Source organism: Allokutzneria sp. NRRL B-24872 (genome assembly GCF_002155965.1).
Classification (GTDB): domain Bacteria; phylum Actinomycetota; class Actinomycetes; order Mycobacteriales; family Pseudonocardiaceae; genus Allokutzneria.
The window spans coordinates 1-57,671 of the sequence record NZ_MUMH01000029.1 but is presented as its reverse complement, the minus strand read 5'-3'; the positions used below and the strand labels follow the sequence as shown (position 1 = coordinate 57,671).

The following is a 57,671-nucleotide window of genomic DNA, read 5'->3' as shown; positions in this document are numbered from 1 at the left end:
CAAGACAACGGAGTTCCAGGGCGGCATGATCTCGATAGTTCAGCGCTGGCTCCGCGACGACACCGTGGTCACACACCCGCATTCGCCGTTCGCGGTGTTGGAGCCTATACTGGCCACCGAAGTCGAGCACAAACGCTTTGACGGGCTCTCCATGACCCTGAGTACCCACCCTGTCAGCCTCTCCGCGGTGCGTTCCTTCCGTGACCGTGTTGTCGATTTGGTTTTCGCCGCTGCAGACGCCGACGATGTTCGTCACGCCGTGCGGGCAGTCAATGCACTTCAGGCCGCGCTGCGATACCCAAGGGGAGCGTTTCGGGGTGCAAACAGGGATGAGGACAACGACCGCTGGTCCCCGGAGTTCGTTAAGATCCTCAACAGATTTGCCGACTTGGCCGTGTATCCCGGACTCGACCCCGTTGTTGCAGTCGCGATTCGCAAGGTCGTGCAGTGGCACGCTGACTACGCGCCTGGAGCGACCGCGTCAGCGGCGAGAACAGCGCGGGCGAAGCTGCCGCAGCAGCTCGAACACCAACTTGCACATGTCCTGCATGACGGGTGGGGACCGTCCGTTCGCGAAACAGATGACTACGCCACCCGCTGCCGCCGACAGAAGGAGCATTCCGCGGAGGTCGCGGCGGCTGTCTGCGAGCGATGGGCACCGGAGGAGGTGGTTAATCGTCTTGCCGACTGCCTGAGCCGCGACAGCTACGCGTTCGGCACGACAGCGGCAAATCCGCACCAGTTTGTGGAGGCGCTGATGCGTTGCGATGCCGAAATTGGTGTTGCGCTGGCGCGGCGTGTGATTTCTGACAGTATCAATTCGAACAGTGCTGAGTCAACATCCCTGGCCATGCTGCGTCAACTTGTTCCCGCAGCGCTCAGCACCCTGACCGAGTTGCTCACAGTAGAAGCGATGTCACTCGCCCGGGCGCTCTTCAACACGCCAAGCATCGACAACGCTAGGGCGGTAGCGCACGCCTTTGGTGTGGCTCGTGGAAACCGAGCAACGCTGCTCGACGGCGAAGTCGAATTGCTGTGCGACCTGAGCGTCCATGCCGATCCGTACGTGCGTAGGGGCGTCGTGCATGCATCCCGACTGCTGGGTGATGTGAACAGAGCGTTGGCGACGCAGCTGATCACCAGTGTGCGATTCGGGGACTCTACGGAGCTCGCCTCGGAGGTAGCCGCGCTTCTCACGGCGCCTGGAAGCATGTCGTGGAAGACGTTCGACGACGCACAGATTGCAGACTTTCTCGAACAGCTCCACGCTTGCAGGTCCATCGACGACTACCACATTCACTGCCTTCTGGCTGAGATATCAGCAGTCCGACCTGAAGAGATTCTGGACCTGCTTATGCGTCGTGTCGAGACCTATGAGGACGACCCGAGCGCGGTGGAGTACCAACCTATTCCGTATCAGTGGCATGAGCCGTTGCGCTTGCAGAGCAGCCAGGATTTCGAACGGCTGTTGCGCCGGGTCGTGGAGTGGATCTCGCATAGCCCTTGGGGAAGCAGGCGTGCTCACGTAGGTGCACGACTCTTCACAGCGATCGCTGTGCAGTACAACGAGTCAGTTCTGCAACTATTGGCCGAATTGGTCGCATCCGGCAGCAGGGAAAGGATCCTCGCGGTCGGCACCGTACTCAGAGGTGCTCCAAATGATCTGGTGTGGACTCACTCGAACTTCGTCATAAAGGCACTGCAAGCGGCCGAGGCGCTCGGCGAAGACTGTGCTCGCGCCATCGGAAGCGGACTGCGCTCGGCCATAATCAGCGGTTCCCGCGTGAGCGTTCCCGGTCAGCCCAACAAGAGGGATCTCGAACAACGGGACAAGGCGACCGAGCTGGCCAAGACTCTGCCTCCCGGTTCGATCGAGCACCGGTTCTACCACCTGCTCGCCTCAGGCGTAGCGTCGTGGATCAAGGCGGAGGCCGACGAAGACGAACTCCTTGACGACCGACGCTCTTGGTGAAAACGGTTGCTTCGAAGAGCGTCTTCGGCAAGCTCCGTTCCCAAACCGGCCTCACCGACGACGGCGCCGCTCTGCTCGACACGGCTCTGGCCCTGGGACGGTCCGGGACTCCTATTGCTGTGCGGCGAGGGTCAACTGTGCACATGCATAGTTGCTTCCTGGCGAACGCGAGCAATCAGTTGGCGTGCGGTATCGCTGCTCACCTCAAGCCTCTGCCGAAGGTTGGCAGCAGAAATGGGGCGCTGGTGTAGTTCACGGTGACGCGAGTCCTCTCGGCGCGCCCGGTCGAGAAGCTCCGTGTCGGTCAGCTTCGAAGTCGACCGCCGCGGTGCACGAGCTGCAGCCGAAGCGTTAGCTGGCGCCTGCCTCGAAGGCTGCGATGTGCCGACAGTTTCGTTGCATCTGCGCTCAACGTTCTCGCGTTCTTCCACTACTTCCAGCGCTCCCAGAAGATCTGGGCCGACCTCGGCCCACCCGATCAACAGCAGCGGTCCCACAGCGTCGAACGCCGCCTTGCCGTACTGCCAGGATCACGGGTTCGGCGATGTTGAGCACCAGGGTCACGGTGCTGGCGAGCGCGAGCAGGCGCCTCGCTGCACGGATCACCTCTGGTGCCATCCCTACCGCCGCGAGCCGATGAATCGCGACCATCAGGCCAACGACAGTCAGGTCGACTGCGGGCGCGACCAGAGGCGCAACCCAGGCCGTCACTCCGAGACGTACAGCCAGAGCCCACACGTTGCCGAACCCGAACAAGAAGGACAACCCCACGACGACGCCCATGACCCGGGCAACGAGCTCGCCAACGCTTCGTCCGATCAACGCATGGAAACGAGTCGCGGAGCCAGGCGTGGACACGCGGACAGTCATCGCGCTGCGCTCCCCACGTCGTCCATCGAGAAGCTGCCCTCAATGACCAGCTTCTTGGCGCGTACACGGTGGTCAGACGCGGAACCGGCTGCAAGTAGCCCTGCCCAGGAGGCGGGCCTGCGCCGTGCGGAAGCCATCATGAGGCATCAATACCTTGACGGCGGCGATGCCGATCAATACCGACGGTCGCGGAAAGCCGCAGCTCGCAGCGGGTACGAGTTCGTGTAGATGCTGTACGAGCCTCGCCCGCTTGTGCGGGGACTTCCGATGAGCACCAGAGCGAAGATCAAGCCAAAGGACGCACCCGCGCTGGCGCGGGGACTTCCGTCTTGCTGTCGAGCACGGCGTGGCCATGACGGACGCACCCCCGCTGGCACGGGGACTTCCACGCGACAACGAAAAACCCCAGGCCGAACGCGGACGCATCCCCGCTGGCGCGGGGACTTCGGTGAGCAGGCGTACTCGACACGGGTCGAGCTAAACGCACCCCTGCTGGCGCGGGGACTTCTCGGGGGCGATCAGGATCAGCTGGAACTCGAAGGACACACCCCAGCTGGCGCGGGGACTTCGGGGAGTATGTCCAGTAGGTCCAGTGCTCGATGGACGCACCCCCCCCGCTGGCGCGGGACTTCCTTCCCACCCGAACCGGGAAGGGAACAAGCCCGGACACACCCCCGCTGGTGCGGGGACTTCATGCTGCCCGCGCCCCACGCGTCAGCGCGCCGGGACGCACCCCCGCTGGTGCGGGGACTTCGGAGTGCTCTGGTGTGGAGTGGAGTGGTCTGGGGACGCACCCCCGCTGGTGCGGGGACTTCGCGGTGCGGATGATCTCGGCGTTCTCCACGACGGACGCACCCCCGCTGGGTGCGGGGACTTCCGGCCAGGGCCAGGGCGACGATCGGCGACCAGGGACGCACCCCCGCTGGTGCGGGGACTTCCCCCCGTTGAGCGTGACGGTGCCGAAGGTGGAGGACGCACCCCCGCTGGTGCGGGGACTTCAGGAGAGCGACCAGAAGCGCGGCGCTGATCAGCGACGCACCCCCGCTGGTGCGGGGACTTCCACAACGCCGACCTCGCCACGCTGCCCGAGCAAGACGCACCCCCGCTGGTGCGGGGACTTCCGCTTGGCCTCGCTGGTGGTCAGGTGGAAGCTCGACGCACCCCCGCTGGTGCGGGGACTTCGAGGTGACGAAGTCGCTTTGCCTGCTTGCGGAGGACGCACCCCCGCTGGTGCGGGGACTTCCCGCCGCTGATCGGGATGATCGGGGCGGCGCCGGACGCACCCCCGCTGGTGCGGGGACTTCGACCGGATCACCAACATGGCCGACGCGAACTGGGACGCACCCCCGCTGGTGCGGGGACTTCTGATCGGCGACCGCTTCCCGAATCAACATGTCGGACGCACCCCCGCTGGTGCGGGGACTTCTAGAAGCCCAGCGTCTCGCGCAGCACCAGGCGGGACGCACCCCCGCTGGTGCGGGGACTTCTTCTCCGACAGCCACCTGGCCATCGCCTCGAGCGACGCACCCCCGCTGGTGCGGGGACTTCGGACTCGGCACGTGGGCACCCGAGGTGAGCACGGACGCACCCCCGCTGGTGCGGGGACTTCCGGACATCTACATCCTCGGCGGCCTAGCGAAGGGACGCACCCCCGCTGGTGCGGGGACTTCGTGCGGCTCGGGTCCGCGCACAGGTACCAATCGGACGCACCCCCGCTGGTGCGGGGACTTCTGTTTCAGCTTGCCGACCGACCTCTACACCCGGACGCACCCCCGCTGGTGCGGGGACTTCCGTCCGAGCTCGTCGCGCAGGACCGGGATGTAGGACGCACCCCCGCTGGTGCGGGGACTTCGCGCGGTCGAAGGTCACTCCGACTGCGAAGCTGGACGCACCCCCGCTGGTGCGGGGACTTCCCACCAGCGCGGGATCGCGCGGTCGACGCGGTGGACGCACCCCCGCTGGTGCGGGGACTTCCCTTGCTGACGTGGGCTTTTGGGACGGTGTTATGGGTTTGTGATGTTTTTGGGTGGGTGTCCCCAGTTGAGGAGGGTGAGGCCGTCGAGGTCGATGGGTGTTCGTCGTCCGGTGCCGCAGGTGTGGAGGGCGAAGCCTTGTTCGGTGTTGGCGGTGTGGATGAGGACGGCCCAGCCTCCTTGGTTGTTGATGGATTCGCGGACGCCGTTCCAGAGTTGTTCTCTGACGCGTGCGGTGAGGGTGCCGACGTAGACGCCGGCGTGGGGTTCGAGGAGCCATCGGGTGAGGGCGCCTCGTGTGCCGTCGGCGATGGCGTTGGTGGCGATGACGCAGAGGGTGGGCATGGGGTTACCAGTCGACGGTGTCGCTGTAGTTGCGGCCGCTGGCGACGTTGCCTTCGGGGTCCCACAGGTCGATGAGGTCGCCGCGTGGTGGCGTGTCTGGTGTGGATAGTCCAAGGACGTGGTGGATGTCGTCGACGATGCGGGGGATCAGCCGCAGGAGCCGGAGTTTGTCGCGGAGTCGGCGGCGGACTTCGCGGTCGGGGGTGGGGTGGGCGTGTAGGGAGAAGGCGAGTGGGATGACGACGTCGGCTTTGTAGAGGTCGGCGATGTCGTAGGTGAAGGCGCGTTGTTGGCCGTGGTGAAGTATCCCGAGGGCGGGTGAAGCGCCGAGGCTGAGGATGACGGCGGTGACGATGCCGTAGAGGGCGGTGTTGCCGGCGGTCAGCGCCATGTTGACCGGGTCTTGGCTGGGCCAGTCGTGCGGGTCGTAGCTGCGGCGGAAGCGCGGCAGTCCGTGTTGTTGGGCCATGACGCGGTAGTGCGCTTTGACGCGTTGGCCTTCCAGTCCGCGTAGGCGGGCCAGGGTGAGTTCGTCGGGCAGTGGGTCGTGGAAGCGCAGTTGGTAGAGCCGTTGGGCTGCGGCCAGTCGTTGTTGGTCGTTGGAGACGACGGCGACTTGCCGGTCGAGCACGGTGGTGGAGGTGCTGTCGTGCAGGAACGCCGAGTAGCAGCGGACGCCTCCGTCTCCGGTGAAGGCCACCGTTGCGCCGTCGCGGGTGAGGGTGGTGATCGCGGCGTGGGTGATGCTGGTGCCGGGTCCGAGAAGGACGCTGGCGATCCCGGCGGTGGGCAGATGGACCCGGGTGGGTCCGCTGGGGGCGTCGGCGCTGGCGCAGACACCGTTGCGGTCGGCGGTGATTCGCACGGTGTCGAGGTAGAGGAAGCTCAACCGGTCGCTGACGCGGGGCACCGCTATCGCGGTGGGTGCACCGAGGGTGGCGGGAAGTCGTTGGCCCATGGGTCAAACCGTCGTGATGGGGGCGAGGGAGAGCAGGCCGAGGCCGTGAGCCCGGCCTTTGCCGATCCCGGTGGTGATCGCGGCGCGGACGGAGTCGATGTCGGTGATCTCGGCGAGTCCGTCGAACTGGATGGCATTGTGCTGGATCTTGTTGTCGCGGTTTCTCGTTGCGTGGTCGCGGTTTCGGTGTTTCGGGCGCGGTTGGGTGCCGTCGCGGTGAGGGCGCGCGGTGGCGGTGTGCAGGTGTAGTCCGTGGTGTTCAGCGCGGGTGTTCCACCATTGGTCGGCGTCCTCGCCCCAGAGGTGGACACGTTTGCCCCGGAGGGGATCGCCGTTGCGGCCGCAGGTTTTCTGTGGGTTGGCGGCGATTCGGTAGTGCACGGTCATGCCGGTGTGGAGGTGGTCGAGGAAGGGTGTGAGGTTCTTGGTTTGTCCGGAAAGGACGTTGCTGTGGTTGTCCCAGGGGCGGGGTTGGATTAGGGATTGGATGAGGACGGTGATGCCGCGGGTGTCTTCCTCGATGCGGTAGAGCACTCCGGCGGTAGCGCGTGGTGTGTCGCCGAGGTCGTCGGGGAACAGCGTCATGATGCTGCGGTGCATGTCGCGGGGATTACCGAGATCGCGGGTCGTGTCGCGGTGTCGCGGGTCGAGTCGCAGCGCGCTCAGCCAGAGAGATGGGGTCGAGACGTGGGTGTCAGTAGTCATCGCGAATGGCCTTGATCAGAGAGGTGTAGGGGTGGAAGCCGACTCCGGCGCACTGCTGGGCGTTCATCTCCACCGAGGTGGCGGCGATGTCTCGTGTGTCGTAGGAGCGCTGGTGTGGGTCGAATGAGACGGGAACATCCCGGAGCCGCCCGGAGCTGCCGGCGAGGTTGCTGTCGGAGACGACGGTGACCGTGATCGTGGCGTCCTCGCGGGGCGGTGTGCGGTAGAGCGGAGTCGTGGACAGCAGCGAGTCCGGTGCTCGGGTGGAGACTCCGAGATGGATCGGCAGCGAGGGAGGGCAGCCTCGGCGACCGAGGTAGGGCGCCCAGCGCGGTGACCGCACCTGCTCGCTGAGCGTGGTGATGTCGTTGCGCGGCCCGGTGATCAGGACGAGGAACGCGGCGTCGGCGAGGTAGTGGCGGCGGGTGATCGCGGGTGTGGTCCGCTGTTTTCCTTGAGCTGTCAGGATGGTTTCGCCAGCGCCGCCGATGGTGTGGAAGTCCTCCAAACGGGCGCCCGCGCGGTCGATACGCACGGTGATCTCCAGCGGTTGCGCCCAGGACAGGTCTGCTTCGCGACTGTCGCCTCGCGCGGAGGCGAGCAGGCCGATGATCCCGGAGCGGGTGGGGTGGGTGAGGGTGTCACGGTGGTCGAAGTGGCTCCGTTCGCCCCACGACTGCAAAGGCCCGGTTAGCAGCAAAGCCAGGGTGGAGCGCATCAACGGGCTCCGGCTCGCTGCGCCTGCGCGATCAGCTCCGGCAGCGGCATGCGCTGGCCGAGGGAGTCCCCGGTGGTGGCCACGGTCGCGGCATGCCCGTGCCAGAGACGGCCGGCGTCACCGAAGAATCCATCGACCAGCGCGGCGTAGTCGGCCAGCCGGGTCACGCTGGACTGCAACAGCCCAGTCCCGCGCACGGGGTTCTCGAACGCGGCGGCGAAGCTGACGGGCCGGTCGCTGCGGGCAGCGAGGTAGACCAGCCCCGGCGGCGTATGGGGTGCGGTGGAGCGCTTCTTCCCGGACGGCACCGACAAGGCGAACGCGCGCACGAAGTGCCCGATCAGCTCCACGGCTCGGTCAGCGTCACCGAGGTGCGTGGTGAGCTCGTCGAGATCCAGGGTGGCGTAGCGGTAGAACGTCCCCGACAGGTAACTGGCTTGGTCCAGGTGCGCCGCACCCGCACTCACCTTGGACGCCAGGCCAGGCAGTTCCTCGACCGCGGTGAAGTAGTCGGGCTGGCTGATGGCCTCGTGGGTGGTAAAGGAGTGCGCGACCTGGACCGCGCCGTCCAGGGTGCCTTCGGGGAGCTGGGAGATCATGCGCCCGAACAACGCCAGCCCGTCGCCGGTGACCGCGTTGAGAACCTTCAGCAGGTCGGCGGTGCGCTTTTTCCTGCCTTCCTGGCGTTGATTGTCGGTGGTCTCCACGATCGTGCCGTCGTAGAGCCCTCGGTGGGTCTCGGCCAGCTCGACTAGACGTTGCCGGTCGGAGATGTTGAGGTACACCAACGCCTTCGTGGCCAGGTTCAGCGGCGCATCGCTGTCGTCCTTCTTCGCCGCGCGCCCCTTCTTCTTCGCCGACGCTTCTTCGTCCTGGCTGTCGGTGTCCGCGTCGTTCTTGCTGACCCGCAGCGGATGGAACAGGTCAGCGGCGCCGCGGGTGGCGGCCTCCGGGTCCCAGCCGGCGCCGATGAGGTCGTCGCGTAGTTGCACGGCGGCGAACTTCGTGCGGGTGCCAAGATCGCCGACGTAGTCGGGGTGGGAACGCAGGGTGGTGCGGGTGCTGCGCTTCTCACATTGGCTGGCGACCCGGCCGCGGTTGACCCCGCCGAAGATCATCTGCTTGGGCTCGCCGTGATCGTCGCGGTTGAGATTGGCGTACGGAATCGCCTGGGTGACGTGGATGTCCAGGATTCGGCCCGACATGGAACATGCCTTTCTGGGTAAGGGAAATCGGTCAGCGGGTGATGGGGTTGGCGGTGTAGTAGCTGCGCATCCACCGCTTGCCCACATCACCGCAGGAGCGGGGCCAGCGATGGAGGTCGCGCAGTAGCACAGCCCAGTCGGGCAGCAGGTTCTCCCGTGCCAGCTGGGTCAGCACGGGGTAGATCTGGTTGACCAGCACAGGAAACGGGGCCTGTACCAGGCGCGCGAGTCGTCGTTCGCGTGGCGTCATCTCCTCGGTGCTGCCCCGGGTTCCCAGGTGCTTGTCGAAGGCCGCGAGCGCGCCTCCGAGGTCTTCCCGCTGCAGGCTGCTCCCGTTGGGGATGGCGGCCATGAACCCGGCGACCCGGTACAGCGCGGCCTCACGATCGGCCGACGCCCCGGCCAGCCACGGCACGAGGTAGCGGTGCGCCGTGGGAACATCGGCGGGTGGCAGACGCGCCGCCGGTCGCAGAGCACGACGCGCGGATCCTGAGTCGGACAGCAGTTCGGTGAGGTGGTCGATGCAGCTGGTGGCCCAGCGCGGTTCGTTGGAGCCTTCCGCGGGCGCGGCAGTACTCATCGTGGGTGTTCCTTCCTGGGAGCAGGGAGTCAGGGACGGCGGGAGACCACGGCTCGGTAGAGCCGCGGCTGGGTGCTGGTGGCCTCGGTGACCGCGTCGTAGACCGTGCGTGACAACGCGCGCAGCGCATCGGTGGCGTCCTTGTCGAGCGTGTCCGGTCCGCCAGCGTCGGTCAGTCGATCGAGGTGGTGGTAGAACAGCTCTTCGGCGCGGAACCAGAATTGGGGTAGGGCTGCGGTGACCCAGCGAGCGGCGAGCGATGCCTGCTTGGTGTTCCTTTTCGTCGACGGGATGAGCTGACCGGCGGCGCGCAGCGCCTTCGCGAGTCGGTCTGCTTCACCGGTGCACGCCTGGACCAGCCGCGCGACCACGTCAGCGAAGTGTCCCTGGTCTTCACGCACGATCGCCGGGGTTGTTGAACGCCACCACGAGTAGTCGACGGTCTTGGGATCCTGGTGGAAGCCGTAGGCATGCACACCTCGCACCCCGAGCTCGTCGAGGTCCCGCGGGCGGGTCAACGCCGCCGGAGGGTGGTGGGCCTTGCTGCCTGGGGCGGTCCCGAGCAGCGCGTCCAGGTCGCGCCATACCGCGCGCGCCGGATCGGCGACCAGGGTCTTCGCGCGGTCGGCGGTGTAAGACAGGAACGGGTCGATCACCGGAACGTCGTATTGGCCCAGGTGTCCCCAGGTCAGGTAGGCGCTGGTGACCACGCCCGGTGCGCCGGAGCGGAGCAGGGTCGCGGTCAGCCCACCCGCGGTCAGGGTGGAGCGGATCCCCGTCGGTGGTGGCGGGGGCCGCAGTGGATCGGCCAGCTCGGGGCGTTCCCATGGGCACACATCTGCACCCGGCCGCTGGTAGGGCGCGGGGTGGACCATGCTGGCGAGCAGGCTGGCGAATACCGACTCGCCGAGGGGGTGGTAGGACATCCGCCGCCGCAGCGGGCCAGCCTTGCGGTTGGACGTAGCCTTGGGTCCTGCCGCACGCGCCGAGCATTGCCCGGAGCCGCCGTAGAACCAGTGCACGAGCACCCACCACGCTGCTTCCTCGTAGGGGATCGGTGTCGGCTGGCCATCGTGGTGGCGGGTCCACCACGTTTTCCCGTTCTTGCCGACCGGGCGGCTGGAGACGAACTTGTTCACTCCAGCGGCTTCGCGACATTCCTCGGCCAGGCGCGCATCCTGCAGCCACGGCCGCTGCGGGTCGAGTAGGTCGAAGCGCCGCTGGTAGGTCGTGAAGTACTCGGTGATCGCTGTGGTGTCGAACTTGCCGTGTTCGGCGAGCGCGCGGCGCGTGGCCCGCCAGGTCACCCCGTCATCGCCCTCGTTGTCGACGGCGAGGCCGGTGAGGCTGTAGGCGATCGCGGTCAAGACGCGCCACAGGGCGGATTCAGCCGGTGGGATCGGCAGGTCGAGGTCAGCGAGAGAATCGGCGCGGGTGAACAGCTCACGCAGCCCGAGTCGCTCGCGGGATCCGTGGGTGGTGATGACGGGGATCCAGGGTTGGGTGATGAGATCGAAGCCGCTCACCGCGACTGTCCTTTCCGGGAAGACCGCCCACGATCACGGCGGGGCGAGGGTTGCAGGATCAGGCCGAGCTCGTCGTCGACCCATGCCGCGCGCTTGCCGGTGCCGTGGGCTCGGCGTGCGCGGACCCCGGGCAGGAACGGCACCGCGTCAGCGGTGCGCGAGCAGGGCAGGAGCCGAACGTGTGCCAGAAGCGGGTGCTCCTGCCATGCCTGCGGGGGTTCAGGTAGGTCCCGGAGCCAGGCGGCGTTGGCGACGGGAATGGTGTGGCCGATAAGGGTGGCGACGTCTTCCCAGCGCCATCGCCCGCCAGCCGCACTGGGTACCGGGTGGTGGCCGGCGGTGTCGAGGTAGAGGGTGCCGTCGAGGTCATAGACAGGCAGGACGCGGCGGTTATCCACGCCCAGGCGGGTACCGAGTTCGAGGTCCCCGTCGATCGGTGAGGTCAGCTCTTCCAGACCAGTCAGGGATCCGACCGCGGGGATCGCCGCGATGGTCGCGATGGCTCGTTCGGCGTCTTCCTGAGCCCAGGACGCGGTGGCGGCGTCGGCGAGGGCGGCGTCGGTGTCCAGCAGCCACTCTGAGCGCGGGTAGACCTGTTCGACCAACTCCTGCACGTCCCCGGGGATGTTCACGATGACCGTGTTCTCCGTGTCGGTGCGACCGCACAGCACTCGCCAGGTGACCATCCGCTGGTCGTGCGGGTACGGGAATTCCTCCGCCAGGTGCCCGGCCTCATCGTGACCGGCCAGGACATGAACGATTGGCGCCGGCCACAGCGAGACCCGCTCAGAGAGATCATGTCGGTGACAGCGGCCCGCGCGTTGCAGCAGCATCGCCAAGGGCGCCAGCGCCGTCACGACCATGTCGAAGTCAAGATCCAAAGCCTCCTGAACCAGCGGCGAGGCGATCACCACCGCGCGCGTGGGCCGCGCCGTGCCGTCTTTGCCGAACAGCCGCTCGACAACGACGCCCCTCCGCCCCCGCTCGTTCTGGGGCAGGCGTGCGTGCAGCGTGATGACCTCGCAGTCCGGCGGCGCCTCGTGCCGCACCAGCGCGGCCAGCTGCTGGGTGTCGGCCACCGTGTTGGCCACGATCAGCGCACACCCTGTCCCACCCGGCTCCCACAACGGCGCCACCAAATCCAAACAACGCCGTGCAAAGCCTTGTCCCCCAACAGGATAGGAGTGCAGAGCCAGAGGCAACGTCCGCTGCTCCGCCGCGGGAACAGGGCAAGCCTCAACGGTGGTGGTGCCGCTGCGGCTGTCGTAGACAACCCACCCCGGGTACGGCAACTCCACCGCCCCGTCGGGATCGGCGGCGGTGATGCCGTGATCATCTCGCCAGGACCGCGCGCCCCGGGAATATGCCTCCAGCAAGGCCCGCGCGATCGGCGTGGGCAACGTCGCCGACAGCAGCACCACCGGAGTCCCGAACGCCCCTAGCCATTCCACCGCACGGCACAACAACGTCTGCATGTACGGGGCGTATGCGTGAGCCTCGTCGACCAGAACCGCCTTACCGCTCAACGCCACCGCCCGCATCGGCTGGTGCAGCGAGCGCACCACCATCGCCAGCAGCTGATCCACCGTGCCAACACACACCGGCGCGAACAACGCCCGTCGCGCCCCGCGCATCCACTCCGAAGCCACCGCCAAGCCCGCCGGCGTCAGCTCCCCATCACACCCCGACAACAAGCCCGCGTCGGCGATCTCGGCCAGCGCTACCCGCTTCCTGCTGCGGGACAACAGCTCCTGCAACTCCGGGGTATAGGCGGCCATCGAGTGCACCAGTTGCGCCACCGCATCCGCCGACAACGTCCTGTCCAGATCGGCGACCACACGCCGAAACGCCGCGTCCGCAGTGGCCATCGTCGGCAACCCCACGAACATCCCCGACACCCCGGCAGCGGCCTCCAACACCGAACACGCCCACCACCCAGCCTCGGTCTTGCCCGCACCAGTGCGCTCCAACACCAGCACCAACGCCGGGCCGCTCACCAACGACCGCAGCCGCCGCTCCAACGAGGTCTGCACACCCCGAGGCGCGAAGCCGAACCGCTCCACGAATCCCAGACGCGGACGCGCCGGGCGCGTCAACCCGATCCGTCGCAGCTCCGCCTCGGCTGCGGCGATACCGGTGGCCAGGAAATCGCGTGCAGTCTCCGGCGTCCACAGCTCAGGCAAGTCCGCTCGCCGCGCGGTGATGAACTCCGTTTGCGAGACGATCCAATCCGCCAGCGGCACAACACCACAACACGCCAACGCGAAACGCCGCCACTCCCGCGTCGACAACTCCACCGGCACATCCGGCGGGGCGATCGCAGCGAACAGAAGATCGGTGATGGCTTGCCGCCCATTGGCCCAACACGCACACGCACTCCCCGCCGCAGCCAGAGCCCGCCGTGCGGTGACCACCGTGTCCTGCGCGGCGATCACCCCATGGTGACCACCGATGATCTGCCCCAGCAACAACCACACGCCGGGATCACCGACCGGCAGTCCCGGCACACGCAGTTCGACGGACATGCTCGCCTGCCCAGGACGCGTGTGCCCGCGATCGACCGCGACCGGCCGTTGCTGCCCCGGATAGAGCCTCTCCCACGTTTCCCGATCGATGCCCTGAAACCCACCGCACTTGCCGATGTCATGCATCGCCGCGACCAGCGTCGCCCACAACCACCGACGATCAACACCAGCCAACCTCAAACGATCGGTCACCGCGTCAGCGAAATAGTTGCGGCACAAGACATTCACCGCTGCTGCCGTGTCCAACCCGTGCGCGACCAGCAGATAAGGATCAGGCAGACCCCGCTCCTTGCCCCACACCACCTCCGGCACCACGCGCAGAGCCGGCCGCGCTGCCGTCGCCGTGCCACAAAGACACGGCAGTGTCGCGCCATCCATGGCTACGGGCGCGGTACGACGGCGAGCGATCGGCATGCCGCGCAACCTAGAAGCACCCACCGACAACCCCGGCCCGACAACCACACCCCGATCACACCAACGGGTGACGGAACGACGCTGCCCTTACAGCTGTTTTCTGGAAACACCCGAAATTCCCGCCAGGCAACAACTATCCACCCTCGCGCACTACGAAGACGCCGCCAACCGCACGCGGCGTGGCACCCGCAGAACTACGATTCATCCCCACCGGCACCGGGACCTCGGGCGGCATCTGAGGATGCCATCTCTGGCAAAGGACTCATCCCCGCTGGCGCGGGGACTTCGAACTGGAAGAGGAGCTGGCGCTGGCGCTCGGCGACTTATCCCCGCTGGCGCGGGGACTTCGCGCGCTCCAAGTCGTCGCTGATCCCCTCCCAGGACTCACCCCCGCTGGCGCGGGGACTTCGAGTCTGGACCAGCGACATCGCCGTGGTTGACGGACTCACCCCCGCTGGCGCAGGGACTTCACGCCGATCAGTGCGTAGGTGAGGCTGTACCAGGACTCACCCCCGCTGGCGCGGGGACTTCCAAGAGCACAAGAACCCCAGGGTGCTCGCGAAGGACTCACCCCGCTGGCGCGGGGACTTCCTGGTCATCGTCATGCCCAAGCTTGCCAAGCAGTGAATCACTCCTGCTGGCGCGGGGACTTCTTGCACCAGCCCGCGTCCCCCATGTCCTTGCCGGACTCACCCCCGCTGGCGCGGGGACTTCGGGACGGACCCGCATGGACGGGCCACCCCCGCGGACTCACCCCCGCTGGCGCGGGGACTTCACGATCTCGTCCAGCAGCCCGGAGCAGATCCGGGACTCACCCCCGCTGGCGCGGGGACTTCTGGAGCCTGACCGGGCGCCGGGACAACGCGCCGGACTCACCCCCGCTGGCGCGGGGACTTCCACCATCCACCAGGCCCGCCAGCAGTGGTACGAGGACTCACCCCCGCTGGCGCGGGGACTTCCTGCTCAACGGCGGGAACTCCGCCACCTGGCCGGACTCACCCCCGCTGGCGCGGGGACTTCCCTTGCCGAGCTGCACTTTTGCTCCGGCGTTGCCGTTTTGTGACTTTCTTGCTTGTGATGTCGTTTGCCGTCGAACGACCCTGTGGCTGTGACGCCACCGTAGGTGCATCTCTGGTGGGCGGTACGCACGCTGAGACATTCCCTGAGATTTGCTCGTCCCAGCAGACCAGACTCGCGGATCGGCGCCTGCCGGGAGGCAGAAGGCTACGTAGGAGCTTAGGTGTCTGCCTCCCTGCGAACACGTGCGACGAGCTCCCGTGCGGTGTCACTGGCTACATTCAGCTTCTTCCGAAGGGAGTCGGCGGAGATGGGGCGCTGGTGTCGCGCACGATGATGCGCGTCTTCCTGGCGTGCCCGCTTAAGCAGGTCTTCGTGGGCCAACTTGGACGTACGAATGGATCTTGGGGCCGCCGGAGAGGAACCTCGCTTAGATACTCGTGCCACTTGCTCGGTCGGGTTGGCCGGTCCTCGCTGCTCAACGGAGTCCAGCGCCTCCAGTAGGTCCGGACCAACCTCTGCCCAGCCGATCAACAGCAACGGTCCTACAGCGTCGAAAGCCGCCTTCGCGTACTGGCCCAAGATCAACGGCTCCGCAACGTTCAACAGCAGCGTCGCCGCGCTAGCCAGCATCAGCAGCCGACGAGCCGCACGAACACGCTCCGGCGCGACGCCAGCAGCGGAAAGTCTGCGGATCGCTACCAGCAGGCCGATCACTGTCAGATCTACAGCAGGCGCAACTAGCGGCGCCACCCAAGCAGTCACCCCGAGCCGCAACGCCAACGACAGAACGTTGCCGAATCCGAACACGAAGCTCAGCCCGACGACAGTCGCCATGGCGCTCAAGACCAGATCGGTGGTGGTCCTCGCGCGCATCCACAACGGCCCACTCCCAGCGTGCCCACGTGCCTCGACGGTCGTCATCGGGGACCGCCGACCACGCCTTGACCGCGGCGGCGCCGATCAATCCCGAGCGTCGCAGAAAGCCGCAGCTCACGGCGGGTAGGAGTTCGTGGAGATGCTGTACGAACCTCGCCGGGGGCACTAGCAGGATGAACACTGATTCTGAACGTGCAGGTCAAGCCGAATAGAATCGTTTTGGCTGATCCACGTTGCGGAAGGAGCCCTTGGTTGTTGGGGCGCTGGCTCCATCGGCCTTGGAAAAGTATCCAGTTCGTGTACTTGCTTCAATGCCCGCTGCGTGCGCTGACTTACGTTCAAGCAGTCATGGGTGCGGCAGGTTCGTAGTCGGCGTCATCAACACCCACCGCAGTCTCAGTGCCCGCTGACCTCCGTGCCCTGTCGACGCGAGGGATGAGAGGCTCTCATTCCTTAGCAGGGCACACGAGTGCACGAGAGCCGCTAGGGCTCTAGCGGTCCTCGTGCACTCGCTTCTCCGCATGACCTCCATGGTGACCGGTAACTAGACGCCCTGTTGCCAGGTCGAGTCCGGTCGGGATGGGTCGGCGTTGGCAGAGCCGATGCTGTTTAACGCAGAAGTTCTGCTCGAAAATCTGCTTTGTCGATCGGAGAAGAACACATGAGACCGAATCTCACTCCAGATCCCATTCGATTGGCTCCACGACGCGCGGAATGGGCTTGGTGGCGTCGTGGAACCGCAGACCGCAGATCCCGTCGACGTTGGAGGTAGGCATGTCGATCAGCCATTTCAGCGCATCGTCGCCGAGTTGATCCGGCTCCGCGAGGTCAGCGATGAAACGTTCTGAACCGAGCCCATCATAAGGCGTGGGAAGCGTGATACCGCCTGCGATGGCGTCGTCTACGATCGCGCGGCACACCGCTGTCCAACGGCCTTGCCCCCACCATTGCCACGTGTAACTGGTCGCGCCGCCAATCGTCAGCAGTCGCAACGTTGCCACTGGACCGAGCAGGTCCTCGTCGAGGCGTCGCCACGTCGTGAGCTCTCTGCTGACGGAGTCGCGGACTTCCTGCCAGCCCTCCCCGAACAGGTCGGAGATCGTTCTCCCGTCCGGCAGCGCCCAGGCTGGATCGGTCAGCGCTACCTCCAGACCAGGCCAATCGATGCCCTCGTACGGATCGATGTGGCCGGAGATCGTTCTGGTGACAGCAATGTTGATCCTGGCCACGAGTACGTCATCCGACACATGCCATGCCTCTACCGCAGTGCCATTGCGCCAACACCACGCTGCTATTCCTAGCGCGACAGCGCTCGGCACGAGATCTGGCAGTACATCTCGCCCGAACAGGCCGACGACGGCGGCGAAGTAGTTTTGGAGGTGCGAGTCCGCGTCGAGGTCACCGGTGGCGTCCTCAAGCGACTTCTCGCGATATTCTGCGATCTCCTCGAAGACGTACTCGGTAAGCTGGACGTCCATGAACTGCCGCAACGACACTTGTGCGACAGGATCGACCTCGATCCGAGTGGGATCTAGCAGACCGAGCGCGCCCGCATGTTCGGCTACATGCTTCGTCTGCTCGTCGAGGTCACCACCGAGTTCGATCGTGACTTCGTCGTCCAGCATGGTGAAGACCTGCGGCCAGCCGCCTTCGTAGTTGTGTGGGAGAAGCCGGAGTTGAGCGGTCGACGGGTGGTATTCGACATCGAACGCCATGCAGGTCCGATGCAGGGTCGCGTACAGCACCGGCCCGGTCTCGTCGTCGTACTCTATGAAGTATCCGTCGCCGTTCTCCAACCATCCCGCCCACTCGAAGCAGCTGAGAAGCTCCTCCAAGTGTTCGGCGTGCTCGGACCACTGTTCGTCGGACGGCGCGTCCTCTCCCGGGACAGGTCTGCTCATGCGCCCGACCAACCAGTCAGCGGCCCCCGGATCGTCCACGGCCAGCAACAGCGAGAGTGCGCGAGGTTCGTCGGAGTCGCTGCCGTAGCCCCCGAAGGTCAACACGCTGACTCCGCGTCCAGCGCAGGCCTCGCGAAGCCGCGTCGCCGCATCAGCCAACGCCTCGTTGGTCTTAGTGACGCGCTCGCGTTCCTGAGCGCGTTCGCTCTCGACGCGCTGCGCCTCCGAGCGGCGTTTCCTGAGCCATGCCATGGCCTGGTCGCCGGTTCCCCAGACTTCTCGCCGACCCATCTGGCACGTCGCTGCTTTGCCTTCCTTCAGCAACCGCCTCAGGGTGTGCGACACGGTCGGTTGTGTCAGCGCCAATCGTCCGGAGATCTCGGCGATCGTCAACAAGCCGGGGTACTCGTCCTGCTCGTCGAGCAACCACAGGATTTGGCCCTCATCGGACCACAGCGGGTTGGAATCGAACTCATGCTTCTCGTCCGCTGTCATGTGTTTGCGGCAGGCCGGTGCTACCGCGCTCAGCGGCACCGACCGGCGAACCACCGCTTCACATGGCGTGCCGGCCCTCGTCGGACGTCCGCACTTCGGACGTTCGGTCACCTTCCACCTCCAGATTTCGGACCGCGCAGATCGTCATGCGTTCGGCACGAGCCCGCGTAACCACTCACGGATCTCGTCCATGACCGCGAGCGGGCGTGGAGCCGTCGAGTACACCCTGATCTCCAGATACCTCGGATCGACAACGTCCAAGGGGGGCAAGTCGTCCTCTCGCAGGCGTACCACGAGGTAGCCAGCCGCGAGCAAGTCTTGGCTCTTGCGCTGGTCAACGAGGACTTTCGCTGGCGCGGCGTGCCAGTAGGCGCCGTCGTACTCGATCACGAGCAGCTGCCCGTCGACATCGACGCTGATGTCCGCAGTCCACGTCTTGCGAGAGGTGAATGCTTTGTCTCGCAACATAATTCCTGATCGTGCGGCGCCGAGCGCAGCCATTGCTGCGGCATGGTGCTCCAGTTCGACCCGTGACTTCCCGTGCTCGCGGCAGTCTGGACACTCCGTTCCGCTCGAACGACTGCTCAACGGTGCTCGCCAGACATGGGCCGGATCGGTGGAACAGATCCACAGAGGCACGAAGTCAGTCGCCGCGTTTGGGCGCACCTGCCAGGCACTGACCGGATTCTGCGGCGCCCACTCCGCCGCTAGGCCAGGGTCGTGCCATGCCAGCGATCCAAGGATCGTCTTGCAGTTCGAGCAACGAAGCCGCTTGTACTTGTCCCGATCTCGCACGGACTCCTGCCACTCGTACCCACAACAGTCGGTTTTCCACCAGATCACGCGTTTGGAGTCCCACACCACGTTCGCCGGTGCGAGCGTGCCATTGCGCGTCGGATGCCACTGAGATGCGATCTCGGGCAAAGTGTCGGCCAGCCAACGCTTTCCGGTGGTCGCGGTGTGCGCTGCGCGGCAGTGTGGACATCCGGAGTTGAGGAACCTCAGCGGGTGTATCCGCGGGTAGTGGCCCTGCGGACAACGAAACCTCGACATCGCTCCGTCACCGGCGACCATCACTCGCGCTGGATCGGCATCGTCTGCCCACGCCGCAGCCAATTCGGGTACATCCGCCACTGGGGTGATCTGCCAACGCTCATAGTCGCGTTGCCAGGCATCCCGACGCCGCGCGGCACAGTCGGGACAGGTCGGCCGGGCGGCCATGTCGTTGACCTTGGCCTGAAACCGCAAGCCGCATTCCGGGCACCTCCAGTGACACTTCCGCACTGCTGCCACCGTGACGGTTTGAAAGGTGGCCTCGGTGTTGCGCTCGGTGTCCCACCACTGGAGTCCAGGGCTGTCCGACTCGGCCAGCAGGACGCGTCCCCTTGTGCCGCTCGTCGGATGCGCGGAACGGGTGTTGCGAGAACAGGCGCAGCCGAATCCGACATCGCTGAGGCGGGCGACGCTGCGCCTCTGGCAAGCCTGGCACCTGGTCACCACGGGTCCGTCGCCGTTCGCGGCCGCGGTGGTGGAGACCAGGTCGAATCCGTGCTCTTCCACGCGAGCGGCCAGTCGATCCAACCGATGTGCCTCAGCGACCTGTTCAGCGCTGCCCAGGCGCAGGGATTCCAGTGCCGCGCGGTCGAACTCCTGCCATGGAGCGGTTCGCTGCAGGCGCGCCCAGGACAGCCAGTGGCAGCCCCGGCAGACCGTCTCCCCGGTCGCGTTCTTGTCCTGGATGTACTCGAATCGGTAGTGCACCCGGACACCGCAGACCTGGCACTCGGTCAACCTCCACGCACGTACTCCGGCGAAGGGTTCCATCGGTTCCAGCCCGCCCGTGCGGGTGAACTCGTCGATGCAGACGCCGCACCAGGCAGGTTTGGACTTCGTGGTGAACGCGGCCGGATTCGCGCATCCCTCGGTAGAGCACACTTGCGTCTTCGTCCCGGCCATCAGGAGGAGTTCTCCAAGTCGGTGTCTGCTGGAAGCAGCTCGTGGCCGTTCCAGGTGAAGCGGGCGGTGGTGACGGCGTCGTCGCCGTCGGAGGCGGTGATGAGCTGGTGGATGCCGATGCCGCTGAGCTCGGAGTAGACGCACCACTCGTGGTCGGAGGTGAGCATGAGGTCGAGGTCGAGGGTGGAGAGCAGGGCGAACACCTGGCCGCGGTTGGTGGTGTCGACGCCGACGAAGACCTCGTCGAGCAGGATGACGCGAGGGGCGGGCGGGGTGGCCTGGTAGTGGGCGGCGACGGCGGCGAACAACGGCAGATGCAGCGCGATGGCCTTCTCGCCGCCGGAAAGGGCGCCGTGGAGCTTGCGGGTGAGCAGCTGCCAGCCGGAGCCGTTGGCGCGGTCGACCTTGACGACGAACTGGTGCCACGCGGTGTAGTCGAAGACCTGACCGAGTTGCTGCTCCCAGCTGGTGGCGGTGTCGTCGGCCTTGGCCTGCTCGATGCGCTCGCGGAAGAAGCGGTGCAGGGACTCGCGGTCAGCCTCGTTGAGGCCAGCGGGGTCCTTGAGCAGAAGGTCGCGTGCGGCCTTGGTGCCCGCGGGGAGGTCGGGGGCGACCTGCCAGACGAGGCGGACAGCGACCTTGGAAGCGGTGCGCACGCGTTCCAGGCGGGCGTTCATGCCGTCGACGAGCTCGTTGGCCTGGCGGATTCGTGCGGCGAGGTGGCGGCGGATGTCGCCGGTCAACGTCTGGTCGAACAGGGCGCGCTCACGGTCGGTGATCTCGCGGCGGCTCTCCTCGGCCTCGGTGCGGAGGATGTCGAGCAGCTCGGAAGCGCCGACGCGGATGCCGTCCACGACTGCGGTGAAGATCTGCACGTCCTCGTCGGTTTCGAGGTCGAGGTCGGCGCGGGACTTCAAGCTGTCGCGGCACGAGTGGACGGATTCGAGGAGCCGGTGCAGCGCGTCGCTGATGTTGGCGGCGGAGTGGGGGATCACGGGCCAAGCGGCGGCGATCAGGCGGGCCGCGTCGAGTGCGGCGCGGATGCCTTCTGAGGCGGCGAGGGTCGTTCCGAGATCGTCATCGGCACCGGCGTCGGCGGGGAAGACACCGCTGGCCAGCTGGCGGAAGCGTGTCGCGGCGGTGTCGCGGCGGAGCCCAGCCGCTTCGTGAGCTTCGGCGTCGGTCTTGCGCTGGATGCGCAGTTCACCGAGCTTGCTGGCGAGGTCGGTCACCTCGGTCCTGGTTCGTTTCTGCGTTTCGTTCAGCTTCCCGAGCCTCGTCCGCAGTTCGTCGATCTCGGTGAGCACCTGCTGGTAGTCGACGCCGAACGTGCTCTCGACCGCCTTGAGCTTCGCGGTCAGCTGCTCGTGCTCAGATTCGGCTCGGGCGGCCTCGGTCTCGCGTTCGACGGCGATGCCTTCGGAGCGCGCGGCCTGTTCGGTCATGTCGTGCAGGTGCCGACGGGATGAGAGCAGTCGGCCGTGCGCTTCGAGCCAGCTCTCGGCCTGGTCGTGGAACGAGCGGATCGCGGTCTCCAGCGTCTTCAACGCCGTGCGGTCAGTGGGCACGCCGTGCTCGGAGGCGATGCTCGTCAGCTCGCGAAACGCTTGTGTCACCAGCTTTTCTCGTGCGGTGACCGCGTCGATGCGGGATCGGACCGCGTTCTCAGCGGCGGAGCGCTGGGATTCGCGACGCTTGACGATGTCAGCGGCCTCGTTGACCGCGACATGGCTCGGACGGGACTCTCGCTCATCTCGCAGCACCTGGCGGCGAGCTGCCAAGAGGGCGAGCTCGTCGTCGAGCGACGCCAGGGTGGCGTCGTGCTCGGCGAGCAGCGCGGTCAGGTCGTTGATGCGGTGCTGCCGGGCGCGTTGGCGCGCAAGGGTTCCGATGTAGGTGGCATGGCCCTTGGCCCAACTTCCGGACAGCGAGCCCAAGCGCCAGGTCCCGTCGCCGCCGATGGCGGCGAGCGCGGCGGGAAGCTTGTCGCCGTAAGCGATCGAGCCCAGGAGGCGGCTCACGGCTCCGTCCTCGGCGACGAGCACGTCGGCGAGGGAACGTCCCCGCACCAGCGGCAGCGCGTCGGGGTCGGCGAAGACGTCGTGCCCCTCGATCTCGCCGCGGCTGCCGACCCAGGCGTCGAGCAGACCGCTTCCTTCGAGGGCCGCCTCGACCGCGGCAGCGGTGCGATCCGGGATCGAGTCGGCGAAGTCGATCAGCTGCCACAACGGAGCGCCGGTCATCGCGGTGCGATCGGTGGTTCTGGTGGGTGGAGCGATCGGTGGCACGTCGCGTTCGGTGTGCAGGCGCTCCAGCTCCTCGGCCACCTCGGCGCGCTCGCGGCGAGCCACATCGACGGCGCCGGTGGCGATCGCTCTCTGCTGGGCGATGTCTTCGAGGATCGGGGTGGCCGCCGTGTCGATGGCAGCGATCAGCGCTGGTTCGGACTCAAGGTGGGCCAGCAACGCGCTGGGCTCGGCGAAGGACAATTCGCGGCAGCCGGTGGCCCACGTGAGCAACTGCTCGCTCAGCATCTCCAGAGCAGCCTCGTGATCCGCGGTTGCGGCTGTGAGCAGGCCCTGAGCCTCGGCGAGCTGTTCCCGAGCGTCGTTGAGGTCGTCTTCGGCGGAGGTGCGTCGGTCGACGGCTCGTTCGTGCTCGTCCACCGCGTCCCGGACCGCGTCGAGCTGTCCTTGCTTGCTGCGAATCGCCGCGCTGAGCAGCGTGCGGCCTGAACCGGGGTCTGCCACCACTTCGGCATGGATGCTTGCCAGGCCAGCACGTGTTGCGGCGCCGCGGGTCTGGAGTTCGTGGGCTAGGACGGCCTCGGCTTGCCGGCTTTCCGCTCGCTCAGCTGTCTGCCGGACTTCCTCGTCGCGCTCGGCCGCTGACCGTTTGATGTCAGCGTCGGTGCGAAGTCGTGTGGCGGTGGTGCGAGCTTCGGCGGTGCGCTGACGCAGGCGGTCGAGTTCCTTGCCCTGCTTGTACTCCTCGCTCTCCAGCAGCCCGGTCCTGCGCGCTTCGGTGATCTCGATCTCCGCGACGAGCTCCTCGATCCGGCGCTCGGTCTCTTCCTTGTGCTGTGCGGTTTTCCCGTACTGCTCGGCGGAATTCTTCGCGGCTTTCGCCAAGCTCTCCAGCTCGGTGGTCGCCGAGATCACGTTCGCGGCGCCCGCGCGGAGCACTCGTCGCGCGTAGGTCCGTTGCCGAGCCGCCAGCGTTTGGGTCGCGGTGACCTCGTCCTCCAAGGACTTGAGTCGTTCCCGCTGGGCGTCGAGGCGTTCGAAGCCCTCGGCGAGGTCCGAGATCTCCTGCTCTCCCAACGGTGGCAGTGCCTTGGAGAGGAGGCTCGACAGCAGGCTGGGGTCGAGCCGCTGCGACAGCTTCGGTTGGCGCAGCTGGAGGAGCGCAGTGATCAACGCGTCGAAGCGCTGTTCGCTCAGACCGGGAAACAGGGTCGTGCGAACTTCCGTCCGGTAGTCCCCGGCGTTGCCGTACACGACGCCGTCCGCGCCGAGGCGTTCTTCCAACACGGTTTTCGTCAGCGGCTGGTTTGCTTGATTGACAAGGGAAAATCCGCCGTGACCGACGCGCAGGGAAGTCGTGAAGTAGTCGGGGTGCACGCTGGATGTGTGCGTGCTCGCCTGGAGTCGGGCTCCGCAGGTGAACCACCGCTCCGGCTCTTCTGGGGAGCGGAACTCCATCCACACGTATCCGACCCGCGTGGTCCCGCTCGCGCCCTCGCCCATGAGGTTCCAGTGCATCGTCCGTTCGTTGGTGCCGAAGGTCGAAAGCCGGTTGGCGCGCAGGTTCGCGTCGTACAGGAACGGCAGGAGCAGCTCAAGGGCCTTCGACTTGCCGCTGCCGTTGGGGCCGCGCAGCAGCAGGCGGCCTTCGTGGAACTCGAAGACCTCGTCGTAGTACCGCCAGACGTTGAGGATGCCCGCGCGCGTCGGTGTCCAGCGCGCCGTTGATTCTTCGGCGGAGCGACGCGGGAGTTCGGTCACCGTCATGGCGTTGGCTCTCCGGGGTCGGTGGTCCTGGGGGCGTCGACGGCATACCGAGCCGCCGCCGGCAGGGGGCGGACGATGCCGCCCTCCCGTTCTGCGAGGCCGAACGCCGTCAGGACCGCGACGGCGTCGGAGACGAGCTGGCGCGGGCCGTCTTCCTCCCGATATGTCTTGGCCCACTTGGGAAATCGGGAGAGCAGCTCCTCCACCTGGATTTCGAGTTGCTCGACGGTGGTGGGCCCGGTCAGCGATTCGAGCAAGAGCAGCGCGGCGACCTTCGCGTTGCCCGAGTCGTCCGGGAAGCGGCTGTCGGTGGCGATGCCGTCGACGTCCACCAGGAGAAGCCCCTCAGCGCGCTCCTCAAGGACGAAACCGCCTTGCTCGGCGGCACGCCGCAGGAGCTGCCGACCGGTCGGGGAGGCGAGGTAGGCGCGCTCCTCGGGGAGGAGGTCGTCGAAGTACAGCACCGGGTCGTCGACGAGGCGGCGGAACACGGAGTGCCGCAGCCAGAGGTTGCGCTGCACGTCGGAGCGGGTGGCGGACTCGTCGTGAGCGCCGGAACCCAGGCCGTACCGGCGTTCGCGTGAGATGGCCGCGAGCAGCTCGTCGAAGCGCAGCGCCACGTCCTCGATCGGCACGCCGAGCTGCGACGGGCCCACCGGAGCGGCCAGCAGCCGCAGCAGCAGGGTGGAGTCGATCCGGTACAGCACCTTGGCTGCTGCTGAGTCCACAAAGGACTCAGTGGTGCCGTCGACGGTGTCCACCACGCCGTAGGACTCCAGCAAGCGCAGGACGTCGACGAAAGCCATGCGCTCGGCGCGGTTGGCGGTGTCGAAGGACGGCACCACCTCGTCCGTCGCGGTAGCTCGGCCGACCCGGTCGGCCAGCAGGCCGATCGTGGTCACCGCAACGGAGAGCAGCTCAGCCGCCACGACGCACAGCAGCGCGTACCGACGGCGGTCGAACGGTGCTCGGCCCGACCGCAGCCGTCTGGCTGGTCTGCTCGGATCGGTCGCGGTCCGCACCTTCACGAGTCGGGCGTAACCGAGCCGGGGCTCCACGGTCAGCGTCCAGCCGCAGTAGTAGTCGAACCACTGCCGCACGGGTTCCCGCCGCCTGCGGACCAGGTCGAAAGCTTCCGGTTGAGCCTGTTCGGTGATCAGCGGAGTGGCCAGCAGCCGCCGGATCGCGTCGGCCACCTCTTCGCGTTCCGCCGTCACCAGCTGGTTGGTGAGCTTGGTCATCGACGGTCTCCCGAAGCACGTCGCGAGCGCTGCCCAGCGGTGCGGATCTCGATCTCGTGGTCGGGACCGCGGAACTGTCCGCGAGCGGTGGTGAGCGTCGCGATCGTGCCATCGCGCGTCGGCCGCAACAGGATTTCGATCCGCCCGTCGGAGGTGGTGGCCCGCCGGGTACCGCCTTGACCGGGCGTCGAGCTGAGCGCCCTGCCCAGCAGGTCCAGCAAGCGCTCGAACACGCCGTGGTCCAACGACCCGAAGGAGGACAGCCGAACCCGCCCGCCCGTGTCGAGCATGTCCCAAGCGGCTTCCAGCTCTGCCCGCTCGGCTCGCGCCTGTTCGGCTCGCGCGGCGCGCACCGCGGCGACCTCGCGCACCTTGCCCGTGCGGCTGAACCGCTCGGTGCGCCCGCTCGCCCTCAGCAAGGGAGAGACCGCGACCGGCGGGGCTTCGGACCAGGACGAGGACGGAGTGATCAGCTCAGGGTCTGGGTGGGCCAGGTGGGCGTGGCGGGCTGAGCTGAGCCCGAAGGCGGTCGACCACAGCCGGTGGAGGTCTTCGTGTGCGGGAACGACGGTGAACCACCGTGCGAGCTCGCGGAAGTCGGTGACCGCGCTGCTGGCCCGCCGCCGCGACTCGGTGATGCGGTCGAGCACCTGGAGCAACGCGATGATCGCCTTGCGCGCCACGATGTGCAGTTGCTCAACGCGCGGGGGTGTTCCGTCGACCGGCAAGAACCAGATGCGCAGCCCCTCCCACTTGGCTCGCCTGTTCTCCAGCCAGGCCGGGCCCGGATCGGTCGAGGACAGTCGCGGCAGGTCCGCGCCGGTCAGCGCACGCTGCTGCATGAGCCCGACGCCGTGTTCCTCCACTCGCTGGACCCGCACCGCGATCGTGTGCGCCCGGTGCTCCAGATTGGTCAGGAATTCCTGGAGGTAGGCGACGGTGCTGGCCTTGACCTCGTGGAACGTCGTGACGTTCGCCCCGTCGGCGCGCAGGAGCCGCTGGAGCTCGCCGTTGAACTGCTTGGTGTTGCCGCGCAGAGCCTCCAGGTGGGCTTCGAGCTCGACGAGCGTGCTGAAGATCCGTCGATCCGTTCCGGTCTCGAGTTCCTGGATCAGGCTGCCGAGCCGGTCGGCGATCGCGTCCAGCACCGCGGTCTGCAACGCGCCGGTCGCGGCGAGCACACCAATGGCGTGCACGACACCGGCGAAGGCCGCCTCTCCCTGGCGGGTGAGGGAGTACTGGAGGTTGCGTCGCTCGTACTCGTCCGCTGTCCGGTAGTTCTCGGAGTGGTTCTGGACGACGTCGACGAGGTTCCAGTCGTGCAGCTGCTTCAGCGCGGTGGTGAGGTCCTCGTCCTCGATGGCTTCGAGCCAGCCCACCGAACGCAATCGTGCGCGGACGTCGATCAGGCTCAGCGCGGTTTCGAGTCGTTCGTTGGCCTCGCCGAAGGCGTGCAGCACCGAGACGTACAGCCCTGCCCGGTCTCCGCTGGTGAAGCGGAACATCTCGGGCGGGACACGGATCGGGTCCATGCTGCCTCCGGGTGGTCGCCGGCCACGCTACGGGAGGGGGCCGACGATCCGGGGGCGTTCAGCGCTGGACGATCTCGTCCAATAGGGCGTTTGCCAGGCGTTCTTCCGGAACGGCTCGGCCGACCTCCGCGAGGTGCCCGGCGAGGTCGGGGTCCCACGGGACTGGAGTGACCCGGCCGACCGGAGGCCCGTCGGCGGCAGCGGCGAGGTAGTCGGCGCTGTCCATCCGCCACGGGGTCGCGCCGGTCCGCGCGATCACGTTGGCGGCGATCCGGAGTCCTTCGCCGTCGAAGTCGCCGTGGTAGCGCAGAGCCGAACCGGCTGCCCGCAACCGGTTGAGCACCAGGACGCCCGCACTGTTCGGCCATCCAGAGGTGCAGACCAGCGGCGGGCAGTCGGCGCCGAACCGGTCGAGTGCCACCGCGAGCACGCTGGGGTTCTCGAACACCCACACCACCGGTGGCGTGCCGGTGAACGCGGTGGTGGCTCGGAGCTGTTGCAGGGTGAGCGCCGCCGCGAGTCCGGCGTCCGCGCAGAGCCGCAGGACATCGCTGACGATGTCGTTGCCAGACAACGTCAGTCCCGCGACGAGCGCTGTCGAGGACAACTGGTCGTCGGCGATCCCGGCCCGCTCCCACAACGCTCTGCGCTCCGGCGCGTCGACCGGAGCAGGGACGTCGTAGACGGCGGAGAGGGCTTTCAACACGAGGTTCGCGCGGCGCGTGCCGTCGTCGAGCGCGTGCGGATCGTTGAGCACGGCGTCGGCGAACGCGGGCAGCGGTCGCCCAGCGGCGGGTAGCTCCGAGAGCACGGCCAGGACCTTCTCCAACTCCACCTTCGTCTTGACAGGTGAGCCGTCGACGAGCCCCGTCCGCCGGACGGCCGCGGTCCACGTTGTCAGCGCGGGCTGCGCGGTGACCACAGGGTGTGCGGTGAGCCAGTCCCACAACGCGGCTCGCTCAGCGGCGGCGTCGCGGCGTTCGGCCGCGCGGTCACCGATAGGACCGATGGCCTGAGCGACGAAGTCCCTTGTGTCCCGGCCAATCCGCTCCAGGAGCACTTCGTCCAGCCGCTGCACGCTGACGTCGATCTTGTCGCCGGGCAGGCGCGCGGAGCCGAGCAGGTCGGCCAAGGCGGTGCGCTGGTCGTCGCTGAGCGGCCCGATCCGAACGCGGCTGACCGGCCGACCGGTCGAGAGCCGCGCGTGCACGGCCTGCCAGATCGGCTTGAGCGTGGGGGAGAACAGCGGGTCCACGATGAAGGTCAGCCTAGGGGGTGCGCGCTACCTGGCGCGGTGGGCACGATCCCGCTGTAGTCCTTGGCCTGGATCACGCAGGTGCTTCTGGCAGCTGCCTAGTGGTCCTGGGCGGCTTTGCGCTGCTTGAGGCGGGCGGCTTCCTTGAGGGTTTCGACCTGGACGGAGCGTTCGCGGCGGAGCCAGTCGGGGTTGGCGGCCTTGATCTCCTCGACCTGGTCGCTGGTGAGGGCCTCGGTGATGCCGCCTCGGGCGAGGCCGCTGATGGAGACGCCGAGCTTGAGCGCGAGGACCTGGCGGGGGAAGGGGCCGTCGCGGCGCAGGTCGCGCAGCCACTGCGGCGGGTCGGCCTGCAGGGCGTTGAGCTCCTCGCGCGAGACGACGCCCTCCTGGAACTCGGCGGGGGTGGCCTCGAGGTAGACCTCCAGCTTCTTGGCGGCCGTGGAGGGCTTCATGGTCTGGGACTTCGGCGACTTCATGGGCTGAAGGGTATCGAGTGGTCGGAGCGCGTCTGACCAGAGCCGATAGCCTGGCGGGGTGACTGGCTCGGAGTTCCTGCTCGGCTACGTGCCGGGGATCGTCCCCACGAAGTGGCTGCGGATGTGGGCGGAGCGGCTGCCCGAGGTGCGGCTGACGTTGGTGGCGGTCTCGGCCGAGGACGCGGCGGACGTGGTGCGGCGGCGCGAGGCGGACGCGGTGCTGCTGCGGACGTTCGTGGAGCGGGAGGACCTGCACACGATCCCGCTGTACACGGAGACGACAGTGGTGGTGATGCAGAAGGAGCACCTGCTCGCCGCCGCTGACGAGCTGTCGGCGGAGGACCTGGCGGAGACCACGGTGCTGCACCCGCTGGACGACACGTTGGGGTGGGAGCAGCCGCCGGGGCTCGCGGGGTGGGATCGGCCGGAGTCGACCGAGGACGCGATTCGATTCGCGGCGGCGGGGGTGGGGGTGCTGGTGGTGCCGCAGTCGCTCGCGCGGTTGCACCACCGCCGCGACCTCACGTACCGGCCGCTGGTCGGCGCTCCGGAGTCGAGCGTGGGGTTGGCCTGGTTGCGGGAGGGCGGTCCTGAGCTGATCGAGGAGCTGATCGGGATCGTGCGCGGGCGGACGGCGAACAGCACGCGGGGGCGGCAGCCGGAGGCTCCGGCGAAGCAGAAGAAGGCTGCCCCGGCGCAGAAGAAGCCGAAGCCACAGCAGCGCAAGGCGGTCGCGAAGGGGCGCAAGCCTCGGCGTTGATCAGGAGCGCAGGCGGTCGATCTCGGCGGTGATCTCGGCGCGGAGGTCGTCGTGCTGTGGGCCGAGCGCGGTCTCCGGGGAGGACCAGTTCTCGGCCGGGTACAGCCACACGGGGCGGCCGACGAGGTGGTCGGGTTCCCAGTCGTAGCGGGCGCGCACGTGTGCGTGCAGGTAGGGATCGGTGTTGCCGAGGATCTCCAGGTTGACGCGGCGGAACCCGGGATCGCGGCGGGCGCAGACGCGCTCGACGGCCTCGCCGAGGAGTTCCATGTCGGCGAGGAACTGGAGCCGCTGGGGGCGCGGGAGGTCGGTGAGGCGCTGGACCTCCGGCTTGTCGACGAGCAGGACGCAGTAACCGGGCAGGAACTGGACGTCGCCGATGGTGGCGAAGCCCGAGTCGAGTCGGCGCAGGACGGTCGGGTTCTCGCCGCGCAATGCCGTCCCGATTCGGTCCGTCTTCCATTCCACGTCTTCAAGATAGCGAGAAAAAGTCTCCCCGTATGGCCTAGTCACAGGGACTGGATCGGTTCTGAAATCGGTGGTGCCGGTCACAGCGGCGGAAGGCGGGCGCGCGGGCTGTGCTACTTCACTTCGTGATCACTTTCCAGCGGTGGAAGGGGTTTGCGCATGGCCGAGGCGGTAATCGACGAGGACCTCTATCCGTTGGCGGAGCCGGAGAGCGCGGCCTGGCGCGAGGTGGTGGAGCGCGCGAGGCGGGGGCTGGCGGAGGACGGGTGCACCGTCCTGGAGGGCTTCGTCAAGGACCCGAAGGCGCTGCAAGGGGAGTGCGCGGGGGTGGCGGGGCGCGCCTACACCCGCGTTGAGGTGGTGAACGCCTACAACATCGCGGTGAACGCGCCGTTGCCGGAGGGGCATCCGGGGCGCATAGCTATGGAGAAGGGCAACGCGTTCGTGGCGCGGGACGACATCCCGGCGGAGTTCGTGATCCACCAGCTGTACACGAGCGCGGTGTTCCAGAGGTTCGTGGCGGCCTGCTTCGAACTTCCTGCGGTGCACGAGCTGGCGGACCCGTTGTCGGGCTTGGTGTTGAACGTGATCGAGCCGGGGCTGGCGCACCCGTGGCACTTCGACACGAACGAGTACACGGTCAGCATGTTGACGCAGGAGCCGGACGAGGGCGGGGTTTTCGAGTACTGCCCGGGAATCCGCTCGCCGGAGTCGGAGAACTTCGACGACGTGGCGGGCGTGCTGGAGGGACAGCGGCCGGAGCTGGTGCGGCAGTTGACCCTGAAGCCGGGAGACCTGCAGTTGTTCAAGGGGCGCTACGCGTTGCACCGCGTCACGGAGGTGGCGGGTGCGCGGGCGCGGCACTCGGCGGTCTTCGCGTACAGCGAGCGGCCGGGGGTGATCGGCAGCGTGGAGCGGACGAGGCAGTTGTTCGGCCGGGTGCTGCCGGAGCACCGGAGCGCGGCGGTGCGAAGCGATCAGCTGCTGGACTGAGGAGGGCTCATGGCGTTCGACGTGACCGGCAAGGTGACCCTCGACCACATCTACACGCAGCCCGATCCGCGCGCGTACTTCACGACGCTGCGCGGGTTGGAGTACCAGATCCCGGAGCTGGCGAAGCCGTACTTCGCGGACCTGGTGAAGCCGCACGGCAAGGTACTGGACATCGGGTGCTCGTACGGGATCAACGCGGCGCTGCTGAACCACGGCGCGACGATGGACGACCTGTACGACCGCTACGCCGACCCGGAGGTGGCGAGCTGGTCGTCGGGTGCTCTCGCGGTGCGGGACCGCCAGCGGAGCACGAGACAGGGAAATGCCTGGATCGTGGGGCTGGACAGTTCACGGCCAGCGCTGGACTACGGGTTGGCGGCGGGGTTCCTGGACGACGCGGTGTGCGCGGACCTGGAGAACAAGGACCTGACGGAGGAGCAGCGCGAGCAGCTGGCCGGGACGGACCTGGTGATCTCCACGGGCTGCATCGGCTACGTGGGCGCGAGCACGATCGCCAAGGTGGCGGAGCTGGACCGGCCGCTGATGGCGCACTTCGTGCTGCGGATGGTGCCGTTCGACCCGGTGGCGGAGGCGTTGCGCGAGCTGGGCTACACGACGGAGCGGGTGGGCGGGGTGTTCCGCCAGCGGCGTTTCGTCTCGGCGGAGGAGCAGGAACAGGTGCTGGGCACGCTGCGCGCGGCGGGTGTTGATCCACGCGGCTTCGAGGACACGGGCTGGCTCTACGCTCAGCTGCACCTGTGCCGGCCAAGCGGACAAGGATGACTGTGACGACCGTGAGCACGTTCGAGTACGAGGACCAGCTGCCCCGGGTTCCCCTGCCCACGCTGGAAGAGAGCTGCGCGCGATTCCTGGAGTGGTGCGCGCCGTTGCTGACCGAGCGCGAGCTCGCCGAGACCGAGACCGCCGTCGAGGCGTTCCTGACCTCGGACACGGCGCGCGCGTTGCAGGCGGAGCTGGTGCGCTACGACGGGACACCGGGCGTGCGCAGCTACCTCGACACGTTCTGGCCGTCCCGGTACCTGGGGCGGCGGGACCGGATCGCGTTGAACGCCAACTTCTTCTTCCTGTTCAAGGATTCCGAGCTGGGGCAGGTGGAGCGCGCGGCGGAGCTGGTGGCCGCGGCGCTGGCGTACAAGGCGGCGCTGGACGCCGAGAGCATCCCGCCGGTGGTGCTGCGCGGGCAGCCGCAGTCGATGGACCAGCACCGCTACCTGTTCTCCACCAACAGGATTCCGGGTGCCGAGCAGGACACGGTGCGCGCGGCGGCGGACGTGAAGCACATCGTGGTGTTCCACAGTGGACAGTTGTTCCGGCTGGATGTGATTGGTGCGCAAGGGCAAGCTCACACACTGGCGGAGATCGCCGACGGGCTGCGCGCGGTGGTGGCGGCCGAGGTCGGCGAGCACGTCCCGGTCGGGCACCTGACGACGAAGGCCAGGGCGGAGTGGGCGGCGAGCCGGGCGCGGCTGATCGAGCTGGGCAACGCCGAAGCGCTGGACGTGGTCGAGTCGGCGTTGTTCTGCGTCTCCTTGGAAGCCGGAGCGCCCGCTGACGCGCTCGCGGCGTGCGACGCGCTGCTGCACGGGGACAGCGCGAACCGGTGGTTCGACAAGGCGGTGTCGCTGATCGTCTTCGCTGACGGGCAGGCGGGGATCAACGTGGAGCACTGCCTGCTCGACGGCACCACGATCCTGGCGTTCTGTGACGCGCTGCTGGAGTCCTCCGCCGACGACATCGGTGTGGCGCAAGGGGTTCCGGTGCCGGCGCCGGTGCGGTTCGTGCTGGATGACGCGCTGCGCGAAGACGTGCTGAGCGCTGGCAAGGCGTTCGCGGACTACGGCGCGGCGACGGCGACCACCCTGTTGTCCCTCACCGACATCGGCACGAGCCGGATCAAGCAGCTGGGCATCTCGCCGGACGCGTTCGTGCAGGCCGCGTACCAGCTCGCGCACCGGCGCAGCAAGGGAATCACGGGCGCGACGTACGAGTCGATCGCGACGCGGCAGTACCAGAACGGCCGCACGGAGGCGATGCGCGTCGTCACGCCGGAGATGGTGCGCTACGTGGAAGCCATGGAGGGTACCGACGCAGACGCCGAGGCGAAGCGCGCGGCGTTGCGCGAGGCGGCGGCGAAGCACGTGACGCGCGCGAAGGAGTGCCAGGCGGGGCAGGCGCCGGAGCAGCACCTGTGGGAGCTGCAACTGATCCAGAAGCGCGCGGGCGGGACGGAGCCGCTGGCGCTGTACGAGTCGCCGGGCTGGCTGGTCATGCGCGAGGACTACCTGAGCACGAGTTCGGCGCCCTCGCACAACATCCAGTACTTCGGGTTCGGCTCGACCAGCAGCAAGTGCATCGGTGTCGCGTACGTGCTGCTCCCCGACCGGCTCAACGTCTACCTGAGCACGCCGAGGACGGTCGCGGAGCAGATGAACGCTTTCGGTGCGGCGCTGGAAGCCGCGCTGCGTGAGCAGGTCGAATTGCTGACTTAGCTGGTGTCGTGGTCAGTACAAGTGCTTGTGGTGGCTGCGGAGATGTGAAGTGTTCGGTTGACGTGTGACGCGGGTGCACTTCTGCGCCCGCGTTCTTATTTTTGGGAATCCCACATCTCGCCTGAATCGAGCAACAAGGCGTCTTAGCTGCGAAGACGCAGTTGAAAACGCGCTCTTTCAGTGTCTAAACCTGGGCTCTCCTGCCTTTTTAGCGAGGCGTCAGTCAACGTGCAAAGATTGGCTCGTAACGTCGAAATCGCACCGGAAATGGCATGAAGGAAGTGCTTCCGGTCGCGATTCTTCGGTGTTCACAATGGGCTGGAGTGTGCGTTGAAAACACTGTCGCGGGGTGGTGGTACCCCGACGCGGAACCGGGTCGCCGCCGACCCCGCAGCCCGCGAGCTGCTCGACCGGCTCGGCCTCGGTCAGCCCCTGGAGTCCGCCGCGGTCTCCTACTCCGGCCGCAACGACAACTGGGCCGGTCCGACCAGCGGCGGCACGGAGGTCTTCGTCAAGCGCACGGCCGAGGGCGGCATGCGCAGAGCGGTGGCCTTCGAGCTCTTCGCGGCGGCCCGGACGCCGGAGCACCTGCGCGCACCCCACTGCCTCGGCTGGGACCTCGACGCCGGGCTGCACGTCACGCGGTTGCTGGCCGAGTCCGTTCCCGGCAACGAGGTGGCCGACGACGGCGGCTTCGACGCCGGGCTCGCGGAGGCGACCGGGCTGGCCATCGGCGAGCTGCACGGGTGGGCGCCGACGGCGGATGTCCCACCGCACCAGGAGATCCCGATCCTCGGCGGCATCGCCCGGCTCTTCGGCGAGCTCCCGCTGCCGGTGTACGTGGAGGCCAGCGGCGCCGAACTGGAGGTGTGGCGGCTGGTCCAGCCCGACCGGGAGCTGCGGGCGGTGCTGGACGCGCTGGCGGCGCAGGAGTCGGTGGCCGTGCGCACGCCCGTGCACGGAGACCTCCGCCTCGACCAGCTGCGTATCGCGGGCGGCGCCGTGCACCTCACGGACTGGGAGGAGTTCGGCCTGGCCGATCCCGCCGTTGACGTCGGCGCGTTCGTCGGCCAGTGGGTGCAGAGGGCAGTGCTCGGGATCACCGAGCCCGATCGCGACGCGGTCGAGAACTCCTTGTCCCACAACGACATCATCCAGCGAACCACGGCGGGCTTGGCCGAGGTCCGGCCGATCGTCGAGGCGTTCTGGGCGGGCTACCGCACCGCGCGCGGCGGAGCGGGGGACGGGGTGGCCGCGCGCGCGACGGCTTTCGCGGGCTGGCACATGTTCGACCGCATGATCGCGGTGGCCCGCGAGTCCAGCCAGGTGTCCGCGGTGCAGCGGGCGGCGGCGGGGATCGGCCGCAGGCTCCTGCTCGATCCCGCGCGCTACGCCGGGGTCGTCGGATTGGGGGCGGCATGAGCCTCACCGCTGAGCTGGCCGAGGTCGTCGAGCGGATCGTGGTCGACGACGAGGCGCTGACCGCGTCGGTGGCCGGTCGCGAGCTGACCGCCGACAGCCGTGCCGAGTTGCGGTCCCGCTTGCGGCACGTGATCTACGAGGTCTTCCACCAGGGGCGTGCTGAGGAGAACGAGGAGCAGCTGTCCCTGCGCGATCGCGGGCTGGAGAAGGACTTCGCCGAGGCGATCCCGTTCCCGGAGACCACGGAGACCGGCTTCGTGCTGGAGCGACGCGAGGATTCGGCGCTCGTCCGGCTGAACGGTGTGGCCGTTTCGGTCCCGCTGTCGGCTCTGCGCGGCACCGGGGAACTGGGACTGCCCCCAGGGCGACCTGCGCTGTCGCCGGGCTTCTTCCTGGCGCAGGGTTCGCGGGGAACCGGTTCGGAGCAGCAGGTTCTGCGCGTGTACGTGCACCTGACCGACCCCGTGTCCGCCGTGGACGTGTGGCGGGAAGCGTTGGCGCACTTGGAAACCCGAGACATCTGTTACTACGCCAAGATTTTGAGTGTCGCGGCGCTCTACCCGCGCCAGGACGCGCTCGTGGTGTACCTGCCCGCGAACGCCGGGGAGACGGCGGAATCGCTGGCTGAGCGGCTGAGCCCGCTGGCCGGGGTCGGCGCGTCGACCTCGCCGTTCACCCGGCGGCTGGCACCCGGGATCGCCACGGCCTGGGAGCCGCCACAGCCGGGTGAGGGCAGGCGGTTGAGCTTCGGTGAGCACCGGGCGCAGGCCGTCGCCGACGGACTGCTGGAGCACGCCGCCGACCCCGGGACCCGCGTCGCCGAGCAGGTCGCGCGGGCCTGCACTCGCGCCGGGTTCGACCCGCTCACCCCGTGGGGCGAGCACTGAGGATTCCCGGGGCCCGTCCCCGGGGGTGCAAGAAAACCACTGGAGGGAAACGAAATGCTGCTTCAGGACGACCGCATGGCCGCCGAGCTCGCCGCCGGTTACGACACCTACACCACCTCCACCGAGCTGACCATGGCGGTCGGCGACGGCTACGAGATCGTGGCGAAGTCGACCTCCACGGCGACCCCGGTGATCACCACCACCACGCTCATCTTCAGCTGCGGCCCCCGCTGCTGATCGCTGAGACGCCCTGAATGACGCGGGCGCCTGCCAGGACGTCCTGGCAGGCGCCCGCTCCGGCTCCCTGGGGGACCTCTTGACCGACACCAGCAAACACGTGATCACCTACGGCACCGGCAACTCCACGACGGTGGTGCGCGACCTCGGCAAGGGCCGCTTCCACTGGCAGCGCAGCGCCGGGGCGACCAACACCGGGTCGCTGATCCTCGCGCCGGTGGAGGTGCTGGCCGCCGCCGCCTCAGCGAATGACGAGCGCGTGCGCTTCACCGTGGCGGAACAGCGCGAGTCCGGGCTCTCCTACGAGTTGCCGTCGCCGGTCAGCATCGGGTGGTGGCTGCTCACCGGTGAGGTGCGCCCGGACCAGGCTGCGGACGTGGTGCGCGCTGCCGGTGCGGCGGTGCGCAGACTGCACGGGACACAGCCGCCACCGGGCTTCCTCACGCGCCCCGAGCCCGTGAAGGACCTGGCGGACTGGATGGACGGCGGTTCCGGGCGGGCGGAGACCCGGTTCTTCCACAGCACCACCGGAGAACGGCTCGGTGGGCTGCGGTGGGAGCTGCTGCGCAGCTGGGCGGCGGACATCCTCGCCCCAGCCGGCCCCGCTGTGCTGACGCACGGCGCGTTGGTGCCCAACACCGTTGTCGCGAGCGATGATCGTGCGCGCGTCGAGCTGCTGACGGGCACTCAGCTGTGCCTGGCGCCGCCCGCCTACGACATCGGCACGTTCCTGGCCGATCTGGCCGGAATGCGCTCGCTCGGCCGTTTCGGTGTCGCCAACGGCGCGCCGCCGCTGGGCGATCTCACCGTGCTCGGCGACGCGTTGCTGGACGGCTACGGCGGATCGCCCGATCCCAAGGCCGTCGGGCGGGTCGTCTGCGTCGCCTACCTGGACCGGCTCCGCGGCTACACCGCGCACCTGGGCTGGACCGACTTCCTCTTGCAGGAGCTGGACCGCGTCGCCGCGCTGATCGACTCCGGTGGCCGTGACTGGGAGACCGTCTGATGGACTTGGGACTGAAGGGCAAGATCGCCCTCGTCACCGGTGGCAGCAAGGGGATCGGCCGTGCGGTGACCGCGCGGCTGCTCGATGAGGGCGCCTCCGTCGTCGTCGCCTCGCGCGACCCGGGAGACCCCGGCGCGCTGCACGCCCCGGCCGATCTGACCACTGTGGACGGTGTGGAAGCCGTTGTGGCTCAAGCAGTTGAGGCGTTCGGCGGGATCGATGTCCTGGTGAACAACGTCGGCGGTACCTCGACCGAGCTTGATGTGGAGGGTTTCGCGGGGATCACCGATGAGCGGTGGCAGCGGACGTTCGAGCTGAATCTGTTCAGTGCCATCAGGATGACTCGTGCCGCCTTGCCGTTGTTGAAGGCCAGCAAGGGAAACGTGGTCAACGTGTCGTCCCTGTCGGCGCATCTCCCGGCGACGAGTCCGGCGGACTACTCGCTGGCGAAAGCGGCGTTGCGCGCGTTGACTCCCGCGCTCGCTGAAGAGCTTGCGCCTGCGGGGGTTCGGGTCAACACCGTAACCCCTGGGCCGACGCGCACGGGCTTCTGGGAAGGCCCGGAGAGTGTCTGCGGACGGCTCGCTGCGCAGCATGGCATCGACGAGGACGTGGTGCGCGAGCGCATGATCTCCACGTTGGGACTGCGCACCGGCAGGCTCGTCGAGCCGGAGGAGGTGGCCTCGGTGGTCGCGTTCCTCGCCTCACCGCTGGCCGCGAGCGTCAGCGGCTCCGACTACCTCGTTGACGGCGGCGTTCTCAAGTCCGTTTAGCATTTTCTATTCGAGAGACCCGTGGTGCCACGAGCACCGCGGGTCTTTTCGCGTGTTCGACCAGTGTCGCCGATAACGTACTGATTCGAGCGTGAACCAGGTATTTCATGCGTGTCTGAAGGCCGGGCAGTTCGGCTCAGCACTGTCATCTCGGCTCATCATTTTTGAGACTGTCCTCCGCAGGCACTGATCGACTAAACATGCTTCTACCTGCACAGTTGTTGGGTGCTTGGGCGGAGACCCTCGGGTGGCCCGCAGTGTCAAAAAGGCGTGAAGAAGCTTTGTCGGTCGTGATTCTGGGGGAATCATGTGTTTCGCTGAGAGGGTGCCGTGAAAACGCGGACACGGGCTGGGAACGCCCTCGCGGTGAATCGAGTCATCGGCGAGCCCGCCTCCCGTGACCTGCTGGAGCGGCTCGGGCTGGGGCGCGCGCTGGAGTCCGGCGCGGCGTCCTTCTCCGGCCGCAACGACAACTGGGCCGGAGCCACCACGAGCGGCACCGAGGTCTTCCTGAAGCGCACGTCCGCGACCGGGATGCGCCGGGCGGTGGCCTTCGAGGTCTTCGCGGCGGCCCGGACGCCGGAGCACCTGCGCGCGCCCCGCTGCGTCGGCTGGGACGAGGACGCCGGGCTGCACGTCACGGAGCTGTTGAGCGAGCGCGACCGCGTCTCCGGCGACCAGTTGGCCGACAGCGGTGACTTCGGCGCCGACGTCGCTGAGGCGGTCGGTCGGGCGATCGGCGAGCTGCACGGGTGGACGCCGACGACGGAGGTCCCGGCGCACGAGGAGATTCCGATCCTCGGCCCGATCGCGCGGCTCTTCGGCGGGCTTCCGCTGGCGGTCTACCTGGAGGCGACCGGCGCGGAGCTGGAGGTGTGGCGGCTCGTCCGGCACGACCGCCCGCTGCGCGCCGCGTTGGACGCGCTCGCCGGGCAGTCGGCGGTCGCCCTGCGCCCCGTGCACGGTGACCTGCGCCTGGACCAGCTCCAGGTCGTCGGGAGCACCGTGCACGTGACCGACTGGGAGGAGTTCGGGCTCGCCGACCCCGCTGTGGACGTCGGCGCGTTCGTCGGCCAGTGGGTGCAGCGCGCGGTGCTCGGCATCACCGAGCCCGAGCGTGACGAAGCCGAGAATTCCCTGTCCTACAACGACATCATTCAGCGCACGATCACGGGGTTGCGCGAGGTCAAGCCGATCATCAGCGCGTTCTGGGCGGGTTACCGAGCGGAGCGGGCTGAGATCGAGGTCGGCCTCGCCGAGCGCGCGACGGCGTTCGCGGGCTGGCACATGTTCGACCGCATGTTCGCGGTGGCGCACCAGTCCTCGCAGGTGCTGGCGGTGCAGCGGGCCGCGGCGGGCATCGGGCGCAAGCTCCTGCTGGACCCGGGGCGCTACGTCGACGTCGTCGGACTGGGGGCGTCATGACGCTGACGGCCGAGTTGGGCGAGGTCGTCGAGCGGATCGTGGTCGACGACAAGGCGCTGACCGCCTCGGTCGCGGGGCGCGAGCTGACCGCGGAGAGCCGCACGGAGCTGCGTTCCCGGCTGCGGCACGCGATCTACGAGGTGTTCCACCAGGGGCGTGCGGAGGAGAACGAAGAGCAGTTGTCCTTGCGCGATCCTGCGCTGGAGAAGGACTTCGCCGACGCGATCCCGTTCCCGGAGACCACGGCCGAAGCTGTTCTGCTTGAGCTGCGCGAGGATTCCGCGCTCGTCGAACTGAGCGGTGTCGTCGTCGACGTGCCCCGTTCGGTGCTGCGCGGAACGGGGGAGCGGGTCGAGCTGGGCCTGCCGCCGGGGCGGCCTGCGCTGTCGCCGGGCTTCTTCCTGGCTCAGGGTTCGCGGGGAACTGGCTCGGAGCAGCAGGTCCTGCGGGTGTACGTGCACCTGACGGACGCGGCCTCCGCCGTGCAGGTGTGGCGGGAAGCGTTGGCGCACTTGGAAACCCGAGACATCTGTTACTACGCCAAGGTTCTGAGCGTCGCCGCGCTCTACCCGCGCCAGGACGCGCTCGTCGTGTACTTGCCCGCGAACGCTGAGGGGACAGCGGGATCGCTCGCCGAGAGGGTGAGCCCGCTGCCGGGCGTCGGTGCGTCGACATCGCCGTTCGCGCACCGGCTGGCCCCGGGTGTCGCGACGGCGTGGGAGCCGACGCAGACGCCTGGTGCGCGGCGGTTGAGCTTCGGTGAGCACCGGGCTCAGGCCGTCGCGGACGGGCTGCTGGAGCACGCCGCCGAGCCGGGAACGCGCTTGGCCGACAAGATCGCGCTGGCCTGCGAGCGAGCCGGGTTCGACCCGCTCGCCCCCGGCGGCGCGCACTGAGACCTCCCCGGGGCCTGTCCCCCGGGGATGCAGGAAAAACACTGGAGGGAAACGAAATGCTGCTTCAGGACGACCGCATGGCCGCCGAGCTCGCCGCCGGTTTCGACACCTACACCACCCCCGCCGAGCTGACCATGGCGGTCGGCGACGGTTACGAGGTCGTGGCGAAGTCGGTCACCACGGCGACCCCGGCGATCACCACCACCACCCTGATCTTCAGCTGCCACCAGGGCTGCGACTAGTCCACGGCTGGCCGTTGAGGCGCTGTGATTGACGTGGGTGCCTGCCTGGACGTCCTGGCAGGCACCCACCCTGGCCCGTGAGGTGATGAACCCCTTGACCGACACCAGCAAGCACGTGATCACCTACGGCACCGGCAAGTCCACCACGGTGGTGCACGACCTCGGCCGGGGCCGTTTCCACTGGCAGCGCAGCGTCGGGCCCACCGGCCGACCGAGGAGCGCCCTGCCCACCACCGAGGTCCTGGCCGCCGCGGTCGCCGCGGGCGACGAGCGCGTGCGCTTCACCATCGGACGGGAGGAGACCGACGGGGTCAGCTACGAGCTGCCGTCGCCGGTCAGCCTCGGGTGGTGGCTGCTCAACGGCGAGATCCACCCCGACCAGGCCGTGGACGCGGTGCGTGCGGCCGGTGCCGCGCTGCGCAGACTGCACAGCACAGTGCTGCCACTCGGCTTCACCGCACGCCCCGAACCTGTCATGGACCTCGTGGAGTGGATGGACGCCGGTTCCGGGCACGGCGAAACCCGCTTCTTCCACAGCACCACCGGTGAACGCCTCGGCGGACTGCGATGGGATCTGCTGCGCGGCTGGGCTGCGGACATCCTTGGCCCGCCCGGTTCGGTGGTGCTCGCGCACGGTGGTTTCGTGCCCAACGGCATCGTCACCAACGAGGATCGCAGCAGCGTCGAGGTGCTCACGGGAACCAAGCTGTGCGTGGCGCCCGCCGCTTACGACATCGGCATGTTCCTCGCCGACCTGGCCGGAATGCGTTCGGTGTCGTTGTTCGGCGCGGCCAACGGCGGCCCGGTCCTGCCCGATCCCGCCCCGCTCGCCGACGCGCTGCTCGACGGCTACGGCGGCTCACCCGACCGCGAGGGCGTCGGCCGGGTTATCTGCATCGCCTATTTGGACCGGCTCCGCGGCTACACCGCGCACCTGGGCTGGACCGACTTCCTGCTGGCGGAGCTGGACCGCGTCGCCGAGCTGATCGATTCGGGTGGACTGTGATGGATCTGGACCTGAAGGGCAAGACCGCCGTCGTCACGGGCGGCAGCAAGGGGATCGGCCGGGCGGTGACCGCCGCGCTGCTCGCCGAGGGCATGTCCGTGGTGGTCGCGTCGCGGACTCCTGGCGAACCTGACGCGCTGCACGTTCCCGCTGATCTGACCACTGTGGACGGTGTTGAAGCCGTTGTGGGTCAAGCGGTTGAGGCGTTCGGCGGGATCGATGTCCTGGTGAACAACGTCGGCGGTGCCTCGACTGAGATGGACGTGGCGGGTTTCGCGGGGATCTCCGATGAGCGGTGGCAGCGGACGTTCGAGCTGAATCTGTTCAGTGCCATCAGGATGACTCGTGCGGCGTTGCCGTTGTTGAAGGCGAGCAAGGGTTCCGTGGTGAACGTGTCGTCGCTGTCGGCTCAGCTTCCGGCGACGAGTCCGGCGGATTATTCGTTGGCGAAGGCGGCGTTGCGCGCGTTGACTCCCGCGCTCGCTGAAGAGCTTGCGCCTGCGGGGGTTCGGGTGAACACGGTGACGCCCGGGCCGACGCGCACGGGCTTCTGGGAGGGCCCGGAGAGCGTCTGCGGGCGGCTCGCCACGCAGTACGAGATGGAGGAAACCGTTGTGCGCGAACGCATGATCTCCACGTTGGGACTGCGCACCGGCAGGCTCGTCGAGCCGTCCGAGGTGGCCTCGGTGGTCGCGTTCCTCGCTTCACCGCTGGCCGCGAGCATCAGCGGCGCCGACTACCTCGTGGACGGCGGCATGCTCAAGTCCGTCTGACTCGCACATTCAACGCCCTGCTTCGGGCAAGCACCCTTACGAAGGATGCTCCGCTACCGTCGTGACCTCAGTAGATCGATGCACTATTTCTGAGGCGGCATCGCATGCGCATTCTGGCGGTTTGGGGCACGGCGGCGCTGTTGCTCATCAGCACGATGACCTCGGCGGGAGCGGCCGTAGACACTGCGGCGGGCCGGTTCGGTTGGAGGGAAACCGATCCCGCAGGGCTCCGACGAGTTCGACTACGGCTCCGCGCAGCATCCCGCCGTGCCTGACCAGGCGAGGTGGAGCCTGGCCGGTGACGGTGTCGGCAAGTGCTGGCCGGGCCACGCGGGCAACGGCAAGCGGTGCGAGGAGACTCGCGCGTGGTCGGCGGCGTGCTCCGCCAGGTCAGCGAGAGCGGCGGCGACTCCGGCTGGCTGGCCTCGAAGTTCGGGCAGCGCTACGGCCGGTGGGAGGCGCGCGTGCGCTCGCAGGCCACCAGCGCCAACAGCGTCCGCAAGTGCATCCGGTGCGCGCCGTCGACGCACCAGACCATCCAGCTCGACAACTTCCACGGCTCGACCATGCAGTCGGCCGTCCACGAGGTGGACTGGACGGGCTCGTACTCCCTGACCGGGTGAGTCGTGTACGACTTTGGTGCTACTCACGGTGCCGTCAGGTCGGACGACGGCGGCTCCAGGACTGACAATCCTGGACCAGCAGCCGCGTCCGAACGGAGATCGTGTTGTCCGACAAGGTGCTTCCCGCCGTGCTCGCCGTCTTCGCCGGGGGGATGCTGGCCTTCCTGCTGCTCGTCCCGTTCGTCTTCCGGAGCTACCGCAGACGCGGGGAGCTGGGCTGGGGGCCGACGCTGCTCGCGTTCGGCTTCCTGGTCTACGGCCTGGCACTGGTCACCTACACGATGCTGCCGTTGCCCAGCATCGACGCGGCGTGGTGCGAGGCGCACCGGGCGCTGGCCCACCCGCAGCTGGACCCGCTGCGCTTCCTCGCCGACATCGCCAAGGAGCAGCGGTCACCCGGGCTGCGCGGGCTGCTGGCCAACCCGGCGGTGCAGCAGGTCGTGTTCAACGTGGCGTTGTTCGCCCCGCTCGGCGCCTACCTGACGCACTACCTGCGGCGCGGCTTCGGCTGGGTGGTGCTCGCCGGGTTCGGGGTGTCGCTGCTGATCGAGCTGACGCAGTGGACGGGGAACTGGTTCGTCTTCGAGTGCCCGTACCGGATCGCCGACGTCGACGACCTGATCGCCAACACGCTCGGCGCGGCCTTCGGCGTGCTGCTCGCACCGCTGCTGCGCGTCTTCGACGGCCGCAAGTCCGAGGTTTCGCCCGAGGAGCCGCGTCCGGTCACCACCGGCCGGCGGCTGCTGGGCATGCTCGTCGACCTGGTGTCGGTGACCTTGCTCGGCGGTGCGTTCGCCGCGTCCCTCGACCTGTCGGTGCACTTCGCCTTCGGCTTCTGGATCAACGACGTCGCGTGGGCGAACTCGTTGCTGGCCGTGGTGAGCACGTGGGTCCCCGCCTTGGTGCTGCTCGCGATCCCGGCCATCACCGGCGGTGCCACCATCGGCCAGCGCGCGGTTCGCCTGCGTCGCGTCCGGCCCGATGGCAGCCCCGCTCCCGGCGCGCGGATGCTCGTCGCGCTGCTGTTCGGCACGTTCGGCTACGTCACGCTCAGCAGCATGGGCCGCACCGCTCCGGCCGCCGAGAGCTTCGCCCAGCTCCTGCTGCTCGGCGCGCTGGTGTGCGCGTGGCGGCCCCGATCCCACCCCGGCCTGTCCGGGCTGATCTCCGGCTTGGTGATGGTGGATTCCCGGGCCGCCGACCGCGTTCCGGCTGAGCGTTCCTGACCCGGCTCCGCTCCGATTCGCGAATACGTCGAACGGTATTTCAGTGCCAGTACGTGTAGCGCTGGGAGTACGTAGTCAACGCGGCCGTTGAATGGAACAGGCTTCCAGTTGTTGTCCCTCAGGGGATTGCCGCAGTGGCGCGCGGCGGCTTCGCCTTCGGCCGCGTACCAGCCGCCCTTGACGATGCACACGCCGCCGACCGAGGGGGACGGCAGTGCCTGTCCCGGGTAGACCCCGACCGTCCCGCAGTCCGCCCTGGCCGGTGCGGCGTTCGCCGTCGTGGAGATCCCCGCTCCAGTCAGCACGGTCGCCGCCGCGAGTGCCAGTGCGAACGCTGCTCTTCTGCGCATGCCGATCCCCTTGAAGAAGAAGTTCTCGCGCTTTGTGCGAACGTCGGCGGAATTCTCAGTTCGACGTGCCTTGGCCCAGTCCGGCCTCGTGCACGAGGATGGCGATCTGGGTGCGGTTGGCCGCGCCGAGCTTCGTCTTGATCCGTCCGATGTGGACCTTCACGGTGGAGTCGCTGAGGTGCAGCGCCGTGCCGATCTCGGCGTTGCTGAGGCCCTGTCCGATGTGGAGGGACACCTCGCGCTCGCGCGGGGTGAGCGCGTCGAGGCGGGCGCGGGCGTCCTGTTCGGCTGAGCCCCCGGCGAAGCGGGAGAGCAGGCGCTTGGTGATGCGCGGGGAGATCATCGCCTCGCCGCTCGCCACCACCCGCACGGCCTCGATGAGCGCCTTCGGCGAGCTGTCCTTGAGCAGGAACCCCGCCGCCCCGTGCCGCAGCGCGGCGTAGACGTAGGCGTCCACGTCGAAGGTGGTCAGCATGATCACCGCGGGCGCCGGATCTCTTCGCGAGAGCAGCCTCGCGACCTCGATGCCGTCGACCTCGGGCATCTCGACGTCGGTGAGCACCACGTCCGGCCGGAACCGGTCCGCCAGCTCGACCGCCCGCGTGCCGTCGGCGCTCTCCGCGACCACCTCGATGTCCTCTGTGGACTCCAGGATCATCCGGATACCGCTGCGGACCAGCTCGTCGTCCTCCAGCAGCAGCACTTTCACGCTCACGACGCCTCCAGCGGGAACCGGGCCAGCACCTGGAACACACTGCCAGTGCGGCCCGTGCGCAGTTCACCCGCGGCCAGCTCCACGCGCTCCCGCATGCCGACGAGCCCGTAACCCGAACCCGGCACCTCGGCTCCGCTCGGCGTGAGCGGGTTGGTCACCCCCACGGTCATCTCGGTCTCCGTCGCGGCGACCCTGATCGACACCTTCGCGCCCGGAGCGTGTTTTCCCGCGTTGGTCAGCGATTCCTGCACCACCCGGTAGACCGCGCGCCCGACCCGCGCGGAGACCGCGGGCGCTTCCTCCGGCAGGTCGAGGGTGACCCCTGTCGTCCCGTCGGCGAGTTCTCGCACCGAGGCCAGCAAATCCTTGCCCACCAACGTGGTCAGCCTGCCGCCGTCCTCTTCGCGGAGCACCTTCAAGATGTCGCGCAGCTCGTCCAGCGCCGTGACGCTGACCTGCCTGATCGTCTCCGCGCTGCGCTCCGTGCGCTCGTCGGTTGCGTTGACCGACAACGCGCCCGCCTGCAACGCGATCGCCGTGACCCGGTGAGCGACCACGTCGTGCATCTCCCGCGCGATCCGCTGCCGCTCCGCCGTCACCGCTTGCTCCGCGAGCAACGTGCGCGTGCGCTCTGCCTCCTCCGCGCGCTCGCGCAGGACCTTGAGCAACGTGGCGCGCTGGTGCATCCACAGCCCTCCGAGCGCCGGGCCGACGCCGAACATGAAGAACCCCAAGGGCACCGTGCTCAGCTCGAACTTCCCCGCCGCTGCCTGCCACGCCGAGACCACGCCGCACGCCAGCACCACCGCGCCCGCCGACACCCAGCTCGCGCCGAACCGCGCTGCCACCGAGTACATCGCGATGAACAACGGCATCAGCGTCAGGCCCGCGAACAACCCCGCGAGGGCCACCACGAGCAGCGCGAAGGGGAATCTGCGGCGCACGACCGCCGCCAGCGCCAGCGCGCACACCGCGACCGGGTACCAGGCGTTGTCCTGCGCGGACCGGTCGCCGAAGAGGTCGAAGAACAGCAGCCAGGCCACTGCCGCGACATCGAGCAGGAGCAGCGTGACCCGCCCCTCCCACCAGGCAGTTGCGGTCCGCATCATCGTTTCTGAACCACGCCTTCGCATCTCGATTACTCGGCACCCAGGATGCCAGCTGGCAGGCTAGGTCTGGTGCTTCAAGACGTCGGCATGGTGGCGCTCGGCACGGCGGACGAACACCGGTCTCCTCTACGTCGTCGTGGGTCGGCTGCGGTCTAGGCTCACCTCGTGAGCTTGTCCGCGTTGCTCGGGGTCACGGTGCTTCGGCTGTGGCGCTTGAGCACGGTGTCCGCCGAGGGCTCGATCACGTTGCTGTGCACATTAGTTCTCGAAACGGATGCGGGGTTCGTGACCCTGTTCAGCGGCCAGGAGGGCGTGTCGTGCCGAGGTCCTGAGCCGCGGCAGGAGATCCGGTGGGAGACGGAGCCGGAGCTTGCGATGGGTGCATCAGCGGGCGCAGAGGAATGGCTTGATCTCGCGCCGGTGGGCGAAGCGCTGTCCACCACCGTCACCTCGGTGCGCACTCTGACCGGCGTCGGGTCCTACACCTTGACGTTCGCGCTCTTCCTGGGTGAGCTGGCCATCGCGGTCACGGACGAGTTCGACCTGGAGTGCTTGCCGCGCAAGGAAGTTCGGCGCCGCGCGGAGACGTTGACGGCTGCCTTGGGCTTGCGCTTGGTCGAGTCCGAGCTACACGCGGTCTGAGAGGACGGCGTCGAGGCGGCGCAGCAGTTCGCCCGCGCGACCGCCGCCGTTCGGGGCTGCGGGGTAGCGCGACAGGACGCGCACGACGACGGGGGTGGCGAGCGTCGCGGCCTTGGCGATGTGGGCGTCGCCGATGGCGGGATCGTCACCGGCCTCCAGTTCGAGGGCGCGGGCGGTGTGGGCGGCCGCGCCGAGGATGTGCTTGACCTGAGTGGCATTCGCCAGCGGGTGCAGGTACGCGGAGCTGGCGGTGGCGACGGCGGCTCGCGCGGCGTCGCTGGCGGCGGCCTGGCCGGAGTCACGCGTCTCCTGGTACGCGCGCTGAGCGGCCCACGCGCCGTCGCGGATCGCCTTGGTGCGCTTGCCGCCCTCGGCGAACGCCCGCGCGGCGGTGATCGCGGTGCGGGGGCGGTCGTCGTCCGGGCAGTGCCGTTCGAAGAGCGCGAGAGCGGGCTCGGCGCAGGCGACTGCGAAGGCCGTGACCGCGCGCAACTCGTCCGTGGTGAGTTCGATCGTCAGAGTCCCATCACCCATGGCCTCAACCGTATCGTTGAAGGAACGGTTGGAACTTCGATGCGATAGTGGCAGGGCAGTGGGACGAAACCTTCAACACAGGCTCAGGCCGGTCGACCTCGCGCGCGAGCACGGCCTGTCCACGCAGGCGGTCCGGAACTACGAGGACGCGGGCATCCTCCCGAGTGCCGAGCGCACCCCGCACGGCTATCGCACCTACACGGAGCTGCACGCGCAAGCCCTGCGCGCGTTCCTCGCCCTCGTGCGCGGGCACGGCCACCCGACCGCCACGGCGGTGATGCAGGCGGTCAACCGGGGTGCTGTCGAGGACGCGCTCCGGTTGATCGACGAGAGCCACGCCCAGCTGCTCGAAGATCGCCGGACGCTCGAAGCCGTCGAAGCCGCGCTCAGCGACCTCCATCCGGTGCCCGACGAGCGCGGTGACACGTTCGTCGGCCCGCTCGCGAGGAGGCTCGGCATCCGTCCGGCCACGCTGCGCACGTGGGAGCGCGCCGAGCTGGTCCAGCCGCGCCGCGATCCACAGACCGGCTACCGGGTCTACAGCGCCGCCGACGTGCGTGACGCGTTGCTGGTCCACCAGCTGCGGCGGGGCGGCTACCTGCTGGAGCAGATCGCGCCGGTGCTCGCCCAGGTCCGCTCCGCCGGAGGTGTCGCGCCGCTCGGGGCGATGCTGGGCGACTGGCGCGCCCGGCACTCCGCCCGGAGCCGCGCGATGCTGGCCGGAGCCGCCGCGCTGGAGGCCTACCTGATTTCACCGGGATTTCAGCAGCGCCTGTGAAGCTCGCACCCCACTCGACGGGCAGGAGTGCGTGATGCTGAGGAAAGCCTTGGTGCACCTGGGGATCGGAGTGCTGGGCGCGGTGTTCACCGGAGTGGCCGCCATCGTGGTCGAGGCGTACGTCCTGGGCGGTCGGCAGCGGCGCGACGGCTCCGCCGAGGTGGTGCTGCCGCGCGCGGGGGACCCGGAGGCGCTGCGCGTCGGGCTGTTCGTGGTGGGCTGGGAGAGCTAGTGCTGGGCGTCACAGGGCACACCAACGAGTAATGCTTTGCATGACCATGCGCTCGTGTGCATATACTTCACTCGTGTCCAAGGTGCTTACTTCCCTGCCTGTCGGTGAACGTGTCGGCATCGCCTTCTCCGGCGGCCTCGACACTTCGGTTGCTGTCGCGTGGATGCGCGAGAAGGGCGCGGTGCCCTGCACCTACACCGCAGACATCGGCCAGTACGACGAGCCCGACATCGCCTCGGTGCCCGGCCGCGCCAGCACCTACGGCGCGGAGATCGCGCGCCTGGTCGACTGCCGCGCCGCGCTCGTCGAGGAGGGCCTGGCGGCGCTGGCCTGCGGCGCCTTCCACATCCGCACCGGCGGTCGCACGTACTTCAACACCACCCCGCTCGGCCGCGCGGTCACCGGCACGCTGCTGGTGCGCGCGATGCTCGACGACAACGTGCAGATCTGGGGCGACGGCTCCACCTTCAAGGGCAACGACATCGAGCGGTTCTACCGCTACGGCCTGCTCGCCAACCCCTCGCTGCGGATCTACAAGCCGTGGCTGGACGCGGCGTTCGTCAGCGAGCTGGGCGGGCGCACCGAGATGTCGGAGTGGCTGGTCGCGCACGGTCTGCCCTACCGCGACAGCACCGAGAAGGCGTACTCCACCGACGCCAACATCTGGGGCGCCACGCACGAGGCGAAGACCCTGGAGCACCTGGACGCCGGCATCGAGATCGTCGAGCCGATCATGGGCGTGCGGTTCTGGGACCCGGCCGTGGAGATCGCCACCGAGGACGTGACGATCGGCTTCGAGCAGGGCCGTCCCGCCACCATCAACGGCAAGAGCTTCGCCTCCGCGGTGGACCTGGTGCTGGAGGCCAACGCCATCGGCGGGCGGCACGGCATGGGCATGTCCGACCAGATCGAGAACCGGATCATCGAGGCCAAGAGCCGCGGCATCTACGAGGCGCCCGGCATGGCGCTGCTGCACGCCGCCTACGAGCGGCTGGTCAACGCGATCCACAACGAGGACACCCTCGCCAGCTACCACAACGAGGGCCGCAAGCTCGGCAGGCTCATGTACGAGGGCCGCTGGCTGGACCCGCAGGCGCTGATGCTGCGCGAGTCCCTTCAGCGCTGGGTCGGCACCGCCGTCACCGGCGAGGTGACGCTGCGGCTGCGGCGCGGTGAGGACTTCTCGATCCTCAACACCTCCGGGCCCGCGTTCAGCTACCACCCGGACAAGCTGTCGATGGAGCGCACCGAGGACTCCGCGTTCGGCCCGGTCGACCGGATCGGCCAGCTGACCATGCGCAACCTCGACATCGCCGACTCGCGCGCCAAGCTGGAGCAGTACGCCGGGCTCGGCATGGTCGGCAGGCAGCACCCGACGCTGATCGGGGCCGCGCAGGCCGCCTCCACCGGCCTCATCGGCGCGATGCCCGAGGGCGGCGCCGAGGCCATCGCCTCCCGGGGCGAGGCGCCCGACGACGAACTGCTGCTGCTCGACAGCGCCGCCATGGAGGCGGGCACCGACTGAGGCTTCAGGGCCTGGGCCGCGACGTTCTCCGCGCGGCCCAGGCGAAGCCCGCCGCGGCGAGCACGATCCCGCTGATCGACAGGATCGCGGTTGCCGTCGGCTCCGACTCGTGCCGGTCGAGGTGCCACACGCTGTACGCGACGCCGTGGAAGGCGTAGACGGTGGCCGCCCCGCCCACGAGGAACACCGCGACGCGAACCGGAACCGGCAGGGACCTGGTGAGTTCGGCGCACACCAGCCCCGCGACGAGCACGGCAACGAACTGCAGCACGGTCGTGACGAAACTGCCCGTCTCCGAGGTCGGGTTGAGCGTGAAGTACTGCCAGCCGTTCGAGTGGATTCGGAGCCCGGAGTACCAGACACCCACGAAGCCGAGGGCGACGACGAGCGCCATCAGGATCGCGGAGACGGCGGCGGGCAGCCGCTCCCGCCACGGCTTCGGTACCCGGTTCGGCTTGGGACTCGGTTCCGATTGGTTGGTACTCGGTTTCACGAGGATCTTGGTGTCGTCGTCGACGCTGCCGATCATGGCCATCGCCTCGGGGACGGTCGGCCGCGTGTCCGGGTCCTTGTCCAGCAAGCGCGTGATCAGCTCCGTCAGCTCGCCGGCGCGCTGCGGCGCGGGGACCTCGCCCAGCAGGAGCGCGGCCAGCGTGCCTTCCGGGGAGTCTCGGCGAAACGGCGAGGTGCCCTCGACGGCCTGGTAGACGGTCACGCCGACCGAGAACAGGTCGCTGGCGGGGAGCCCGTCGGTGCGCAACCGCTCCGGCGCCAGGTACTCCAGTGAACCGATGAACATTCCGGTCGCGGTGAGCGCGGTGTCGGTGTGGTGGACCGCCGTCCCGAAATCGGTGAGCAGCACCCGGCCGCCGTCGGTGATCATGACGTTGGCCGGTTTGATGTCGCGGTGCACCAGGCCTTCCCGGTGCGCCGCGCCGACCGCGCTCAGCAGCGCCTGCGCGAGCCTCGTCGCCATGTCCGTCGACAGTGGACCGTGCGCCGCGATGTGCTCGGCCAGCGAAAGCCCGTGGACCAGCTCCATGACGATCCACGGGCGGCCGTCCTCGGTGACGGCGTCGTAGATCGCGACGATGTTCTCGTGGTTGCGCAGTCGCGCGGCGTTGCGGGCCTCGCGGACGGCGCGCGCGAGCCGTTCGTCCTGCTCCGCCTGGGACAACCCCGACGGCATGCGCATCTCCTTGACCGCCACGTCGACGCCCAGGGTCTCGTCGTGCGCGCGCCACACCCGCCCGAAACCACCCGAGCCCAACTCCGCGACCAGCCGGTACCGCCCCCCGACCACTCGCCCCACGTCCGCCGACATCACGGCCATCCCCTCGTCCCGGCGACTCTCGCACGCCGGGGGCCGAGACGATCTCAGCCGAGGCCCCAGTGGGCCGACGTTTCGGCCAGCACCGCGCGCGCCGCGTCGTCTTCCGCAGCCGAGTCCCAGAGCCGGTCGGTCAGCCGGTTGTAGACAGCGACCTGTTCGGGGTCCGTGATCCTGTGCTCGGCCGTCACCGTCTCGACGAGCACCACGTCGTCGATCACCCAGAACCCGTGCGGCAGCAGGTTCGGCAGCGTGCGCCACAGCGGGATGATCCCGAGACGAACGTTGGGCAGGCCGATCAGCGACAGCACTCGGTCCACCTGGACGCGCATCTGGTCGGCCGAGCACACGGGATTCGCCAAAGACGCTTGGGCGAACAGGATTTCCACGCGCTGGCCGCTGTAGAGCACCTGTTGCCGCCGCAGTCGCGCACGGACGGCGTCGTCGAGATCGCCGGAGGGGACCTCCAGCAGATCGGCCTGCGTCGCGAAGATCGCCCGCGCGTAGTCCGCCGTCCGCAACAGGCCCGGCACGCACATGATGTCGACCGCGCGGATCAGCTCTGCCCGGGCTTCGGACCTGGACAGATCCTCTTGGCGCGCACGGTGACCAGCTCGTAGTTCCGCGCGCCATTCGACCTGCTCCAACTGGAGGTCGGTCAGCTCCACGGTCAGCTTGGCGACCAGTGACCTCGGCGCGTTGACCGCGCGCAGCCACGCCGCCAGGTCCGCGTCCGACGGTGTCTGCTTCCCCGTGGCGATCTTGCTGACCTTCGAGGCGTTCCAACCCAGTCGCGCGGCGAAATCCTTGAACTGCTCACGGCCGAGCAGCGTGCGCAGCTGTTTGCCGAACTCGAACCGCCGCTTCTCGAAGTCGCTCGTCACAGTCCCCTCTGCACCTTCGTCTTCCTGTGTTCGCCCGCGGGTACGGCGTGCGCCCAGGCGCGGTCGCGGATCGCACGGTAGTGAACCACTTCGTCCGGCTCGGTGATCACGTCCGCGCCGCACACGCCGTTGTCGTCGAAGTCCATCAGCACAACGGTCTTGTCGTCGAAGAGCCAGAAATCGCTTGTACCGAGCGCCAAGCGCTCAGCAACCCCCTGGGACAACAGCCGGATGTCCTCGCCCGCGTCGAGCGCGGACGGCGTGATCGCCAGCTCGAACCGCAGGTAGTCGGTCAGCGGCTCCGACAGCACGCGAACCCGTTCGAAGGTCCGTCCCCGCGCTCGCCAACCGCGAACACGGCCGAACCACTCCGCGAGCCAGTCGAGGTCGAGTTCGCCGTCGAGGTACCGCCGCAACGGCTCGACCTCGTCCGGTTCGTGATAGACGAACTGCGTCTCCAAGCGCCACGCCGACGTCGTCCACCCGGTGAACAACGACTGGAATCCGGCTCGGTCGACTCGCGTCGCCATCAGGCATCGTCCAAAGGCAGGTGCTTGAGCAGGGCCGCTGGAATCTCCACGGCGGTCTCGTGCTCCGGGAGCCCGCGTCGGCGCATCTCCGCGAGCGCGTCCCCGTCGGTGACCTTCCAACCCTGGATGACGAAGGTGCCGCGATCGGTCGCGAAAGCTGTCGGACATCCGCTCGTTCCGGACTCGGTGCCGAGATGGGTCAGTTTCATCATGACTCCCTGGCCTTGGATGCTCGAAGTTCGAGCTGAAGCTGATCGTGCCGCGCCATAGAGCGCGCCGCACTCTCCCAGCTGAGTGGCATCTCGCAAAAAATTCTAGAAATGCTCGTTAGGTGCTGGCGGCGGGTGTGTTGCCGGGGAACCTCTGGTCAGGAGGTGCTGCGAGATGAGGGTGACGGCGGCGACCACATGGCGACCGGGCGCGCTGCTCCGGGACGAGTACGTGCACGACACGAAAGGCGGCAGCCAGATCACGGACGTGCTGGGGTTCGTGTTCACAACGGGTCGGTGCGGGACGCCCACGATCGAGGCGGAACCGGGGAGCCCGCTGAACGATCGTCCGAGGTGCCTCGCGTGTTCGAGGCGCCGATGACGCCCGGTGGTTAGCGATGATCGACAGGGGTTTGGGGTCTTGAGGACACCCCAACCCCAGGACGGGAACTACCTGGCGTCGAAGGGGGCGCCGTTGTTCATGCGGGTGATGAGGTCGAGGACGGCTCGGTGTCCGCCGTGCGCCTCGGCCCAGCGGTGCACGCGGCACGCGGCCTTGGCGTACATCTGCTCATCGGCGCTGGCGGCGCGCAGCCACTCGTCGAGCGTCTGCGGCAACGGGTCCGAAGTGCTTGCGCGGCAACGGTTCGGGGCGGAGCGCGGCAGCAGGTAACGGGGGTCGTCGGACACCAGGGCGGCAAGGCCCTCGTCAAACCATTGGGGCACAGTCGAATCCAGGCGCGCGTGCAGTTCGACGTGGGACAGCTCGTGCGAGGCGATCACGGGATCGAGTCCGCGAGGCGACAGCATCACCGCTTGGTTGAGCACCGCGACTCCGCGTTCGCCGCCGCCTCCGATCCGTCGGTAGCACTCGGCGGTGAAGCAGGCGAGCACGGTCGGACTGCCCTCGCGCCCGCCGTAGAACTCGGTGACGCGCTGGTTCGCCTCGCGGTGCAGCGCGATGAGCCGCTGTCGATCCGCCTCGGAGATGTCGCGCTCGGCGTAGAGCCCGTCCTCGACCCGGACCAGCCCGAAGCACTGCGGGCACGTGATCGCGGCGACTGAGGGGAACGCGAGGACCACCGTCGTCCCCGCGCCCACGATCAGCACGAGCACCGCCGCGACGATCCACAGCCAAGGTTTTGTCCTCACCACCGAGCAACGGCGCGGCGATGCGAAGGGTTCCGGCTAGAGGTGGGGGGCCAGTTCGGCGTGGTCGTGCGCGGAGAAGATCTCGACCTCGTCGCCGTGGTTCGCGCGCAGCTCGCGCAGCCGCCGCTGGTTGTCGCGGCGCGCGGGACCGTCGACCTGCATCAGGTTCTGGAACAGCGCCAAACCGGGGGTCGAGCGCGGGCGCACGGGGTCGGTCTCGTCGTGGACCATGTAGGCGTCTCCCGCGTGCATCAACCACTTCTCGCCGGTGTCGACGGCAACGGCGGTGTGCCCGTGGGTGTGCCCGGCGAGCGGCACGAGCAGGATCTCCGGCGGCAGGCCGTTGAGCTGGCGCACGGCGCCGAAGCCGAACCACCGCTCGCCGGACTCGGCGTAGGTCTGCCAGTCGGGACCGTGCGCCCACTGCCTCCCCATGTACCGCTGCTTCTCCGCGCCGACGGGGTTGAGCGCGTGTTCGTGCTCGACCTGGTGCACGTGCACCTTGGCCCACGGGAAGTCGCGGAGCCCGCCCGCGTGGTCGACGTCGAGGTGCGTCAGCACGATGTGCCGCACGTCCTCGGGTTTGTGGCCGAGTCGCTGGACCTGCCGCAGCGCGGTCTCCTCCGGATCGAGCACGGGCCGCGTCACCGTGCGGAACACCGTGCTCAAAGTGGCTTTGGGGTCCTCGATGTCGCCCATGCCGAGCCCGGTGTCGACGAGCACCAAGCCGTAGTCGGTCTCGACGAGCAGGCAGTGGCAGACCATCGTCGCGCGTCCGAGCAGGCTGCCTTCGCCGTGCACGAGGCGCGGGCTCGGCGGGTGCAGCGTGCCGCAGTTGAGGTGGTGCGCGCGCAGTCCGCTCATGCCTTCGGCTCCTCGATCATGGTGGCGAGCCTGGCCGCGACGCGGCGCAGGGGAGTGATGTCGCGCTGCACCTTGGCCAGCAGGAGCGCGCCTTCGATGGCCGAGACGGCGAACGTGGCCAGCTCTTCGGGCTCCGCGACGCCCTCCGCGCGCAGGCGCTCGGTGATCAGTTCGACCCAGGACCGGTAGCCCTCGGCGCACGCCTCGCGGATCACGTCGCTGCCCGCCGCCGCTTCGAGCGCCACGGTGGAGATCGGGCAGCCGTCCTGGAAATCGGACCGCTCCAGCAGGTCGCCGAGCAGTTCGGCGGAGGCGCGCAGTGCTGCTGCGGTGTTCGGCGTGGTCTCGATGAGCAGGTCGACCGCCGCGCGCAGCTCGGTCGCGGACAGCCGCACCGCCTCCACCGCCAGCTGTTCCTTGCCGCCGGAGAAGTGGAAGTACAGCGAGCCCTTGGGGGCCGCGCTCTCGTCCAGGACCTGGTTGAGACCGGTCGCGTGGTAGCCCTGCCGCCGGAACAGGGTGCGCGCGGTCTCCAGGATGCGCTGCCGCGTCGCGCCTCGGGGTGCCATGACCGTAACTATATAGACTGGTCTAGTAAAAGCAACCGGACTTGCGCCTCAAGCGACTTGAGGCTCCACAGTGGACGCCATGAAGGAAACCGAGCTCTACTCGATCGGGGACGCGGCGCGGCGCACCGGCCTGACCGTCAGCGCGATCAGGTTCTACGCCGACGCCGGGGTCATCGCGCCCACCGAGCAGACCGACGCCGGGCACCGGCTCTACGACGTCGACGCCATCGCGCGGCTCGAACTCGTCCGCACCATGCGCGACCTGGGCGCCGGTCTCACCGACATCCGCGCACTGCTGGCCGAGGAGCTGAGCCTGCGCGAGCTGGCGTCGGCCCACCTCGACCTCGTCGAGCGCCAGCTGCGCGACCTGCGCGCCAGAAGGGCCGTCCTGCGCACCATCGTCAACCAGCCCACCACGACTGATCGGGTGAAACTCATGCACAGCCTCGTTTCCCTCTCCGACGACGAGCGCAACCAGCTGCTCGACCTGTTCTGGAACGAGGTCACCGACGGCCTCGCCGTCCACCCCGCGTTCGTCGAGCAGCTGCACGCGATGCGCCCGCACCTGCCGGAGGAGCCCGGCACCGAGCAGCTCCAAGCCTGGATCGAGTTGGCGGATCTGGTGCAGGACAAGGCTTTCCGCGATGCGGTCCGCGAGTTCTTCCACTCCAGCTTCGCTTCGCCCCGGGCCATGGAGATGACCTCGCCGGAGCGGCTGGCGCGCATCGAGGAGCACCGGCTGATCGAGATCGAGGCCGCGGACGCGGAGCGCGCCGGGCTGTCGCCGGATTCCGCGCAGGCAAAGGAGATCGCTGAGCGCATGCTCGCCTCGATCGCTGGGCTCGCCGACGTTCAGGACGTCGCCGGGCTACGGCGTTCGATGACCGATCCCGAGCCGGGGAGCGCCGCCGAGCGCTACGCCGAGCACGCCGTGTCCGGATTCGGCGGACTGCTCGGCAGCTACCTGGCGCTGATGGCCACCATCAACGGCACGCCGCAGCCGGACCCCAACGACACCGGCGTGAGCGAGCAGTGGATCGCCGCCGCGCTCAGGGCTCGTTAGGCGTTTCGCGCAGCGGTTCCAGGGCCGCCCACTTGTGCCAGTGCTCGCGGGCCTCGCGCGCGGCGAAGACGGCTCCGCCGACGGCGAGCGCCCAGCCGCTGAAACCCTCTGGCAGCGCGGGATCGCCGCTCTGGCCCATGAAGTAGCCGAGGAGGTAGGTTCCGGTGAAGTACACGAAACCGAGCCACGGCTGCGATCCGCGATCCATGATGTTGAGGCAGGTCGCCGAGGCCAGGACGACACCGGCCGTGGCGAGGACGCTGCCCGCGAGCTGGTGCTGATCTCCGATGGCGAAGCCGATTCCGGTCATGCCGATCGCCGCAAGCGAGGACGGCTGGCGCAGCGCGTCCAGCGCGGAGGAGCGCGCTGGCCAGCCGAGCAGGAACATCGCCACCAGCAAGGCGAAACTGATGATCCCGGGGCCACCGATGACGCTGATGAGGCCCTTGGCCACCTCGTCGTCGGCCGGCTTCTCCCCGTCCAGCAGGCGCGGCACGATCCCGCTGGCGAAGGCGAGACCGTCGATGATCACGCCCTCGATCCAGAACCTGGTGCGCACCTTGAACGCCTCGGCCTTGGGCAGCTTGCCGGGCGGCGTGACCGCGCGCGCGATGCCGAGCTCCTCCAGGACGGGGAACTCGTTGTGGCGCCGGTACTTCAGCGCCGCGTACCCCGCGCAGCCGATGACCACCAGCGCCGCGCCGATGAACAGCAGCGGCAACGGGTACTTGCTCATGTTGTCCCGGTAGGAGCCCGGTTCGACCGGCGCGTCCGCCGTCTGGAACACCAGGTACGAGCCGAAGGCGAAGCCGCCCGCGCTCACCAGCAGCAGCCAGATCACCAGCGTGTAGGCGAAAGCCGGGGACCACCGGACCTCGCGGGTGGCCGCGGCCCGTTCCAGGTACCTCCGGGTCGACACCGCGCGCAGGCCCACGCACACCAGCGCGCCGACCACCGCGACCACCGCCGCCACCAGCACCCGCTGCCAGTCCACGTCCGCCGAGGCGCGCACGTCCTGTCCCACCAGCACCGTCGCCGGAGCCGCCGCGATGATCGTCGCGATCACGCCCATCACCAGCGCGGCCAGGAACCCCCGAGAAACCACGATCACGCCCAGCACCGTAGCGCCCACCGTTGCGCACCTTGCTGCAAATGCCAAAGACGGAGGAGGACGGCGAGGGTCGTTGTCGGTGTGCTCGGTCATCGTGATGGCGGGACCGGCGCAGGGGGAAACATGGAATCCGAAGGGCTAGGGCCTGTCCTCAAAGCCAGAGTGTGAGGGTGGCTAGGTCGATCATGGCTTGGTAGGACAGGGCGGTCTTGTCGTAGCGGGTGGCGATGGCACGGAACTGTTTGAGACGGTTGAAGCAGCGTTCGAC

Annotated in this window: 50 protein-coding genes, 1 pseudogene and 2 CRISPR repeat arrays (1 of these 53 running past the window's edge); of the genes and pseudogenes, 22 read left to right on the top strand and 29 right to left on the bottom strand. The window is 68.4% G+C overall.

The features are described from left to right. On the top strand, window positions 1-1,972 hold the 3' portion of the coding sequence (locus tag CCN37_RS08855) for a restriction endonuclease (RefSeq protein WP_246842902.1). It extends 1,955 nt beyond the left edge of the window; the window shows 1,972 of its 3,927 coding nt (coding positions 1,956-3,927); the start codon falls outside the window, past its left edge; it ends in the stop codon at window positions 1,970-1,972. A gap of 1,106 nt (window positions 1,973-3,078) precedes the next feature. Then, window positions 3,079-4,816: a CRISPR direct-repeat array (repeat unit 29 nt; unit sequence GGACGCACCCCCGCTGGTGCGGGGACTTC). A 29-nt stretch (window positions 4,817-4,845) separates the two neighbouring features. Here CCN37_RS08855 and cas2e read toward each other — a convergent pair. The 16 genes from cas2e to CCN37_RS08770 form a co-directional block, all read right to left on the bottom strand. Then, window positions 4,846-5,160, bottom strand: a complete 315-nt coding sequence (gene cas2e / locus CCN37_RS08845; protein WP_086820198.1) for a type I-E CRISPR-associated endoribonuclease Cas2e — start codon at window positions 5,158-5,160, stop codon at window positions 4,846-4,848. 4 nt (window positions 5,161-5,164) lie between these two features. Next, a complete protein-coding gene (cas1e, locus tag CCN37_RS08840) occupies window positions 5,165-6,118 on the bottom strand; it encodes a type I-E CRISPR-associated endonuclease Cas1e (RefSeq protein WP_086820197.1) in 954 nt (317 codons plus the stop codon). A 3-nt stretch (window positions 6,119-6,121) separates the two neighbouring features. Next, window positions 6,122-6,823, bottom strand: coding sequence for a type I-E CRISPR-associated protein Cas6/Cse3/CasE (gene cas6e, locus CCN37_RS08835; protein ID WP_086820196.1), 702 nt, complete (start codon window positions 6,821-6,823; stop codon window positions 6,122-6,124). Beyond that, window positions 6,813-7,541: a type I-E CRISPR-associated protein Cas5/CasD gene (cas5e, locus tag CCN37_RS08830; protein WP_086820195.1), complete on the bottom strand. Its 729-nt coding sequence runs from the start codon at window positions 7,539-7,541 to the stop codon at window positions 6,813-6,815. Before cas5e ends, cas6e begins: the two co-directional genes overlap by 11 nt. Beyond that, on the bottom strand, window positions 7,541-8,746 hold the full coding sequence (cas7e, locus tag CCN37_RS08825) for a type I-E CRISPR-associated protein Cas7/Cse4/CasC (protein WP_168200583.1): 1,206 nt from the start codon (window positions 8,744-8,746) through the stop codon (window positions 7,541-7,543). The genes cas5e and cas7e overlap by 1 nt, the downstream gene beginning before the upstream one ends. Window positions 8,747-8,777: 31 nt before the next feature. Further along, the gene (gene casB, locus CCN37_RS08820; RefSeq protein ID WP_086820193.1) at window positions 8,778-9,326 is read right to left on the bottom strand and encodes a type I-E CRISPR-associated protein Cse2/CasB; all 549 of its coding nucleotides are present in this window, start codon (window positions 9,324-9,326) and stop codon (window positions 8,778-8,780) included. Between the two features lie 29 nt (window positions 9,327-9,355). Continuing rightward, window positions 9,356-10,852 carry a type I-E CRISPR-associated protein Cse1/CasA gene (casA, locus tag CCN37_RS08815; RefSeq protein WP_086820192.1) on the bottom strand — a complete coding sequence of 499 codons (1,497 nt, stop codon included), beginning with the start codon at window positions 10,850-10,852 and terminating at the stop codon, window positions 9,356-9,358. Beyond that, window positions 10,849-13,692, bottom strand: coding sequence for an HD domain-containing protein (locus tag CCN37_RS08810; protein WP_168200582.1), 2,844 nt, complete (start codon window positions 13,690-13,692; stop codon window positions 10,849-10,851). Before CCN37_RS08810 ends, casA begins: the two co-directional genes overlap by 4 nt. A 297-nt stretch (window positions 13,693-13,989) precedes the next feature. Beyond that, a CRISPR array of direct repeats spans window positions 13,990-14,811; the repeat unit is 28 nt; unit sequence GACTCACCCCCGCTGGCGCGGGGACTTC. A gap of 216 nt (window positions 14,812-15,027) precedes the next feature. Further along, complete coding sequence (locus tag CCN37_RS08805; protein ID WP_086820190.1) at window positions 15,028-15,684, bottom strand: hypothetical protein; 657 nt, start codon at window positions 15,682-15,684, stop codon at window positions 15,028-15,030. A 677-nt stretch (window positions 15,685-16,361) separates the two neighbouring features. Then, a complete protein-coding gene (locus tag CCN37_RS08800; RefSeq protein ID WP_143261501.1) occupies window positions 16,362-18,194 on the bottom strand; it encodes a winged helix-turn-helix domain-containing protein in 1,833 nt (610 codons plus the stop codon). A gap of 33 nt (window positions 18,195-18,227) precedes the next feature. After that, complete coding sequence (locus CCN37_RS08795) at window positions 18,228-20,039, bottom strand: zinc-ribbon domain-containing protein (protein ID WP_086820188.1); 1,812 nt, start codon at window positions 20,037-20,039, stop codon at window positions 18,228-18,230. Further along, on the bottom strand, window positions 20,039-24,052 hold the full coding sequence (locus CCN37_RS08790; RefSeq protein WP_086820187.1) for a TIGR02680 family protein: 4,014 nt from the start codon (window positions 24,050-24,052) through the stop codon (window positions 20,039-20,041). The genes CCN37_RS08795 and CCN37_RS08790 overlap by 1 nt, the downstream gene beginning before the upstream one ends. Further along, entirely contained in the window at window positions 24,049-25,293 is a 1,245-nt protein-coding gene (locus CCN37_RS08785; RefSeq protein ID WP_086820186.1) for a TIGR02678 family protein, read from the bottom strand. Before CCN37_RS08785 ends, CCN37_RS08790 begins: the two co-directional genes overlap by 4 nt. Further along, window positions 25,290-26,825 carry a TIGR02677 family protein gene (locus CCN37_RS08780; RefSeq protein WP_086820185.1) on the bottom strand — a complete coding sequence of 512 codons (1,536 nt, stop codon included), beginning with the start codon at window positions 26,823-26,825 and terminating at the stop codon, window positions 25,290-25,292. The genes CCN37_RS08785 and CCN37_RS08780 overlap by 4 nt, the downstream gene beginning before the upstream one ends. Before the next feature lie 58 nt (window positions 26,826-26,883). Then, on the bottom strand, window positions 26,884-28,080 hold the full coding sequence (locus tag CCN37_RS08775; RefSeq protein ID WP_246842901.1) for a TIGR02679 family protein: 1,197 nt from the start codon (window positions 28,078-28,080) through the stop codon (window positions 26,884-26,886). A 98-nt stretch (window positions 28,081-28,178) separates the two neighbouring features. Further along, complete coding sequence (locus tag CCN37_RS08770) at window positions 28,179-28,559, bottom strand: DUF5997 family protein (RefSeq protein WP_086820184.1); 381 nt, start codon at window positions 28,557-28,559, stop codon at window positions 28,179-28,181. Between the two features lie 58 nt (window positions 28,560-28,617). On the opposite strand from CCN37_RS08770, the gene CCN37_RS08765 reads away from it, so the two are divergent. Beyond that, window positions 28,618-29,319: a LysR substrate-binding domain-containing protein gene (locus CCN37_RS08765; RefSeq protein WP_371503827.1), complete on the top strand. Its 702-nt coding sequence runs from the start codon at window positions 28,618-28,620 to the stop codon at window positions 29,317-29,319. Here the strand turns inward: CCN37_RS08765 and CCN37_RS08760 are convergent, their stop codons facing one another. Continuing rightward, window positions 29,320-29,787: a diadenosine tetraphosphate hydrolase gene (locus tag CCN37_RS08760; RefSeq protein ID WP_086820183.1), complete on the bottom strand. Its 468-nt coding sequence runs from the start codon at window positions 29,785-29,787 to the stop codon at window positions 29,320-29,322. Window positions 29,788-29,946: 159 nt separating this feature from the next. On the opposite strand from CCN37_RS08760, the gene CCN37_RS08755 reads away from it, so the two are divergent. The 15 genes from CCN37_RS08755 to CCN37_RS08685 all read left to right on the top strand — a co-directional run bounded on the left by CCN37_RS08755 (window position 29,947) and on the right by CCN37_RS08685 (window position 43,806). Then, complete coding sequence (locus CCN37_RS08755) at window positions 29,947-30,780, top strand: arpA protein (RefSeq protein ID WP_086820182.1); 834 nt, start codon at window positions 29,947-29,949, stop codon at window positions 30,778-30,780. Between the two features lie 9 nt (window positions 30,781-30,789). After that, on the top strand, window positions 30,790-31,563 hold the full coding sequence (locus tag CCN37_RS08750; protein WP_086820181.1) for a methyltransferase type 12: 774 nt from the start codon (window positions 30,790-30,792) through the stop codon (window positions 31,561-31,563). After that, complete coding sequence (locus CCN37_RS08745) at window positions 31,560-33,290, top strand: choline/carnitine O-acyltransferase (RefSeq protein ID WP_210407929.1); 1,731 nt, start codon at window positions 31,560-31,562, stop codon at window positions 33,288-33,290. Before CCN37_RS08750 ends, CCN37_RS08745 begins: the two co-directional genes overlap by 4 nt. A gap of 330 nt (window positions 33,291-33,620) precedes the next feature. Continuing rightward, entirely contained in the window at window positions 33,621-34,712 is a 1,092-nt protein-coding gene (lxmK, locus tag CCN37_RS08740; protein WP_168200581.1) for a class V lanthionine synthetase subunit LxmK, read from the top strand. Next, window positions 34,709-35,599 (top strand): T3SS effector HopA1 family protein, encoded by an 891-nt coding sequence (locus tag CCN37_RS08735; protein WP_086820178.1) that lies wholly within the window; start codon window positions 34,709-34,711, stop codon window positions 35,597-35,599. The genes lxmK (CCN37_RS08740) and CCN37_RS08735 overlap by 4 nt, the downstream gene beginning before the upstream one ends. A 54-nt stretch (window positions 35,600-35,653) precedes the next feature. Beyond that, on the top strand, window positions 35,654-35,836 hold the full coding sequence (locus tag CCN37_RS08730; protein WP_086820177.1) for a hypothetical protein: 183 nt from the start codon (window positions 35,654-35,656) through the stop codon (window positions 35,834-35,836). 79 nt (window positions 35,837-35,915) lie between these two features. Further along, window positions 35,916-36,842, top strand: a complete 927-nt coding sequence (locus CCN37_RS08725; protein ID WP_086820176.1) for a phosphotransferase — start codon at window positions 35,916-35,918, stop codon at window positions 36,840-36,842. Continuing rightward, window positions 36,842-37,615 carry an oxidoreductase gene (locus tag CCN37_RS08720; RefSeq protein ID WP_086820175.1) on the top strand — a complete coding sequence of 258 codons (774 nt, stop codon included), beginning with the start codon at window positions 36,842-36,844 and terminating at the stop codon, window positions 37,613-37,615. The genes CCN37_RS08725 and CCN37_RS08720 overlap by 1 nt, the downstream gene beginning before the upstream one ends. 366 nt (window positions 37,616-37,981) lie before the next feature. Next, window positions 37,982-39,040 carry a class V lanthionine synthetase subunit LxmK gene (lxmK, locus tag CCN37_RS08715; protein ID WP_168200580.1) on the top strand — a complete coding sequence of 353 codons (1,059 nt, stop codon included), beginning with the start codon at window positions 37,982-37,984 and terminating at the stop codon, window positions 39,038-39,040. Next, window positions 39,037-39,936: a T3SS effector HopA1 family protein gene (locus tag CCN37_RS08710; RefSeq protein WP_086820173.1), complete on the top strand. Its 900-nt coding sequence runs from the start codon at window positions 39,037-39,039 to the stop codon at window positions 39,934-39,936. Before lxmK (CCN37_RS08715) ends, CCN37_RS08710 begins: the two co-directional genes overlap by 4 nt. Window positions 39,937-39,992: 56 nt before the next feature. Then, complete coding sequence (locus CCN37_RS08705; protein ID WP_086820172.1) at window positions 39,993-40,178, top strand: hypothetical protein; 186 nt, start codon at window positions 39,993-39,995, stop codon at window positions 40,176-40,178. 85 nt (window positions 40,179-40,263) lie between these two features. Beyond that, entirely contained in the window at window positions 40,264-41,184 is a 921-nt protein-coding gene (locus CCN37_RS08700) for a hypothetical protein (RefSeq protein WP_086820171.1), read from the top strand. Further along, window positions 41,184-41,957: an oxidoreductase gene (locus CCN37_RS08695; protein WP_086820170.1), complete on the top strand. Its 774-nt coding sequence runs from the start codon at window positions 41,184-41,186 to the stop codon at window positions 41,955-41,957. The genes CCN37_RS08700 and CCN37_RS08695 overlap by 1 nt, the downstream gene beginning before the upstream one ends. Before the next feature lie 347 nt (window positions 41,958-42,304). After that, entirely contained in the window at window positions 42,305-42,580 is a 276-nt protein-coding gene (locus tag CCN37_RS08690) for a hypothetical protein (RefSeq protein ID WP_143261499.1), read from the top strand. Between the two features lie 104 nt (window positions 42,581-42,684). Next, window positions 42,685-43,806, top strand: coding sequence for a VanZ family protein (locus CCN37_RS08685; protein WP_086820243.1), 1,122 nt, complete (start codon window positions 42,685-42,687; stop codon window positions 43,804-43,806). A gap of 405 nt (window positions 43,807-44,211) precedes the next feature. Here CCN37_RS08685 and CCN37_RS08680 read toward each other — a convergent pair whose 3' ends face one another. Together CCN37_RS08680 and CCN37_RS08675 are read right to left on the bottom strand one after the other, a co-directional pair. Continuing rightward, a complete protein-coding gene (locus tag CCN37_RS08680; protein ID WP_086820168.1) occupies window positions 44,212-44,871 on the bottom strand; it encodes a response regulator transcription factor in 660 nt (219 codons plus the stop codon). Next, the gene (locus CCN37_RS08675) at window positions 44,868-45,980 is read right to left on the bottom strand and encodes a sensor histidine kinase (RefSeq protein ID WP_143261498.1); all 1,113 of its coding nucleotides are present in this window, start codon (window positions 45,978-45,980) and stop codon (window positions 44,868-44,870) included. The genes CCN37_RS08680 and CCN37_RS08675 overlap by 4 nt, the downstream gene beginning before the upstream one ends. A gap of 165 nt (window positions 45,981-46,145) precedes the next feature. Here CCN37_RS08675 and CCN37_RS08670 point away from each other — a divergent pair, with 165 nt between their 5' ends. Next, on the top strand, window positions 46,146-46,622 hold the full coding sequence (locus CCN37_RS08670; protein ID WP_086820166.1) for a hypothetical protein: 477 nt from the start codon (window positions 46,146-46,148) through the stop codon (window positions 46,620-46,622). On the opposite strand, the gene CCN37_RS08665 is transcribed toward CCN37_RS08670, so the two are convergent. Further along, window positions 46,608-47,156: a putative immunity protein gene (locus CCN37_RS08665; protein WP_086820165.1), complete on the bottom strand. Its 549-nt coding sequence runs from the start codon at window positions 47,154-47,156 to the stop codon at window positions 46,608-46,610. The two genes, CCN37_RS08670 and CCN37_RS08665, sit on opposite strands and share 15 nt — an antisense overlap. Window positions 47,157-47,214: 58 nt before the next feature. Here CCN37_RS08665 and CCN37_RS08660 point away from each other — a divergent pair, with 58 nt between their 5' ends. From CCN37_RS08660 to argG, 3 genes are all read left to right on the top strand, one after another. Beyond that, window positions 47,215-47,934 carry a TioE family transcriptional regulator gene (locus CCN37_RS08660; protein ID WP_086820164.1) on the top strand — a complete coding sequence of 240 codons (720 nt, stop codon included), beginning with the start codon at window positions 47,215-47,217 and terminating at the stop codon, window positions 47,932-47,934. A 34-nt stretch (window positions 47,935-47,968) separates the two neighbouring features. Then, on the top strand, window positions 47,969-48,166 hold the full coding sequence (locus tag CCN37_RS08655; RefSeq protein ID WP_086820163.1) for a hypothetical protein: 198 nt from the start codon (window positions 47,969-47,971) through the stop codon (window positions 48,164-48,166). Window positions 48,167-48,239: 73 nt separating this feature from the next. Next, window positions 48,240-49,691 carry an argininosuccinate synthase gene (argG, locus tag CCN37_RS08650; RefSeq protein WP_086820162.1) on the top strand — a complete coding sequence of 484 codons (1,452 nt, stop codon included), beginning with the start codon at window positions 48,240-48,242 and terminating at the stop codon, window positions 49,689-49,691. Window positions 49,692-49,695: 4 nt separating this feature from the next. Here the strand turns inward: argG and CCN37_RS08645 are convergent, their stop codons facing one another. The 7 genes from CCN37_RS08645 to CCN37_RS08615 all read right to left on the bottom strand — a co-directional run bounded on the left by CCN37_RS08645 (window position 49,696) and on the right by CCN37_RS08615 (window position 55,229). Continuing rightward, window positions 49,696-51,015, bottom strand: a complete 1,320-nt coding sequence (locus CCN37_RS08645) for a serine/threonine-protein kinase (protein WP_168200579.1) — start codon at window positions 51,013-51,015, stop codon at window positions 49,696-49,698. 53 nt (window positions 51,016-51,068) lie between these two features. Next, the gene (locus CCN37_RS08640) at window positions 51,069-51,905 is read right to left on the bottom strand and encodes a helix-turn-helix transcriptional regulator (RefSeq protein ID WP_168200578.1); all 837 of its coding nucleotides are present in this window, start codon (window positions 51,903-51,905) and stop codon (window positions 51,069-51,071) included. Then, window positions 51,902-52,435, bottom strand: a complete 534-nt coding sequence (locus CCN37_RS39690; protein WP_168200577.1) for a DUF6879 family protein — start codon at window positions 52,433-52,435, stop codon at window positions 51,902-51,904. Before CCN37_RS39690 ends, CCN37_RS08640 begins: the two co-directional genes overlap by 4 nt. Then, window positions 52,435-52,644, bottom strand: coding sequence for a hypothetical protein (locus CCN37_RS08635; RefSeq protein WP_086820241.1), 210 nt, complete (start codon window positions 52,642-52,644; stop codon window positions 52,435-52,437). Before CCN37_RS08635 ends, CCN37_RS39690 begins: the two co-directional genes overlap by 1 nt. 450 nt (window positions 52,645-53,094) lie before the next feature. After that, on the bottom strand, window positions 53,095-53,796 hold the full coding sequence (locus tag CCN37_RS08625; protein WP_143261497.1) for a hypothetical protein: 702 nt from the start codon (window positions 53,794-53,796) through the stop codon (window positions 53,095-53,097). A 36-nt stretch (window positions 53,797-53,832) separates the two neighbouring features. After that, window positions 53,833-54,651 carry an MBL fold metallo-hydrolase gene (locus CCN37_RS08620; RefSeq protein WP_086820240.1) on the bottom strand — a complete coding sequence of 273 codons (819 nt, stop codon included), beginning with the start codon at window positions 54,649-54,651 and terminating at the stop codon, window positions 53,833-53,835. A gap of 5 nt (window positions 54,652-54,656) precedes the next feature. Then, complete coding sequence (locus CCN37_RS08615; protein ID WP_086820158.1) at window positions 54,657-55,229, bottom strand: TetR/AcrR family transcriptional regulator; 573 nt, start codon at window positions 55,227-55,229, stop codon at window positions 54,657-54,659. Between the two features lie 79 nt (window positions 55,230-55,308). Between CCN37_RS08615 and CCN37_RS08610 the strand changes: the two genes are divergently transcribed. Next, on the top strand, window positions 55,309-56,292 hold the full coding sequence (locus CCN37_RS08610) for a MerR family transcriptional regulator (protein ID WP_086820239.1): 984 nt from the start codon (window positions 55,309-55,311) through the stop codon (window positions 56,290-56,292). On the opposite strand, the gene CCN37_RS39685 is transcribed toward CCN37_RS08610, so the two are convergent. Together CCN37_RS39685 and CCN37_RS08600 are read right to left on the bottom strand one after the other, a co-directional pair. Continuing rightward, window positions 56,279-57,424: a hypothetical protein gene (locus CCN37_RS39685; protein ID WP_086820157.1), complete on the bottom strand. Its 1,146-nt coding sequence runs from the start codon at window positions 57,422-57,424 to the stop codon at window positions 56,279-56,281. The genes CCN37_RS08610 and CCN37_RS39685 overlap by 14 nt on opposite strands. Before the next feature lie 130 nt (window positions 57,425-57,554). After that, window positions 57,555-57,671, bottom strand: a pseudogene (locus CCN37_RS08600) (IS5/IS1182 family transposase); the annotation flags it as partial.

Coding starts and splice junctions, on each gene's coding strand:
- CCN37_RS08735 (WP_086820178.1), top strand. CDS start 34,709: ATGAGCCTCACCGCTGAGCTGGCCGAGGTCGTCGAGCGGATCGTGGTC.
- CCN37_RS08750 (WP_086820181.1), top strand. CDS start 30,790: ATGGCGTTCGACGTGACCGGCAAGGTGACCCTCGACCACATCTACACG.
- CCN37_RS08645 (WP_168200579.1), bottom strand. CDS start 51,015: ATGTCGGCGGACGTGGGGCGAGTGGTCGGGGGGCGGTACCGGCTGGTC.
- CCN37_RS08675 (WP_143261498.1), bottom strand. CDS start 45,980: ATGATGCGGACCGCAACTGCCTGGTGGGAGGGGCGGGTCACGCTGCTC.
- CCN37_RS08655 (WP_086820163.1), top strand. CDS start 47,969: ATGCTGAGGAAAGCCTTGGTGCACCTGGGGATCGGAGTGCTGGGCGCG.
- CCN37_RS08745 (WP_210407929.1), top strand. CDS start 31,560: ATGACTGTGACGACCGTGAGCACGTTCGAGTACGAGGACCAGCTGCCC.
- CCN37_RS08615 (WP_086820158.1), bottom strand. CDS start 55,229: ATGGCACCCCGAGGCGCGACGCGGCAGCGCATCCTGGAGACCGCGCGC.
- cas6e (WP_086820196.1), bottom strand. CDS start 6,823: ATGACTACTGACACCCACGTCTCGACCCCATCTCTCTGGCTGAGCGCG.
- cas1e (WP_086820197.1), bottom strand. CDS start 6,118: ATGGGCCAACGACTTCCCGCCACCCTCGGTGCACCCACCGCGATAGCG.
- CCN37_RS08780 (WP_086820185.1), bottom strand. CDS start 26,825: ATGGACCCGATCCGTGTCCCGCCCGAGATGTTCCGCTTCACCAGCGGA.
- CCN37_RS08785 (WP_086820186.1), bottom strand. CDS start 25,293: ATGACCAAGCTCACCAACCAGCTGGTGACGGCGGAACGCGAAGAGGTG.
- CCN37_RS08700 (WP_086820171.1), top strand. CDS start 40,264: ATGAACCCCTTGACCGACACCAGCAAGCACGTGATCACCTACGGCACC.
- CCN37_RS08610 (WP_086820239.1), top strand. CDS start 55,309: ATGAAGGAAACCGAGCTCTACTCGATCGGGGACGCGGCGCGGCGCACC.
- CCN37_RS08695 (WP_086820170.1), top strand. CDS start 41,184: ATGGATCTGGACCTGAAGGGCAAGACCGCCGTCGTCACGGGCGGCAGC.
- cas5e (WP_086820195.1), bottom strand. CDS start 7,541: ATGCGCTCCACCCTGGCTTTGCTGCTAACCGGGCCTTTGCAGTCGTGG.
- CCN37_RS08755 (WP_086820182.1), top strand. CDS start 29,947: ATGGCCGAGGCGGTAATCGACGAGGACCTCTATCCGTTGGCGGAGCCG.
- CCN37_RS08635 (WP_086820241.1), bottom strand. CDS start 52,644: ATGAAACTGACCCATCTCGGCACCGAGTCCGGAACGAGCGGATGTCCG.
- CCN37_RS08710 (WP_086820173.1), top strand. CDS start 39,037: ATGACGCTGACGGCCGAGTTGGGCGAGGTCGTCGAGCGGATCGTGGTC.
- CCN37_RS08770 (WP_086820184.1), bottom strand. CDS start 28,559: ATGAAGTCGCCGAAGTCCCAGACCATGAAGCCCTCCACGGCCGCCAAG.
- CCN37_RS08795 (WP_086820188.1), bottom strand. CDS start 20,039: ATGGCCGGGACGAAGACGCAAGTGTGCTCTACCGAGGGATGCGCGAAT.
- CCN37_RS08805 (WP_086820190.1), bottom strand. CDS start 15,684: ATGCGCGCGAGGACCACCACCGATCTGGTCTTGAGCGCCATGGCGACT.
- cas7e (WP_168200583.1), bottom strand. CDS start 8,746: ATGTCGGGCCGAATCCTGGACATCCACGTCACCCAGGCGATTCCGTAC.
- CCN37_RS39690 (WP_168200577.1), bottom strand. CDS start 52,435: ATGGCGACGCGAGTCGACCGAGCCGGATTCCAGTCGTTGTTCACCGGG.
- CCN37_RS08665 (WP_086820165.1), bottom strand. CDS start 47,156: ATGGGTGATGGGACTCTGACGATCGAACTCACCACGGACGAGTTGCGC.
- casB (WP_086820193.1), bottom strand. CDS start 9,326: ATGAGTACTGCCGCGCCCGCGGAAGGCTCCAACGAACCGCGCTGGGCC.
- CCN37_RS08790 (WP_086820187.1), bottom strand. CDS start 24,052: ATGACGGTGACCGAACTCCCGCGTCGCTCCGCCGAAGAATCAACGGCG.
- CCN37_RS08705 (WP_086820172.1), top strand. CDS start 39,993: ATGCTGCTTCAGGACGACCGCATGGCCGCCGAGCTCGCCGCCGGTTTC.
- CCN37_RS08720 (WP_086820175.1), top strand. CDS start 36,842: ATGGACTTGGGACTGAAGGGCAAGATCGCCCTCGTCACCGGTGGCAGC.
- cas2e (WP_086820198.1), bottom strand. CDS start 5,160: ATGCCCACCCTCTGCGTCATCGCCACCAACGCCATCGCCGACGGCACA.
- CCN37_RS08730 (WP_086820177.1), top strand. CDS start 35,654: ATGCTGCTTCAGGACGACCGCATGGCCGCCGAGCTCGCCGCCGGTTAC.